The 57671-nt window shown below is 57.6% G+C and carries 49 protein-coding genes (1 of these 49 running past the window's edge); 12 read left to right on the top strand and 37 right to left on the bottom strand.

Annotated elements, in window-relative coordinates:
* From clpB to rluD, 3 genes are all read right to left on the bottom strand, one after another.
* Positions 1-840: the beginning of an ATP-dependent chaperone ClpB gene (gene clpB / locus K0B93_RS19095; protein WP_219868836.1), read on the bottom strand. Its footprint begins 1737 nt before the window's first position; only the first 840 of its 2577 coding nucleotides appear in the window; it begins with the start codon at positions 838-840; the stop codon falls past the left edge of the window.
* A gap of 169 nt (positions 841-1009) precedes the next feature.
* Positions 1010-1759: a peptidoglycan editing factor PgeF gene (gene pgeF, locus K0B93_RS19090; protein WP_219868835.1), complete on the bottom strand. Its 750-nt coding sequence runs from the start codon at positions 1757-1759 to the stop codon at positions 1010-1012.
* Positions 1749-2726, bottom strand: coding sequence for a 23S rRNA pseudouridine(1911/1915/1917) synthase RluD (rluD, locus tag K0B93_RS19085; RefSeq protein ID WP_219868834.1), 978 nt, complete (start codon positions 2724-2726; stop codon positions 1749-1751). The genes pgeF and rluD overlap by 11 nt, the downstream gene beginning before the upstream one ends.
* Positions 2727-2860: 134 nt before the next feature.
* Between rluD and K0B93_RS19080 the strand changes: the two genes are divergently transcribed.
* Positions 2861-3694: an outer membrane protein assembly factor BamD gene (locus K0B93_RS19080; protein WP_219868833.1), complete on the top strand. Its 834-nt coding sequence runs from the start codon at positions 2861-2863 to the stop codon at positions 3692-3694.
* A 22-nt stretch (positions 3695-3716) separates the two neighbouring features.
* Here the strand turns inward: K0B93_RS19080 and K0B93_RS19075 are convergent, their stop codons facing one another.
* The gene (locus tag K0B93_RS19075) at positions 3717-5381 is read right to left on the bottom strand and encodes an NAD+ synthase (RefSeq protein WP_219868832.1); all 1665 of its coding nucleotides are present in this window, start codon (positions 5379-5381) and stop codon (positions 3717-3719) included.
* Between the two features lie 93 nt (positions 5382-5474).
* On the opposite strand from K0B93_RS19075, the gene K0B93_RS19070 reads away from it, so the two are divergent.
* From K0B93_RS19070 to K0B93_RS19060, 3 genes are all read left to right on the top strand, one after another.
* Positions 5475-7118 carry a sensor histidine kinase gene (locus tag K0B93_RS19070; protein WP_219868831.1) on the top strand — a complete coding sequence of 548 codons (1644 nt, stop codon included), beginning with the start codon at positions 5475-5477 and terminating at the stop codon, positions 7116-7118.
* Positions 7119-7174: 56 nt separating this feature from the next.
* On the top strand, positions 7175-8563 hold the full coding sequence (locus K0B93_RS19065) for a sigma-54-dependent transcriptional regulator (protein WP_219868830.1): 1389 nt from the start codon (positions 7175-7177) through the stop codon (positions 8561-8563).
* Between the two features lie 116 nt (positions 8564-8679).
* A complete protein-coding gene (locus K0B93_RS19060; protein ID WP_219868843.1) occupies positions 8680-9240 on the top strand; it encodes a GspH/FimT family pseudopilin in 561 nt (186 codons plus the stop codon).
* A 38-nt stretch (positions 9241-9278) separates the two neighbouring features.
* On the opposite strand, the gene K0B93_RS19055 is transcribed toward K0B93_RS19060, so the two are convergent.
* The 13 genes from K0B93_RS19055 to murJ form a co-directional block, all read right to left on the bottom strand.
* Complete coding sequence (locus K0B93_RS19055) at positions 9279-9731, bottom strand: type IV pilin protein (RefSeq protein WP_219868829.1); 453 nt, start codon at positions 9729-9731, stop codon at positions 9279-9281.
* Between the two features lie 6 nt (positions 9732-9737).
* Positions 9738-12686, bottom strand: coding sequence for a pilus assembly protein (locus tag K0B93_RS19050; protein ID WP_219868828.1), 2949 nt, complete (start codon positions 12684-12686; stop codon positions 9738-9740).
* A complete protein-coding gene (locus K0B93_RS19045; RefSeq protein WP_219868827.1) occupies positions 12683-13078 on the bottom strand; it encodes a hypothetical protein in 396 nt (131 codons plus the stop codon). The genes K0B93_RS19050 and K0B93_RS19045 overlap by 4 nt, the downstream gene beginning before the upstream one ends.
* A 37-nt stretch (positions 13079-13115) precedes the next feature.
* Positions 13116-13571 (bottom strand): pilus assembly PilX family protein, encoded by a 456-nt coding sequence (locus tag K0B93_RS19040; RefSeq protein WP_219868826.1) that lies wholly within the window; start codon positions 13569-13571, stop codon positions 13116-13118.
* A gap of 52 nt (positions 13572-13623) precedes the next feature.
* A complete protein-coding gene (locus tag K0B93_RS19035; protein WP_219868825.1) occupies positions 13624-14709 on the bottom strand; it encodes a PilW family protein in 1086 nt (361 codons plus the stop codon).
* Between the two features lie 8 nt (positions 14710-14717).
* Positions 14718-15260, bottom strand: coding sequence for a type IV pilus modification protein PilV (gene pilV, locus K0B93_RS19030; protein ID WP_219868824.1), 543 nt, complete (start codon positions 15258-15260; stop codon positions 14718-14720).
* A 14-nt stretch (positions 15261-15274) separates the two neighbouring features.
* Complete coding sequence (locus K0B93_RS19025; RefSeq protein WP_219868823.1) at positions 15275-15871, bottom strand: GspH/FimT family pseudopilin; 597 nt, start codon at positions 15869-15871, stop codon at positions 15275-15277.
* Positions 15872-16064: 193 nt separating this feature from the next.
* A complete protein-coding gene (ispH, locus tag K0B93_RS19020) occupies positions 16065-17018 on the bottom strand; it encodes a 4-hydroxy-3-methylbut-2-enyl diphosphate reductase (protein WP_219868822.1) in 954 nt (317 codons plus the stop codon).
* A 38-nt stretch (positions 17019-17056) separates the two neighbouring features.
* On the bottom strand, positions 17057-17509 hold the full coding sequence (gene fkpB / locus K0B93_RS19015) for an FKBP-type peptidyl-prolyl cis-trans isomerase (RefSeq protein WP_219868821.1): 453 nt from the start codon (positions 17507-17509) through the stop codon (positions 17057-17059).
* A 5-nt stretch (positions 17510-17514) separates the two neighbouring features.
* A complete protein-coding gene (gene lspA / locus K0B93_RS19010; RefSeq protein WP_219868820.1) occupies positions 17515-18039 on the bottom strand; it encodes a signal peptidase II in 525 nt (174 codons plus the stop codon).
* Positions 18039-20858 carry an isoleucine--tRNA ligase gene (ileS, locus tag K0B93_RS19005; protein WP_219868819.1) on the bottom strand — a complete coding sequence of 940 codons (2820 nt, stop codon included), beginning with the start codon at positions 20856-20858 and terminating at the stop codon, positions 18039-18041. The genes lspA and ileS overlap by 1 nt, the downstream gene beginning before the upstream one ends.
* Positions 20859-20929: 71 nt before the next feature.
* Positions 20930-21901, bottom strand: a complete 972-nt coding sequence (gene ribF, locus K0B93_RS19000; RefSeq protein ID WP_219868818.1) for a bifunctional riboflavin kinase/FAD synthetase — start codon at positions 21899-21901, stop codon at positions 20930-20932.
* A gap of 113 nt (positions 21902-22014) precedes the next feature.
* Positions 22015-23595, bottom strand: coding sequence for a murein biosynthesis integral membrane protein MurJ (gene murJ, locus K0B93_RS18995; RefSeq protein WP_219868817.1), 1581 nt, complete (start codon positions 23593-23595; stop codon positions 22015-22017).
* Positions 23596-23853: 258 nt separating this feature from the next.
* On the opposite strand from murJ, the gene rpsT reads away from it, so the two are divergent.
* Positions 23854-24123, top strand: a complete 270-nt coding sequence (gene rpsT / locus K0B93_RS18990) for a 30S ribosomal protein S20 (RefSeq protein WP_219478104.1) — start codon at positions 23854-23856, stop codon at positions 24121-24123.
* A 69-nt stretch (positions 24124-24192) separates the two neighbouring features.
* On the opposite strand, the gene K0B93_RS18985 is transcribed toward rpsT, so the two are convergent.
* Complete coding sequence (locus K0B93_RS18985) at positions 24193-29370, bottom strand: hypothetical protein (protein ID WP_219868816.1); 5178 nt, start codon at positions 29368-29370, stop codon at positions 24193-24195.
* 210 nt (positions 29371-29580) lie between these two features.
* On the opposite strand from K0B93_RS18985, the gene K0B93_RS18980 reads away from it, so the two are divergent.
* Positions 29581-30204 (top strand): response regulator, encoded by a 624-nt coding sequence (locus K0B93_RS18980; protein WP_219868815.1) that lies wholly within the window; start codon positions 29581-29583, stop codon positions 30202-30204.
* A gap of 124 nt (positions 30205-30328) precedes the next feature.
* Here the strand turns inward: K0B93_RS18980 and proB are convergent, their stop codons facing one another.
* The 4 genes from proB to rplU form a co-directional block, all read right to left on the bottom strand.
* On the bottom strand, positions 30329-31453 hold the full coding sequence (gene proB / locus K0B93_RS18975; RefSeq protein WP_219868814.1) for a glutamate 5-kinase: 1125 nt from the start codon (positions 31451-31453) through the stop codon (positions 30329-30331).
* A 21-nt stretch (positions 31454-31474) separates the two neighbouring features.
* Positions 31475-32671 (bottom strand): Obg family GTPase CgtA, encoded by a 1197-nt coding sequence (gene cgtA / locus K0B93_RS18970; RefSeq protein WP_219868813.1) that lies wholly within the window; start codon positions 32669-32671, stop codon positions 31475-31477.
* A gap of 143 nt (positions 32672-32814) precedes the next feature.
* A complete protein-coding gene (gene rpmA / locus K0B93_RS18965; RefSeq protein WP_219868812.1) occupies positions 32815-33075 on the bottom strand; it encodes a 50S ribosomal protein L27 in 261 nt (86 codons plus the stop codon).
* A gap of 36 nt (positions 33076-33111) precedes the next feature.
* Positions 33112-33423 (bottom strand): 50S ribosomal protein L21, encoded by a 312-nt coding sequence (gene rplU, locus K0B93_RS18960; protein ID WP_219868811.1) that lies wholly within the window; start codon positions 33421-33423, stop codon positions 33112-33114.
* Between the two features lie 240 nt (positions 33424-33663).
* Between rplU and ispB the strand changes: the two genes are divergently transcribed.
* Positions 33664-34632, top strand: a complete 969-nt coding sequence (gene ispB / locus K0B93_RS18955) for an octaprenyl diphosphate synthase (protein ID WP_219868810.1) — start codon at positions 33664-33666, stop codon at positions 34630-34632.
* Here ispB and K0B93_RS18950 read toward each other — a convergent pair.
* Complete coding sequence (locus tag K0B93_RS18950) at positions 34625-35611, bottom strand: glutathione S-transferase family protein (RefSeq protein WP_219868809.1); 987 nt, start codon at positions 35609-35611, stop codon at positions 34625-34627. The two genes, ispB and K0B93_RS18950, sit on opposite strands and share 8 nt — an antisense overlap.
* Positions 35612-35767: 156 nt before the next feature.
* Between K0B93_RS18950 and K0B93_RS18945 the strand changes: the two genes are divergently transcribed.
* Entirely contained in the window at positions 35768-36679 is a 912-nt protein-coding gene (locus tag K0B93_RS18945; protein ID WP_219868808.1) for a LysR substrate-binding domain-containing protein, read from the top strand.
* Positions 36680-36796: 117 nt separating this feature from the next.
* Complete coding sequence (locus K0B93_RS18940; RefSeq protein WP_219868807.1) at positions 36797-38326, top strand: WS/DGAT/MGAT family O-acyltransferase; 1530 nt, start codon at positions 36797-36799, stop codon at positions 38324-38326.
* Between the two features lie 36 nt (positions 38327-38362).
* Here K0B93_RS18940 and K0B93_RS18935 read toward each other — a convergent pair whose 3' ends face one another.
* Entirely contained in the window at positions 38363-39040 is a 678-nt protein-coding gene (locus tag K0B93_RS18935; RefSeq protein WP_219868806.1) for a DUF2057 family protein, read from the bottom strand.
* A gap of 232 nt (positions 39041-39272) precedes the next feature.
* On the opposite strand from K0B93_RS18935, the gene K0B93_RS18930 reads away from it, so the two are divergent.
* A complete protein-coding gene (locus tag K0B93_RS18930) occupies positions 39273-39509 on the top strand; it encodes a DUF6316 family protein (protein ID WP_324125972.1) in 237 nt (78 codons plus the stop codon).
* A gap of 29 nt (positions 39510-39538) precedes the next feature.
* On the opposite strand, the gene K0B93_RS18925 is transcribed toward K0B93_RS18930, so the two are convergent.
* From K0B93_RS18925 to glyA, 8 genes are all read right to left on the bottom strand, one after another.
* A complete protein-coding gene (locus tag K0B93_RS18925) occupies positions 39539-40066 on the bottom strand; it encodes a phosphatidylglycerophosphatase A (RefSeq protein WP_219868804.1) in 528 nt (175 codons plus the stop codon).
* Positions 40063-41019, bottom strand: coding sequence for a thiamine-phosphate kinase (gene thiL, locus K0B93_RS18920; protein ID WP_219868803.1), 957 nt, complete (start codon positions 41017-41019; stop codon positions 40063-40065). Before thiL ends, K0B93_RS18925 begins: the two co-directional genes overlap by 4 nt.
* 3 nt (positions 41020-41022) lie before the next feature.
* Positions 41023-41499 carry a transcription antitermination factor NusB gene (gene nusB / locus K0B93_RS18915; protein WP_219868802.1) on the bottom strand — a complete coding sequence of 159 codons (477 nt, stop codon included), beginning with the start codon at positions 41497-41499 and terminating at the stop codon, positions 41023-41025.
* Entirely contained in the window at positions 41499-41975 is a 477-nt protein-coding gene (ribE, locus tag K0B93_RS18910) for a 6,7-dimethyl-8-ribityllumazine synthase (RefSeq protein ID WP_219868801.1), read from the bottom strand. The genes nusB and ribE overlap by 1 nt, the downstream gene beginning before the upstream one ends.
* Before the next feature lie 47 nt (positions 41976-42022).
* Positions 42023-43138: a bifunctional 3,4-dihydroxy-2-butanone-4-phosphate synthase/GTP cyclohydrolase II gene (gene ribBA / locus K0B93_RS18905; RefSeq protein WP_219868800.1), complete on the bottom strand. Its 1116-nt coding sequence runs from the start codon at positions 43136-43138 to the stop codon at positions 42023-42025.
* A 64-nt stretch (positions 43139-43202) separates the two neighbouring features.
* Positions 43203-44318 carry a bifunctional diaminohydroxyphosphoribosylaminopyrimidine deaminase/5-amino-6-(5-phosphoribosylamino)uracil reductase RibD gene (gene ribD / locus K0B93_RS18900; RefSeq protein ID WP_219868799.1) on the bottom strand — a complete coding sequence of 372 codons (1116 nt, stop codon included), beginning with the start codon at positions 44316-44318 and terminating at the stop codon, positions 43203-43205.
* Positions 44315-44833: a transcriptional regulator NrdR gene (nrdR, locus tag K0B93_RS18895; RefSeq protein WP_219868798.1), complete on the bottom strand. Its 519-nt coding sequence runs from the start codon at positions 44831-44833 to the stop codon at positions 44315-44317. The genes ribD and nrdR overlap by 4 nt, the downstream gene beginning before the upstream one ends.
* A 75-nt stretch (positions 44834-44908) precedes the next feature.
* Complete coding sequence (gene glyA, locus K0B93_RS18890; protein WP_219868797.1) at positions 44909-46162, bottom strand: serine hydroxymethyltransferase; 1254 nt, start codon at positions 46160-46162, stop codon at positions 44909-44911.
* A 263-nt stretch (positions 46163-46425) separates the two neighbouring features.
* Here glyA and ettA point away from each other — a divergent pair, with 263 nt between their 5' ends.
* Together ettA and radA are read left to right on the top strand one after the other, a co-directional pair.
* Positions 46426-48087: an energy-dependent translational throttle protein EttA gene (gene ettA, locus K0B93_RS18885; RefSeq protein ID WP_219868796.1), complete on the top strand. Its 1662-nt coding sequence runs from the start codon at positions 46426-46428 to the stop codon at positions 48085-48087.
* A complete protein-coding gene (gene radA / locus K0B93_RS18880; protein WP_219868795.1) occupies positions 48087-49463 on the top strand; it encodes a DNA repair protein RadA in 1377 nt (458 codons plus the stop codon). The genes ettA and radA overlap by 1 nt, the downstream gene beginning before the upstream one ends.
* A gap of 24 nt (positions 49464-49487) precedes the next feature.
* On the opposite strand, the gene K0B93_RS18875 is transcribed toward radA, so the two are convergent.
* From K0B93_RS18875 to K0B93_RS18855, 5 genes are all read right to left on the bottom strand, one after another.
* Positions 49488-49856, bottom strand: a complete 369-nt coding sequence (locus K0B93_RS18875; RefSeq protein ID WP_219868794.1) for a PilZ domain-containing protein — start codon at positions 49854-49856, stop codon at positions 49488-49490.
* Positions 49857-49986: 130 nt separating this feature from the next.
* Entirely contained in the window at positions 49987-51051 is a 1065-nt protein-coding gene (gene hemE / locus K0B93_RS18870) for a uroporphyrinogen decarboxylase (RefSeq protein WP_219868793.1), read from the bottom strand.
* A gap of 129 nt (positions 51052-51180) precedes the next feature.
* Entirely contained in the window at positions 51181-52599 is a 1419-nt protein-coding gene (locus K0B93_RS18865) for an FAD-dependent oxidoreductase (protein WP_219868842.1), read from the bottom strand.
* 79 nt (positions 52600-52678) lie between these two features.
* Positions 52679-57127 carry a glutamate synthase large subunit gene (gene gltB, locus K0B93_RS18860; RefSeq protein WP_219868792.1) on the bottom strand — a complete coding sequence of 1483 codons (4449 nt, stop codon included), beginning with the start codon at positions 57125-57127 and terminating at the stop codon, positions 52679-52681.
* A gap of 214 nt (positions 57128-57341) precedes the next feature.
* On the bottom strand, positions 57342-57671 hold a 330-nt coding region (locus tag K0B93_RS18855; RefSeq protein WP_219868791.1), incomplete at its 5' end, for an SPOR domain-containing protein.

Raw genomic sequence — 57671 nt, 5'->3', positions numbered from 1 at the left:
AATCTCATCGATAAACAGGATGACCTGGCCTTCCTGCTTGGACAATTCGTTCAGCACCGCCTTGAGGCGCTCCTCGAACTCACCCCGGAACTTGGCACCCGCGATCAGCGCTCCCATATCGAGGGAGAGCACTTTCTTGTCCTTCAGACCGTCAGGGACCTCCCCGTTGACGATGCGCTGGGCCAAGCCCTCGACAATGGCAGTCTTGCCGACACCCGGCTCACCAATGAGGACCGGATTGTTCTTACGGCGACGCTGCAACACCTGTATCGTGCGGCGGATTTCATCGTCTCGACCGATGACCGGATCAAGCTTGCCCGCCTCGGCACGTTCGGTAAGGTCAATGGTGTACTTGTCCAAGGCCTGCCGGTTTTCCTCGGCGCTGGCGTCGTTCACAGCCTCACCGCCCCGAACCTCGTCAATCGCCTTTTCCAGAGCGGCCTTGTCCACGCCCTGCTCACGGAGCACACGGCCGAGGGTGCCCCGGTCTTCCAGCGCAGCCACCAACATCAGTTCGCTGGAAATAAACTGGTCCTGACGCTTCTGGGCCAGCTTGTCGGCAATATTGAACAGACGCCCCATGTCATTGGACATGGAGACATCGCCTGCGGAACCCTGCACTTCTGGCAGATGCTCAATTTCCCGCGCGATGGCCTGGCGGATTCGACCCGGCTCCGACCCGGCCTGTTTCAACAACGGCTTGATCGAACTCCCCTCCTGATCCAGGAGAGCCTGCATAAGGTGTACCGGCTCGATAAAATTGTGGTCCTTGCCCACCGCAAGCGATTGCGCATCCGCTAGCGCGGTTTGCAACCGGCTGGTCAGCTTGTCGATTCTCATAAATTCTATTCCCCAATTCGTCTATCCGGGAGGTCAGCGAAGCACTCGGCTCAACCAACATCCGCATTGCTTTGCTCTTAAATGTAAGGGCAAGCGAGGGGACTTCAAGCGGGCCCACCGCCAAACTGTCAGAAAATTGACGGGAGTCATCCGGTTGGGCGGAAAGCGCTCAGCCATCCAGCCAGATGAGAGTGGCCATCCGGCCAGTTCGGCCATCACGGCGGTAAGAGTAGAAACGGTTTGAATCAGAAACCGTGCAGAGGGGATTTCCGTATATCGCATCCACCCCGACCGATTCCAGCCGTTGCCGGGTCAGGCGATAGATATCTGCCATGAAGTGGCCTGGACGGGCACCCTGCTGCGAGAAGGCGTCAGCAGCCCCGGCGTTTCGGGCGATGAACGCCTCACGGACTTCAGGGCCAACCTCAAAATGCTCGGATCCGATAGCCGGGCCCAGCCACGCCATCAATTCCGTGGCGGGCTCGTCAAAACACCTCACCACCCTCTCCAGCACGCCATTACAGAGGCCACGCCAGCCAGCATGAGCCGCTGCAACCCGGGTACCCGCCCGGTTGCAGAGCAGTACCGGCAGGCAGTCGGCCGTGAGAATAGCGCAGACCTGGCCCGGTCGGGCCGTAACAGATGCGTCGGCGACCGGCACTCCTTCTGCGGGAAGTGTGACCACGTCAGTGCCGTGCACCTGGGATAACCAGCCAAACGCGCCGGTTGAGAGCGACAGCCTGTCGGCTACCCGCCGACGGTTTGCCTCCACGTGATGCGGATCATCCTCGACGTGCGTGCCCAGATTGAGCGAGTCCCAGGGTGGAAGGCTCTCCCCGCCCTGCCGGGTGGTACAGACCGCGCGAACCTTGGTAGGCGCCGGCCATTCTGGCCAAATCAACTCCGGCTCAGTATTCACTGCTTTCCAGGTCCTTCACGTGTTTGCGCAACGCTGCCATGAGCTCAACCATATCGTCCGGAAGCGGCACCTCCCACGACATGGTTTCGCCGGTTTCGGGGTGTTCCAGCGTTAACTTGCGGGCGTGCAAGGCCTGACGATTGAATGCCGCCAACGCCTCACGCAGCTCCTCGGTCGTGCCTTTGGGAAGGCGCAGGCGTCCCCCGTAGAGCGGATCACCCACCAAGGGGTGCTTGACGTGGGCCATGTGTACACGGATCTGGTGCGTGCGCCCACTCTCCAGTTTGCAGCTGATGTGGGTATGAGCGGCAAACCGCTCGACCAGCCGGTAGTGCGTTACCGCAGGCTTCCCGGACGGCACAACTGCCATTTTCTTGCGTTCACGGGGATGCCGACCGATGGGTGCATCCACCGTCGAGCCACCTGTCAGAGTGCCAACAACCACCGCATCGTATTCACGACCCATCGTTCGGGTCTGAAGCTGATCAACCAGCGAGGTATGCGCAATCAGGCTGCGCGCCGCCACCATCACCCCGGACGTATCCTTATCGAGCCGGTGCACGATTCCGGCTCGCGGTAGATTCTCCACTTCCGGCGCATAATTCAACAGCGCGTTCACCAGCGTCCCGTCAGCATGGCCAGCCGCAGGGTGCACCACGAGCCCGGCCGGTTTGTTGATTACCAGGAGGTGCTCGTCCTGGTAGACAATGTCGAGCGTGATTTCCTCTGCCTGCCAACTGACCTGGGCCTCCGGCTCGGCATCAAGTTCCAGCCGATCGTCAAGCATGACCTTGTCCCGAGGCTTGCGGGCCTGGCCATTAACGGTCAGAGCACCGCTCTTGATCCAGGTTTGCAACCGCGAACGGGAATGTTCGGGCATCAATTCAGCCGCGGCCTGATCCAGCCTCCGATCACTCAACTCCGGCGGTACAACAAAGCTGGCGGTAATTCGATTTTCAGATGACATTAAGCCCCCGGGGCCGGTGTGTGTTACGTTTCGGAAAGAATTTTTCAAACCAAGAGGCACAGTCTGCACATACGGCGTCTTCCCCGCTACAATGGCCCTCTTTTGAATTTATCGACATTATACGGGATTCCGGCATGAGATCAGTTGTCCGTTTACTCCTACTGGCCACACTGGTGGTGTTGGTCAGTGCGTGCGCCTCCAACCAGGAGGAAGAAGTACTGCCGGAGAAAACCTACTACGACAACGCCCGTGAGGCGATGAACTCCGGCAATTTCAACGAAGCCGAAGAAAACCTCGACTCACTCGAGACCTACTACCCCTTCGGCCGCTATGCCGAGCAGGCCCAGCTTGACCTGATTTACGCCCGTTACCAGAACCTTGACCTGGAGGGTGCCCGTGCCGCCGCAGACCGTTTTCTCCGGCTTAACCCCCAGAGCGACCACGCAGACTACGCGCTTTACATGCGCGGCCTCTCCTCCTACAACCTCGACATCGGTCTGGCAGCACGCTATTTTCCGATCGATGTCGCAGCACGGGATCCCGGTGAGCAAAGCCAGGCCTTTCGGGACTTTTCCGAATTACTGAATCGGTATCCGGACAGCCAGTACATTGCCGATGCACGCCAGCGCATGATTGCCATCCGCAATCGAATGGCGCAACTGGAAATATTCGCCGCACGCTATTACATCAAGCGCGAAGCCTACGTGGCCGCCAACAACCGGGCCCGCTATGTCGTGGAAAACTACCCCACATCGCCAGTGGTTGAGGAAGCATTGATCATCCTGGCGGAAACTTTCCGTTTTCTTGATCTCAAGAAAGGTGCCGAGGATGCCGTTGCCCTGCTGCGGACCAACTTCCCCAACAGCGAAGCATTCAATGCAGACGGGGAATTCGAGGCCGACGTGCTGAAAGGCGAGAACCGATCTCTGTCCAGCGTCGTCACGTTCGGCCTTATGGGCGACGAATAGAGAAACCATCACCCTATCGATGTTATTTGCCGCTCTTCCATCCGTTGGTGATGGGATAGCGGCGATCCTTCCCAAAGCCCCGCTCCGTGATCCGGACGCCGATTGGCGCCTGACGACGCTTGTACTCGTTGATATCCACCAATCGGATCACCCTGTCCACATCGGCGCGATCGAAGCCCTCGGCTACGATGGCATCGGCACTGAAATCCCGCTCGACGTATAGGTTCAGAATCTGATCCAGAATGTCGTATCCCGGCAGACTGTCCTCGTCCTTCTGATCCGGCGCCAGTTCCGCCGAAGGCGGACGGGTAATGACACGCTCCGGAATGACCTGCGACACGGTGTTGCGGTAGATTGCCAGGCGAAACACGAGCGTCTTGGGTACATCCTTCAGGACGTCAAATCCTCCGGCCATATCACCGTACAGTGTTGAATACCCCACCGCCATCTCACTCTTGTTGCCGGTAGTGAGGACCAGCGAGCCAAACTTGTTGGACAGGGACATCAGCAGCACGCCGCGCAAACGCGCCTGCAGGTTTTCTTCTGTGGTATCCGGGCTGGTACCCTCGAACGGGCCGGACAGGGTCGCCATAAAGGCGTCGTACATGGGCTCAATGGAGAACACATCGTATTGCACACCCAATGCCACCGCTTCGGCTTCGGCATCCTCCAGGCTCATGCTGGAGGTATAGCGGAAAGGCATCATAACGGCCCTCACTCGGTCCTTGCCCAACGCATCAACTGCAACCGCCAGAGTGACGGCAGAATCGATGCCGCCTGAGAGCCCGAGCACCACCGATTTGAACCCGTTCTTGTTCACGTAGTCTCGCACACCGGTCACCAGTGCACGGTAAACGTTTTCCTCCAGAGAAGGCTCGTCAGGCAAGGGACGGGAGACAGGCTGGCAGTGGTGCTCACAGAGGAAATCAACCGGGAACAGCCCTTCCTGGAACTGCGGTGCCTCAACCGCAAGTGCACCCGAGTGATCAAACACCATGGAGCCGCCATCGAACACCAGTTCATCCTGCCCTCCAACCAGGTTGACGTAGGCAATGCTCACAAGATTTTCCCGGGATTTACGTTCCAGCAGAGCTTTTCGACGAGCCTGTTTGTCGACGTCGTAGGGAGAGGCATTAAGATTCAGAATCAGGCGGGCACCGGCGTGAGCAGCCTCTTCTACCGGACCGTCTTTCCAGATGTCCTCACAGACCGTTATCCCAACCGGCACCCCCCGGATATCCAGAGTCACCACATCACGACCCTCGGCGAAATATCGTTTCTCGTCAAAGACCTGATAGTTGGGTGGAAAACGTTTGAAATAGCGCCCGGTCACAGTCCCGTTTTCAATAACAACCGCTGCGTTATACAGGAGCGCCCCTTCCCGAAGAGGGGCTCCGATTACAATGGCGGGGCCGAGGCTCTCTTGCTGAAGCCTTTCAAGAGCCTCATGGACCCGAACCTCAAGACTCGGCCTGAGTAGCAGGTCCTCTGGCGGGTAACCGGTCAGACACAATTCAGGAAACACCACAACATCCGCCTGGTGCTCATCCGTGGCCCGTCGGGTCGCATCAATTATGAGATCCGTGTTCCCGGGGATATCCCCTACCAGAAAATCGAGCTGGGCCATGACGACCCGCAAATTCTTGGGGGAAGTGAGAGGGGAAGATGCATTCCCGGAAACGGACATAAATCGGCTCCTGTAACTCATTGCCACGAAAAGGCTATTATAACCCCGCAAGCGCAAGGATTTCTCCCGACCATCAGCGGATTCCTGTAAACCATGGCAGTAGAACAAGCTTCAATGGCAGATAACAGCGTACGAAAGCCTTCGGATGTGCAGCAGGTAAAGCTGTTTCGCATCTATAACCACTACCGGCTGGTGGTTAGCCTGATGCTAATGGGGCTGCTCTTTCTGGACCCGGCCAATTTCGATACACGCTTTCGACTGCTGGATTACTACCAGGCTGGCGTTGCCGGCTATCTGGGCCTGAACACATTTATCGCCTTCACCATCCTCGCTGGTTTCAAGCCCAGCCAGCGTCACATCACTCTTTCAATTCTTCTCGATATTCTGGTGATGCACTGGCTGCTGTTCACCAGCACAGGCATCACAAATGGGCTCGCCAACCTTGTCATCGTCTCGGTTGCGGCGGGTAACATCCTGACGCCCAGCCGGTTGGGGACTTTCTACGCGGCGCTTGCCGCCATCTGCTCATTGAGCATTTCCAGCTGGGCTGTGTTGACGCTGGGTGAATCCGGTGATGACATCGTTCGAGCCGGTTCCCTTGGCATACTCTACTTTGCGACCGCCTTTGCGCTTCAGTATATTTCCCGGCGTATGATGCGCAGCGAGGCACTAGCCAGCAGCCGTGCGCAAAGCATCGCGGAACTCGAGCAGATCAATCAGCAGATTATCCAGCGCATGCGGACCGGCATCCTGGTTCTGGACCGATACGGCCAGATACGACTGGTGAATGCTGCTGCGGAGGAACTCCTGTTCGGCGCGCCATCTGATGACCCCGTGCGACTGGGCGCCGCCCGGATTCTGCCCCAGCCCTTGAAGCTCGGACTGGAGTCCTGGATTAAAGATCCCACGCGCCGGATCGAACCGTTCCAGCCATTTCAGACCTCCCCCGTTCTTCAGGCGAATTTCACCCAGTTGGACCAGAATCGGGGCGATCAGATACTCGTTTTCATTGAAGATATGAGCAAGGTTACCCAACAGGCCCAGCAAATGAAGCTGGCGTCTTTGGGCCGTCTGACCGCCGGCATCGCCCATGAAATTCGCAATCCTCTGGGCGCGATCAGTCACGCGGCTCAGTTGATGGAGGAATCCCCGCACCTTGACCAGGGGGATCACCAGATGCTCGACATCATTCGTCGCCACTCCCGACGGGTGAACGGCATCGTCGAAAATGTCCTGGATCTTTCGCGCCGACGCGCAGCCCATACCGATCTGACTGAGGTCCGGCCCTGGCTTGAGGAGTTCCGGGCCGACTACCTTCAAACCCAGGATGAGGAATCTGCGCAATCGATCATCGATTTGACCGTTGATTCGGATGTGCCCTTCGCCAGGTTCGACAAAAGTCAGATCGAACAGGTCATGGTGAACCTTTGCGATAACGGCCTGCGCTACAGCCATCAGCAAACAGGCGAGCGAAAGATTTCACTGCATGCCGGAGCGACGGTAGATGGCGAGCGGGCCTACGTTGAGGTCCGGGATGTTGGTCCAGGCATTGCTCCAGAGCATCACAGCTCGGTTTTCGAGCCCTTTTTCACCACCGACAAGAGCGGAACGGGCCTCGGCCTTTATCTGGCCCGGGAACTGTGCGAGGCTAACCAAGCCCACTTGTCGCTGGTGGAGGATGACCTGTCCGGCTGCTGTTTCCGCATTACTTTTGCCCACCCGGGGCGACTGATCTGAACCGGCGCCGGCAGAGATCGAGCGCCTGAAGAACGACCTGGAACCGATAGACAACGATGACTACTCACAACGCGCTGATTGTTGACGACGAACCGGACATTCGGGATCTTCTGGAGATCACGCTCACCCGCATGGGCATCAAGGCGCAGACCGCCCCGGATCTGGCTAGCGCCCGAAAGCTCCTGGAAGAGCACACCTTCCATTTATGCCTTACCGACATGAATCTTCCCGACGGCAACGGCATTGAGCTTGTACAGTGGATCCAGCAGCACACACCGGCAACACCGGTTGCTGTGATCACCGCCTATGGCAACATGGACACTGCCATCGAATCGCTCAAAGCGGGCGCGTTCGATTTCGTCTCCAAGCCAGTGGAATTACCCAGGCTGCGGGAACTGGTGAGCAGCGCGTTAAAGCTACCCCAGCCCAAGGCGGAAAAGGACACCGACGAGGACGAACCCGGCCTCTTGCTGGGCAACTCTCCCCAAATCCGAAAGTTACGGAACCAGACGCGAAAACTGGCAAGAAGCCAGGCGCCGGTTTTTATCAGCGGGGAATCGGGCAGCGGCAAGGAACTGGTCGCGCGCATGATCCACCTCCAGGGCCCTCGCCGAGACGGACCGTTTATCGCGGTTAACTGCGGTGCCATTCCGTCAGAACTGATGGAAAGTGAGTTCTTCGGCCACAAAAAGGGCAGTTTTACCGGCGCGGTTGAAAACAAGGACGGGCTGTTTCGCTCTGCCAACGGTGGCACGCTCTTTCTCGACGAAGTAGCGGACTTGCCTCTCGCCATGCAGGTAAAACTGCTGCGGGCGATCCAGGAAAAAGCGGTAAGGCCCGTGGGAGATACCAAGGAAGTGCCAGTGGATATCCGTGTACTCAGCGCCACCCATAAGAACCTGCCTGAGCTGGTTCAGCAAGGCAACTTCCGCCAGGACCTGTTTTACCGGATTAACGTCATCGAACTTGCAGTACCGCCACTTCGTGACCGGGTCGACGATATCGCCCTGCTGGCCAGACATATTCTCGAACGGATCGCACGGGAATACGAGTGCGATCCAGCCACGTTAACTTCTCAGGCCCTCGAACGACTGCAGGGCTACGACTTCCCCGGCAACGTCCGGGAGCTTGAAAACGTCCTGGAGCGTGCCTTCACCCTATGCGATGAAGACGCAATCGATGCGGACGATCTGCACCTGGGCAATGGCGTGCCGCCATTCGCCTCAGTAACGGGCATGAGCACTGCCCCACAGGAAATCGAGGGGGGGAGCATTCCCGTGCCGGACGGAGAAATTGACCTCGAAGGGTTCCTGGAATCCATCGAACGACAGACCATTGAAAAGGCACTCGAGGCGACCCGCTGGAACAAGACGGCTGCAGCCAAGAGACTGGGGATCAGTTTTCGTGCGCTGCGATATCGATTGAAGAAACTGGAGATGGAGTAACACTTCAGCACCAGCTGCGTCCTCCAGCATTCCCTAAGTGGTTTGGCTTCAATATAATCCATTGCCCGGCAGGACGCCGGGCAAGAACCAAGACAGACTTACAAGGAACGTAACCAATGCACGCCACAAGGAGATTGGCAGGCTATACCCTGCCCGAACTCATCATAACGATTGCCATACTTGGCATTCTGTCCTCTTTAGCGGTTCAAGGTTGGAACACTGCGTTAGAAAAAAGCAGACATCGAACTGTCCTTGAAAGCTATCACAGCCTGTTTGCCTTCGCGCGCTGGGCTGCTGCGAGCAAACACACGCTGATCACCCTTTGCCCGCTCTCAGACCAAAACAGGTGTATGGACGACTGGCAAAAGCCCATATCTGTTTTCATTGACAAAAACAACGACAAAAAACCGGACAATGACCAGGTGCTGAAAATTTTTGCCCCGCCTGGCTATCCTTTTAGAACTCGTTCAAGAACAGCGGGACGGGGCTACTTTCAATTTAACCAAAAAGGATTTGCTTACGGCGCAATAGGAAGTCTCGTACTTTGCCCAGCTGACGTTAGAACCGGAACCATGACCTACCTGGCCGTCAACATGGTTGGACGATTCCGAGTGCAATCAGATGAGGACGGGGACGGACTGATCGAACTTCACTGGGGTACTGAAATTCGGTGCTAAAAGAAAAAAGCCGGTTTCCCAACCGGCTTTTAAAGGCTTCAATCTGTCCAGGTATTTTCGCCGGCTCCGAAGCCGCCAACGTTGTCACTGTCCCACCGGCGCACACCGGTAGAGTCCAGCTCCAACATACCATCTCCTGCCTGAGCCCCTTTGGGCGCTGCGCGAAGGGTAAAGGAGGTTGCATCCGCGGCCTGAATGGTTAGGTCGTAATACTTATTGTCGCCGTCCAAGGGTGCCTCATCGGGGTATATAGCGGGTGCACCGGTATCCCCACCGCCACTGGCCGCACCCTCATAGCTGTTGTTCGATGCATAATGCCTCTCCATGGCCGCCGCCAGGCCCATCAAGGCTCCCTGAGCATCGGAGCGCCTCGTTTTATCGACATGATCCATGTAGCTTGGATACGCAATCGCGGCAATGATGCCAATGATGGCCACTACGATCATCAATTCGATCAGGGTAAAGCCAGACTGCCCCTTCTGTGATCTCATCAAACCTTAATCCTCATACCAATAGGTTTCTACAACACCCTTGACTGGGTCGATGGTCTTACACTCGGTACCAATACAGATCACGTCGGTGTCCTCAACCCTCATCCTCTGGGGGGTCGGCGGCAGTCCGGCTGTGGTGAGTTCCTGGTATCGGTCATTCTTCGTCAATGCATCGTCGCCATTCAGTCCGTCATAATTATGAACTGCTCTGCCATCCAGCGCCGAGATATGATAAAGCCGTGAGGTCCCTGTCGGAGGCAGACAGGGGTTATCGCTAGCCTTGGGTTCGTAGGTTGTCACGTAAATTTCGTTATTGATCGTGGTGCTTTCGGACAGAACCTTTTCTCCCGCATTCTCCAGCCGAATATACCAGCCCTTGCTGCCTGCCAGGGCTGTAGCAGCCTCATTACGCGCTGTCTCCGTAGATCCCTCTTGAATGGTGTTATCCGTTGCATCATACAAATCGCCCTCGGTGACGGGGTCTGGATAAAGAATCCTTTCTTCATTGGGATCACTCGGATCAATTGGGGCTGAACCAACAGCTTCAATTTTCAGCATATACAAACGTTCTGAAATCGACGTGCTCAACGGGTGAGCCTGATAACCAGAGCCAATTACCAGACCAAAATAGCGCTGGCCTCCGATTTTGACGCCGAACAGATCGGGGGTGTGATAGAAACGACGGTTGCCCGCTACTGTGGAATCGGCCAGATCCGCGATTGGAGCCCCCGTGACGACCAAACTGTTACCTTGGGTGGAGTCACCAAGGTCGAAGCGGAAAATCTGACCGCCCATATCGCCAACATAAATCTGGTCTACCAGACCGTCTCCATTCACATCCAAAGCTTTGGGGGAGGCGGGAATGCTGTACTGCATCTGGGCCAATTCCAGATCAGCCCCGCTGTTAGATGGGCCAGCCCACCAGATAAGCGAACCCGTCTCCGCATCCACGATATACAAGGCCCGACCTTCATCGTCGGCGGTACGGGTTGTTACATCATCCTGATCTGGATCGTAGCCCCCCCCGAAAATCAGAACGTCCTCAACAGAATTGCCAATCTGGATTTTAGTTTTCACCGGCGTGGACCAGGTTTGGGCCAACTCCTCGAATCCGGTTGTGGCATTTGCTCCACCGGTAATTGACCACATCAGTTTAGGCGAAGAGGGACTGGTCACATCCAGCGCATAGTAACTTCTGCCACCACGGCGCATCCCGGAAAAAATGCGGGCGAAGTCGTCATCTGCCGCTTTGATGGCTCCATCAAAGTTATCATCGTGTACCCATTTGACGACCGACCCATCCATGCCATAAATCTTGCTGGAATTTTCGGTGCTGCTCATCATAGACCTTTGATTTTTTAGCAATTCACGGGGGATAAACGAGAAGTGACTGTCACCGCTATCGCCATCCACACCGTGAATGAACCCCTGGTTATCGCTGTAGTAAATAGTCGTAACCTGAGGGTTGGCTGTGGCATCATAAATAACCAGCTGTGGAACAGAATGGAGAGGATCTGCAAGCAGCTTTCGGGCATCGCTTGTATCCGAGTCTCCATCCTCGTCATTAACATCGACACCACGCGTCCATTGAATAACCTTTTCGAACTCGGCATCCGCGATGGTGCTGTCGCCGAAATCCGCTTTCGTCAAATTGGTATTCGTGGTCACGACCCGATTTCCCGTGTCGGTCAGATCCGCTTTGTTGGAGGCCAGGTTTGAATAGACTTTTCTTTCGGAAGTAACTGCAGGCAGTTGGGACGCGGCTCCGCCCAGGCTCACATCAGGGCCGTCAACCTCAGGGCTCCACCAGCTCTTTGCTGTCTCTTTAAAAAAGCCCGTTGTGTTGTCGATCGCAGGGTTATCATTGACATCCACAATGACCGCAACGTTCTTGCCTGAGCTGTCCTGACGGACATCCAGCTTATAACGCTTCAGGTTACCATCCCAGACGGCGCCCTTATCCGAACGGAAAAGAGCGTAATAGAGGGTATTCAAATGGTTTAATCGGTCAAAGGTGTTAATCGCCACGCCGGGCGAGACATAGGTGGTGCCTTGAGCCTTCACAGCCTGGTAAATCTTGTCGAAAGCTGCTTCGAGCCCGACCTGATCATTAGCCAGGTAATAACTTCCATCACCGGCTTCGGCTGCATCCGACAATAGCGCCTGCCCCTGAGTGAAGCCAACTGTGTGCGTAATCACGTACTGATCGCCGTCCAGAGAATCACTGAGATCCTTATCTGCCAGGAAGCCGGCAACCTCGTCTAGACAGCTCCCATTCGAGTCCGCCGTGTTCCCATCACCACACGATTTGCCAATATACTTTCCGATGGCGGTATCGGTGTCATCTGCCGTGGGGGCACCGTCGGTCAGAAAAACAGCATAGTTTTTCTGACACTGGTAAGTTACCGGCGAAACATAGGAGTCACCTGTCGTGTTGACGACCGAATCGATCGGAGCATCGTCGTAAGACGGGGCATCCCCTCGGAAATAGCGGGCGGTCTCGGCAAGAGTTTCAGCCAGCGGGGTATTACCCACAGGAGTAAGCCCTTCGATGAGCCCCTTCAAGGTGGTTGCATTGTCGACCACATCCACGGGGGCAGAGAGGATGTGACCACCGCTTTCCGTCTCACGATAACAGTTGTCGTTGGTATCACACCTCGTGTCGATGTTGAACCTCATCACCCCGATGTTCACATCTTGCATCTTGTCGATGAGGTTCTTGGTGACGGTCTGAACAACACTCATGCGTGTTTCGGTGTCGCTGCCCCCCACCTTGGTACCCATGCTGCCTGAATTATCTATGATGAACATGATATTCGGCTTTACGATCTGAGAGGTTCCCGGCGGAGTGAAGAAGATTTCAGTGTCGTCGGCCTGAAGAGGGCTTGTCATCGTGGCGGAAAAAACTGTTGCCGCCACTGCAACGATCAGACGGATATTGATGCGCGCTTTCATTGCTCATCACCTCCAGGATAAAGAACACCCGGGAATGACACACGATGTGCCATACCGGTGGGCTCATATATATGAATGACTCCGGGCATTCCATTCAGGCTGGTCATCTCTTTACCATCAAGCCGACGCCCCCCTGCCGCCTCAACCACCAGGCCCCGCGCCGGCAGAATAGTACCGGAAGGACAACCGGGACAGCCTTTTCCCTTGATGCCAACCACATCGCCGCCGGCGTTAACTATCAACTCGATTGCCCTCGCTTCCATCGCTACGTAGGGAGAGTCGATTAACTGGCCGGATGGTTCCTTGGCCAATGCCACCACGCCCACGGTCATCAGCAGCGCAACGATGCCCGCTTTTAATCCCGCCACGGAATACATCCAGACTTTGCTCATCTTTGCCCCCAGGGGTCACTCCCCCTAATTTCTGAAATCAATAGTATTCGATACCCTTGAACACTCGTGCCGATGCCCCGGTGTTGGCCACGCTTGCCTCACCTTCCAGCTCGTAGCGAAAGCCCTTCAACTGGTTGGAGCTCTCATTTGCGTCCATGGAGCTGCCGCTGGTAATGATGACCTCGCCGAGATAACGAGCCTGATAGCTCCCGCTAACACCGTTCCCCGGATCAATGGTGATGTTGGTACGGTCGCTCTTCCCCGAGGAATTTTGCATCGATTGGCGCAGCACCGTAAGGTCATTTGCATAAACATCGTCCATCAACGACCTGACGGTACTTTCTGCCGCCTGGAACGCCCTGTTTGAATTCTGGGAATTAACCGCCATCCGCTCCTGCATGACCGAGGTATTCATTCCCGCAACGCCGATCAGCGTCAGCACCAACAGAACGATCAGGGAAACGATAAGCGTGGCCCCACGCTCCCTGGACATTGACAAAGAATTCTTGTGTTTACTTATCATTTGATCACCACCAATCGGTCCATCAGTCACGATTACGAAGCATTACTGTCGATACAAATGTTCGACGAAGACGACGATCTTCCGGGTGCGTGACCGTACCCCCACCGCTAGCTTCGGTAATAACCTCACCTGGAAGCGCGTAATCCGAAGTGTCGTCATTATCCCGGACAGGGTCAGCGTTACTGATCAGCATCCCGATTCTGAGAGCGACTACATTGGCCATATCTCCGACCTCGTCTGCTGGGCGGTAACGAACATTATTGGTGGCTAGCAGTTCGCCGTATTCGACCTGTAGATTCTCCACGCCTTCAACAATTTCCTCGGGCTGAAGCAGACTTCCGTCGAGATTGTTGACTTGTCGGTATAAGGCAAGAATGTCGTTGCCTTGGGAATCATTTCTTCCGGTATCAGCAACGAAATAAACAGAGGAAGAGAAACGCATGATGCGCGCGGAATCCGTGTATTCCTGACTCAAGCGGTTGGTACTGTTTACATTATTTGCGTGGGCCCACGTGTCAGAGGACGGTTTGCTTGAAATGCGAAACAGGTCTGCAGCTTCGCAATCCGATATCATCACGATGTCATTCTGGGCAAACCTCACAACATCATCACCCTTAACCTGAACGTTGGCGTTCGCCGCAGTCATATTTCCAGACAGCTCGATCGCCATGGACTCCCCGCGCTGGACTGAAATCACATCACTGCCCACGACAGCTCCCGACTCAACGGTCGTACCGTCGAATTCGGTACCATCCGCCCAGGCCCCATCAGTAACTTCCCAGCCTCGAAGAGTCGTCTCGAAAAAATCGGATGTCGGAGGGTTGTTCGCAATGATGTTCAAGGTTACGTCATCCGGATCGGCGCAACCTTGAAAACCCACCATTCGCATGTCACGGGTCATTATGTCAGTCGCTATCCTGGCGGCTTCCTGAGTTCGGGCAAGCGAGGTGCCGACCCGGGAGGTTCGACTGGAATCCAGGTAGACAGTAAATATGCCGAAGATGAGAGTGGCGCTGAGCGCAAGAGCGATCATCAGCTCCACAAGAGAAAGGCCACTCTGAGTCTTCCTCAATTTGGCGATTAACCTTACGTCAGTTGCCCCTTTCATGTTGTACCTCATAATGAAAATCGCACGGAGTAAGAGCTGTCGCCAGCAATGGTCTCGCCCGCGTCTCCCTGACGAGCAACTTCATCCCACGTCACCGTGATGGTATATCGGGAGGTGGCAGCATCATGCTGTATCGTGCCAACCCCGCCTGGCAAAAGGGCCATATCGCTGCCAACACCCTCAATTTGGCGGGTCCACTCCACCAAATCCAACTGGGCCTGACCGGCAGGAGTGCACCCACCCGCATCACTGGCGCAGGCGGGAAGCGCGGTTGATGCTCCATCTGTAGTGAAGCCTGCGTAATCTGCTGCCCTGGGCTTGTTGGCACGCATACGGTCAGCCATGTCGTAGGCAAGTATGCTGGCCTGCGTTCTGAGGTAAGCGCCCTGGTTGTTACGCATACCCTCCAGAATGAGTCCGGCCAGCCCCAGGAGACCAATCGCCAGGATAAACACGGTTATGAGGATTTCAATCAGCGTGAAACCGCTCTGGCATCGGGCAGCAGGCCCGACATGAAAAACCGGATGTTTGTGACTTCTGTCTTTACTCATGCCTTAGCTCACCATCAGGGACAGGTAATATCGTTGCCTTCATGGTCGTTCAAAGTACCATTGCCGTCGGTATCCCTTGCCAAATGGGTCTGGCCAGAGAAATTAATAGAAACAGCGCGGGCATTTGCAGCCCCACGCTCATCGCAAATAACGAAGGTGCCAGCCACATTATTGGTAGCCGAGGCTTCGGGGAAACCCTTGTGGTCAAACTGCACGTAGTTGCCGCCATCACTGGTCATATCGAGGATGCGGAGCGTGTTTCCACCAGCAAGGGGACCGATTGCCTTGAGCAAAGTGTCAGCTGCGTCTAGTGATGCACTCTCATCCTCATCAAGGAATACAATCACTCCGCTGTCCCACGCTGCGCTACCACTGCAGGAGGCACTGTCAGCGGAGGCACAAATAGTGACGGCACCCTCTCGCAGCTTTGACGCCTCGCTCCGCGCATAGCTGATGAAACTGCTGACTTCATTGGTTTGCGCAGCAAGACGGTTATTCAGCACCATCTCCCGAAAGGAAGGCACCGCAAACGTTGCGATAATCCCGAGGATGGTAATGGTGATAAGAAGTTCAACGAGAGTAAAACCTGAACTACGCCGGATTCCAGACATAAAACATCCCTACTACTGACTGACCAGAGGTTATTGGCGATGCACTCTATACGCCAGCGCAAGTCGATTAGCGGCACCGATAAAAGGATAAACGGTTACCCCACACCAATGATGGTGACTTCTATCACAAAAACCGGGGCTATCTTTCAGGAGGGCTTTTGGCTAGGACATCCAACAAACAATCGGCCAGACATCAACTGACATTCACCACATCAATCCGAAGTTCTTTCGGCATGGAAAACACAATGTTCTCCTCGCGCCCGGCAATCTCCTCCGGAACGCTGCCGCCGAGTTGCTGCAAGCGTGAGATCACATCATTCACCAACACCTCTGGTGCGGACGCCCCGGCCGTGACACCGATGGACGTTTTGCCGTCCAGCCACTGGGGCTCAATCTGCGCTGCTTCATCGATCAGGTAGGCAGGCGTTCCCATCCGCTCTGCCAGCTCACGCAGCCGGTTGGAGTTGGAGCTGTTGGGTGAGCCTACCACCAGCATAAGGTCGCAGTCGCCGGCAAGTTGTTTCACAGCATCCTGACGGTTCTGGGTGGCATAGCAGATGTCGTCTTTACGCGGCCCTTCGATCTGCGGAAATTTTTCTCGCAGGGAGTCTATGACCCGGGCGGTATCATCCATAGAGAGGGTCGTCTGGGTTACGTAGGACAGGCGCGAGGCATCCTTGACTTCCAGTTTGGCGACGTCCGCCTCGTCTTCCACCAGATAGATGTCACCACCATTGCTGTGATCATACTGCCCCATGGTGCCCTCCACTTCGGGATGGCCATGATGGCCGATCAGGATGCACTCCCGGCCATCCCGACTGTAGCGCATGACCTCCAGGTGTACTTTGGTCACCAGAGGGCAAGTCGCATCGAATACTTTCAGGCCACGACGCGATGCCTCGTTCTGCACCGCCTGGGATACGCCGTGCGCGCTGAAGATCACCAGCTTGTCATCGGGCACCTCGTCCAGCTCATCCACGAAGATAGCACCGCGATTACGCAGGTTGTCGACCACGAATTTGTTGTGAACCACCTCGTGCCGCACGTAGATCGGCGCGCCAAACACATCCAGGGCACGATTGACGATTTCGATGGCTCGGTCCACGCCGGCACAGAAGCCACGAGGATTGGCGAGTCGGATCTGCATGGTAACTTCCTGCTGGTGTTGATGGGTCCGTGCTTGCGTCAGTGCGTCGGCTTTGCCGGCTCGACGTCAATAATCTCCACTTCAAAGGTCAGTGTACGCCCCGCCAGCGGGTGATTGAAGTCCACTTCCACCTCATCACCTTCGACACGGCTGACAACACCCGGAAGCTCGCTCTGGCGGGCATCGGCAAAGGAGATCATCACTCCAGGCTCGAGCACCATATCGGCACTGAACTCGTGGCGCTTGAAGGTCTGGAGATTATTCGGGTTATGCTGGCCAAACGCCTTCTCAGGTGGCACCTCGTAGCTTTCACGGTCTCCCGCCTTCATGCCCATCAGGTAGGCTTCGAAGTTCTCCGGCAGGTTGTCGTCGCCAATCTCCAGCGTGGCCGGCTCCTTTTCGAACGTGGAATCGATCACTTCGCCATCGGGAAATTTCAGGGCGAAGTGCAGCTTGACACGGGTACCCTTATCTACAGGCAATTCTTTCATGAGCGTTAGTCACTCCTTTCGGCATCCCCGTCAGAGTCAGCGGGTTTGCGGAACATATCAAGGATCATCATGGCGGCGCCGATGGTTATGGCCGTGTCCGCCAGGTTAAAGGCTGGGAAATGCCAGTCCTGCCAGTAAAAATGCAGGAAATCGACAACGTAGCCATGAACAACACGGTCGTAGACGTTGCCGAGGGCGCCACCGAGAATCAGTACGATGGCGATGGCCGCCCAGGTTTCATGACGCTGAAGTTTTCTCAGCCAGATAATCAACACGGTGCTGACCACCAGAGCCAGCGCCACAAAGAACCAGCGCTGCCAGCCATCGGCCTGAGCCAAAAAGCTGAAGGCCGCACCCGTATTGTGCAGCAGCGTCAGATTGAACATGGGGATCACCGGCACCGGGTCGCCGTAGGTCAGCATGGCCGTAGCCAGGGCCTTGGTACCGAGGTCCAGTACGATCACCAGCACCGCCAGCCACAGCCACTTCAACTTGGACCCACTTGCCGGTTCAGTCATTGTCGCGTCCATCAGGCAAACGAGCGGGCTTCACCAGGCCCTTCCACGTTGGTCACACAACGGGCGCACAGGTCCGCGTATTTTTCATTACGACCGACGTCTTCGCGGTGGTGCCAGCAACGCTCACACTTGGCGTAGGTTGCCGGCGTTACCGCAACACGCAATCCCTCGTGGCCAGTCAGTTCAGCATCACCCGCTTCGGATACCGGCTTAACCCTTGCCTCCGATGTGATCAGTACAAAACGGAGCTCCTGGCCCAGGTGCTTGAGGTTCGCGGCCAGGTCACCCTCACAGAAGAGCGTGACTTCAGCGCTCAGCGACCCTTTGATCTCGCCTCGGGCGCGGGCTTCTTCCAGACACTTGTTGACCGCTTCCTTGACGCTGTAGATCTCGCGCCAGTAGTCCCGGCCCAGTTCGGCCGTTTCCGGCAGCTCGGCAAGACCGTCGTACCAGGTCTCATAGAACACGGTATCACCACGCTGGCCCGGCAGATGCTGCCAGATTTCATCGGCGGTAAAGCTGAGAATCGGGGCTATCCAGCGCACCAGGGCCTCAGCAACGTGATACAGCGCGGTCTGGCACGAACGCCGCGGAAGGCTGTCGGCAGGGGTGGTGTACTGGCGATCCTTGATGATATCCAGATAGAAACCGCCCAGGGTCGCCTCGCAGAAGTTGTACACCTTCTGATAGATGCGCAGGAAGGCGTAGTTCTGGTAATCCTCATGCAGCTCATTCTGGAGCTGCAACGCACGGTCCACCATCCAGCGGTCCAGGGCAATCATGTCCTCCGGCGCCACCATGTGCTGCTCGGGCTCAAACCCGTTGAGGTTGCTCAACAGGAAGCGGGAGGTATTGCGGATCCGGCGGTAGCCATCGGCGGTCTGACGCAGAATGTCCTTTGATACAGTCATCTCACCACTGTAATCGGTCGCCGCCACCCAAAGCCGCAGGATGTCAGCGCCCAGCTCGTTCATGACCTCCTGAGGTGCAATCACATTGCCGAGGGACTTGGACATCTTGTGCCCTTTGCCATCCACCGTGAAACCATGGGTCAGGACCTGCTTGTATGGCGCCACACCGTTCATGGCGATGGAAGTCTTCAAAGACGACTGGAACCAGCCACGGTGCTGATCCGACCCTTCCAGGTACATGTCCGCCGGGAACTGACCCAGCTCTTCACGGGCCCGCAGCACGGATTCATGGGTTACGCCGGAATCAAACCAGACATCCAGCGTATCGGTGACTTTTTCGTACTGATCGGCGTCGGTGCCCAGAAACGTTGCCGGCTCAATGTCGTACCAGGCATCGATACCGCCCACCTCGATCTCCTGGGCAACTTTTTCGATCAGTTCCTGGGTATCCGGGTGCAGCTCCTGGGTTTCCTTGTGGATGAACAGCGTGATCGGCACGCCCCAGGTCCGCTGGCGTGAGATACACCAATCCGGAGACTGCTGAAACATGGCCTCAATGCGATTCTGGCCCCAGGCCGGCACCCAGCGGACACCCTTGATGGCTTCGAGCGCGTCTGCCCGCAGATGTTGCTTGTCCATGCTGATGAACCATTGCGGGGTAGCCCGGTAGATCAGCGGGGTCTTGGTCCGCCAGCAATGGGGATAGCTGTGCCGGAACTTCTCGGAACGCACCAGCTTGCCCTCACGCGTCAGGGCGGAGCAGACCGGTTCATCGGCCTTGTACACATGCACGCCCGCCAACTCGCCCGCAGCGCTGGTGTAGGTGCCGTCAGCCTGAACCAGATTGAGAGTGTCGATGTTATAGGCTTTACCAACCTCAAAATCTTCGATGCCGTGATCGGGCGCAGTATGGACCGCCCCGGTACCGGCGTCGGTGGACACATGATCACCCAGGATAACCGGCACCTGCTTGTCGTAGAACGGATGCATCAGGGCCAGGTGTTCGAGGTCCGCACCGGCGCAGGTGGCCAGCACCTCATATCCTTCAACTTCCCAGCGACTCATAATGCCGTCGACCATGTCCGCCGACAGGATCAGTCGCTCCGGCCCCTGCCCGACGTCGGCCTGCACCAGAGCGTACTGAAACTCCGCGTTCAGGGAGACCGCCTGGTTGGCCGGGATGGTCCAGGGTGTGGTGGTCCAGATAACAACGGAAACGTCCCCCTCACCCTTGCTGGTTCCAAACAGGGCCAACGCCTTCGCCTGATCGACAGCGGTAAACCGCACATCAATCTGGGTCGAGGTTTTGTCCTGGTACTCCACCTCGGCTTCCGCCAGTGCGGACTGACCAACCACACTCCAGTAAACCGGCTTATACCCGCGAACCAGGTGGCCCTTGGCAACAATTTTCCCGAGCGCACGAACAATGCCCGCTTCCACTTTAGGATCCATGGTCAGGTAGGGCTTATCCCACTCACCCATGACCCCCAGGCGAATGAAGTCCTCTTTCTGACCCGCAATCTGTTTGGTTGCATAGTCGCGACAGGCCTGGCGGAAGGTCTTGTAATCGACTTTCACGCCCGCCTTGCCGATTTCCTGCTCCACTTTGTGCTCAATGGGCAGACCGTGACAGTCCCAGCCCGGCACATACGGCGCATCGTAGCCCATGAAGTTGCGCGACTTAACGATCATGTCCTTCAGAATCTTGTTGACCGCATGACCAATGTGAATGCTGCCGTTGGCATAGGGAGGGCCATCATGGAGAACGAATTTTTCCCGCCCTTCGCGCTGCTTGCGCAGGTTGCCGTATACGTCGAGATCCTGCCAGCGCTTGAGCATGTCCGGCTCACGCTTGGCCAGATTGCCGCGCATCGGGAAGGCGGTTTCCGGCAGATTCAGGGTGTGCTTGTAGTCGCTCATGGTCTGTGTGCGTGCTCTTTTGGTCAGTTTGGGTCAGTAATCAGTTATTTGTGGGCCGCAGCCCCGGGTTTTCAATGTGCTGCCCGAGAGGATCCATTATCCGCGATCCAGGCCCGGGCATCGCTGAAGTCACGGGCAATCTGCTCCTTCAGGGCATCCACGGAGCTAAATTTGATCTCGTCACGGAGCCCGTGACGGAACACGACGTCTATGTGGCGGCCATAAAGTGTGCCAGTAAAGTCAAACAGGTGCACTTCAAGGGCCGGCTGTTTGCCATCTACCGTCGGCCGCAGACCAATATTGGCAACACCGTCATACACCGAACCGTCATCAAGGGTGGTGCTCACCACATACACTCCCTGCAGCGGCGCCATGCGCTTTAACAGGATGTTCGCCGTTGGCGCGCCGATCTCACGCCCAAGCTGACGCCCATACACGACGCGGCCCCGAATCCGGTAGGAATGGCCAAGAAGCGCTTCGGCATCGTCCAGCCGATCTGCCTGCAGCCGTTCACGAATCCGGGTACTGCTCACGCGCTCGCCGTCGATCGTCACCGTCCGGGTATTTTCCACCGTAAATCCAAGCGATTCACCCACCTCACGCAACAGCATGAAATCACCGGTTCGATCACATCCGAAGCGAAAATCGTCGCCCACCACGAGGTGTCGCACACCGAGACCATTCACCAGCACCGTATCGATGAATTCCCGACTCGTCAGACGGCGGAAACGGCCGCTGAAATGCAGGCAGAGCACGTAATCAATGCCGGCTGCGGTCAGTGCCTCGAACTTCTGCCTGAAGGACATGAGCCTCGGAGGCGCCTCGGCACCCTGAAAAAACTCTCGGGGCTGGGGCTCGAACACCATGACCACAGAGGGCAGGCCCATACCGGCCGCTTTTTCTTTAACCTGTTCCAGAATTGTCCTGTGCCCGATATGTACGCCATCGAAATTGCCGATGGTCGCGACACACCCATTGGCAAGGGGTGGAGCCTCGCGACGGGACAGCGTTGTCAGGTTAGTCAGGCCTCGGATCAGACGCATGCAATGCGAACCTTCAGTTGCCAGCTGGCTTTCAGCGCCCCGCCTCGCCCGGTGAAACGTTCAAGGAAGTGTCGAGCCAGGGGAACGCTGGTGAGAAAACGCGCGATTATACCTTACCTCTGGCGGAAATGTCTTACCCTCACGCCAGTCACCGCCAGCGCCAGGAAATAGACTGCCACTCCCGCGCCCACCAGCAGCGCCATGTCGGTCGCCCGCTGGACGCCGCCCGCCGCAAGCCAATCGCTTACCGGTGCCTTGAGCCAGAGAATGACGAGCGCCAGGGCGAGATTGGCAACGCCAATCTGAATCAGGAAACGCGGCCAGCCCGACTGACTTTGCCACGCACCCTCCTTGCGCAGCCCTCGCCAGAGCAGGAACCCGTTCAACCAGGCCGAAAGCGAGGTGGCCAGCGCCAATCCGGCATGGGCGAGCGGAAAAATCAGAATCAGGTTCAACACCATGTTGGCGACCATGGCGATAACGCCAATTTTCACCGGCGTGCGGGTATCCTGGCGGGCGAAAAATCCCGGCGCCAACACCTTGATCAGCATGAATGCCAGAAGCCCCGCCGAATACGCACGCAGGCTCTGGGCCGACATCACCACATCCCGATCCGTCACCTCCCCGTAATGGAACAGCGTGGCGATAAGCGGCTCGGCCAGCAGAGCGAGAGCAAGGGCTGCGGGCAGGCCAATCAGCAGAACCGCACGAACCGCCCAATCAAGAGTGGCAGCGAACTGGTCGACGGAGTCCGCTGCATGCTTGCGGGAAAGGCTGGGCAGAATCACCGTGGCGATTGCGATCCCGAAGACGCCCAAAGGCAATTCCGACAGCCGGTCGGAATAGTAGAGCCAGGATACGCTGCCCGTTTGCAGGAACGACGCCAGCACCGTATCCAGCAGCAGGTTAATCTGACTGACCGAGACACCGAACAAGGCGGGTGCCATCAGCTTCAGAATGCGGCTGACACCCTCATGCCGGTAGTCGACTCGTGGCCGCGGCATCAGTCCCAGACGCATCAGGAAAGGCATCTGGAAGAACAGCTGCAACGCACCAGCAATGAATACGCCCCAGGCCAACGCCATCACCGGCTCGTCCATCAGCGGCGTCAGATAGATGGCTGCACCGATCATGGCCAGATTGAGCAGAACTGGCGTGAAGGCCGGTACCGCAAACCGGTCATAACTGTTAAGAATGCCGCCAGCGAACGCCGTTAGCGAGATCAGCAATAAATAAGGAAAGGTGATGCGCAGCATGTCACTGGTGAGCGCAAACTTCACGTTATCGTCCAGAAAGCCCGGCGCGAAGATGGCAGTCAGCACCGGCGACCCCAGCATGGCAACCAAAGTGACGGCCAGCAGGATCAGCCCCAAGGAGCCGGCTACGGCGTCCACCAGGCGCTTAACCTCAGAGACTGACTGCCCTTCCCTGTAGGACGATAGCACCGGGACAAAAGCCTGGGAGAAAGCCCCTTCCGCAAACAGCCGACGAAGGAAGTTCGGGATCTTAAAGGCAACAAAAAACGCATCCGCCCCGGCACCGGCACCGAAATAACGGGCAATCACCATATCCCGGACCAGACCCAACACCCGGGACAGCATGGTCATAGCCCCGACCAGCCCGGAGGAGCGCAACAGACCCGGCGCTTTCGGCAAGGATTTTTTCGCGGTGGTGGTTTCGGGTTCCGACGACATGAAGGCTCTGGCCAGGGATTAAACAACAAGTTGGCGCGGTATCTCGGGAAATACTAGTCCAGCCCGGGCGCCCGCATCCAGTGAGCGGCGAGTTTATCACAGGCCTTTGGTGTCGGTGCATGAAATAGGTTTCGGTCTTGACATCTGCGGGTTTCAGCGGCATAGTTTCGCGTCATTTATTTCGACGCGCTGGTTTTGGCGCGCCCGCGATGTAACGAATCATTCAGCAACGAATTTTAGATTTTCAGGAGTTTTACGGTGGCAAATTCCCCGCAAGCCAAGAAGCGCGCACGTCAGAACGAGAAGAACCGCAAGCACAACGCAAGCCTGCGTTCTATGGCTCGTACTTACATGAAAAAGATTCAGTCCAAGATTGAAGCTGGCAACTACGAAGAAGCCCAGGCTGCCTTCCAGCAGGCTCAGCCGATTCTGGACAGCATGGTCAACAAAGGCATCTTCGCGAAAAACAAGGTTGCTCGTAGCAAGAGCCGCCTGAGCGCCCGGATCAAGTCTCTGAAGAGCGCGTAAGCGGATTTTCCTTCAGAAATAAAAAAACCGGCCAACTGGCCGGTTTTTTTTATGTTAGCTCCAGGACGATTAACGCACTATCTCGATATCAATCCGAAAATCGATGCTGCACGAGTTGTTGTTAACCACATCGTTTGCATCAGCACCGGTCAAGGAAATGCCACTCGAACTGACCAAATCATCATAGCTGTAGCGCCTGCGAAGTGTTTTGTGAAGCTCGCTCGCAGTGACCGTTGAAGGAATGAAATTCGGCGCGACACCGCAATCATCCGAGATAAACTCATCTGCCTCAAGAAACGCCGCCTGAAGGCCAAATGATTCACCAGGTTTCAAACTATACACATGCAATGAGTTACTAAGCCACGAATCTTCCAACTGCAACCAGGTACTTTGGTTCCAAACACGCTTGTAGTAGCAGGCACGACGATCATCCTCATTAAGATCGGGTATTTGAACAGGCACTCGATCTCTGAATTCATAATCTACACCGTCAATCGTCGCGGGCTGGTAGAAAATGGCCCCCAGGTCATCGTCATTATTTTGAAAAGTCTCGGCATCCAGCGCATCAGACAGCAATTTCTTCTGCCCTGTTTGAGGATCTTCGGCCACGACCCACCACATCACCTCGCCAGCCTGCACATCGGCACTCCCCTCTGAGGCGTCCTTGCATTGGTTGTTAATAATGAGGTCGCGCACGATGACCCGGAAAGCGACATCAGGCACCAGGGGATCAGTACCAACGGCAATCTCCGCACCATCTCGCCGGCCATCACCATCGGTGTCTGCATTGGTCGGATCCGTCTGAGCAGCAATCTCATCACCATCGTTCAGATCATCCAGATCGGTATCTTCAAAAATGGGGGACGTGAAAACCGTGGTTGCCGTTGTTTCTCCGGGTAAACTGAGCCTGGACCCTGAAATCAGCTCCACCTGATCGGACAAATCATCGCCGTCCGTATCTGACTTCGTAGGATCCGTACCATAGCCACCGGTATTGGCCGATGTGATGTTCATGTTGGGATACAGCGCGGCAATGCTCAGGTACTTGGACAGATCCGCCACCTCGTCGTAATCACTGATGGTATCGCCATCGGTGTCTACACTGCGCGGATTGGTACGGAGGTCACGCTCTACAAAATCCGGCAAGCCGTCAAAATCAGTATCTGGCAACGACTTGCTAGAGGTGACCTCATCCCCGGCGCTACCATTGACAGATACCAGCCAGCCTAAATCCTCCTCGCCGTCAGTCAAACCATCCTGATCCGCGTCAAAGAAATCCGCCCTATCATCCACAGTCGGGTCAGAACCGCGAACAAGCTCACTGCCGTCTGCCACCGAATCGTCATCGGTATCCCGGCGAAGCGGATCTGTCAGAACTGTCTCTGCTTCGCGCAATACATCATCCCCTCCAGGTGTGCTATCGATAGCGGAATTGGTTCCCGGCAGGACAATCACATTGCCAGAGGGAACTGGATTGTTGATAAAGGCACGTTGGATATCGTCGCCGCTGGCCAGGGATTCCGCTTCACCGTTGCCACCATCGACGATGGCCAGCAAGGCATCGAAACCGCCAAGCTCAGTGAAATCCGAAATGCCATCCCGGTCGGTGTCCGGCTCGGCCGGGTCGGTCGCGGGCGGAACACTGAAGGCGGCTTCGTAGACATCATCGACAGCGGGATCCGTATTGAGCTGGCCATCCGGACCAGGTCCGACTACTGGAGTCCCGTAGGCCAGATTTTCGGCACCAACGGGCGTTAACTGCTCATCATCGCCCTCTGCCGTGGTGTCCGCAGTGTTGTTTGGACCCGCAATAATCCCGATAGCGTCTGCCTGACTGACCGGCTCGTCACTCTGAAAGGCACAAAGCGCTTGGGCACGACTATCTCCCGGCTCACAAAAACCCCGCAGATCCTGCTCCTCAACATCCCAAAGGCCATCGCCATCGGTATCGCCAAACCGCGGCGATGAAAAGGTCTGGCGCAAGGCCCCGCCGTCTACGGCGACCTTCCAGCCAACGAAGACTTCCGCGAAGTCGCTCAAACCATCCTGATCGCTGTCCACCGAATCCTTCACATCATCAGTACCCGCCGCTTCCCCCGAGAAAGCCGGACCAAAAAGCCTGTTGTCAAAGCGGTTACGTTCACTGTCGGTAGAGCCAAAAAGGAATTCATTGCGCGCAAACAGGCCGTCGCCATCCAGATCCTGCAAAAATGCCAGACTGAGGTTGTCGCCCGGCTCAACGGTAATCTGATCAAAATTGGCGGCATCCGGCAGCTGGCCGGAGGTTAGAATCACCCAGCCCCGGTTGAAATCGCCATTGCGCAAGGATTTGATTCGCACCAACTTCTGGGGGCCGCTGCAGGTGCCGCTCAGGCATTCACCGTCGACCCGGCAAATTGCCCCCGCGTTCTCGGAAAATGCCGAGCACGTGCGACTGGTTTCAAAACCACCAATAAAATCGACAATATCATCGTCTTTGGCAGGCGTATCCAGCACACCGTTCTCTCCAGGACCAATGACAATCGTTCCGAGGCTAACACCACTCGTGCCCACAGGAACCAGCTGGATATCGTCCCCCTGAGCAATACTGTCGGCTGTCTTGTTCAGGCCAGCGATAATGCCGCTAACACCGGTCGGATTAGCAATGTAGTCGTCACCGCCCGGCTTCGTTTCAAGCCAACCGTTGGGACCCGATCGAATGACCTGATTATCCTCATCCCGAACGTCGTCGCCTTCGGCCCCCGTATTCAAAACACCGTCATTACCAGCTGAAATGTAATCCAGATTGGTCTGATGACGCGGCAGGCCAATAGTTGATTCCACCAAGTAACTCAGGGGCAGACCCAGCGCCCGTCCTGATGGGCTGAATCCGCCCAAGTACTGGTCGTCCTGCAAGACGCCCGCCGTGGCCAGCAGGTAATTTTCAGCGGCGCTGGCGTCGCCATAATCCAGCACAACGCTGCCGGTGCGGTCCCGGGCTACCTGGCTGATAAACGTATAATTACGCCCCAGCTCATCCTCGACATCGTAGTTGGCGACGCGAAACACCAGGGAAGCAGGGTTGCGCATCAGACTCTCGACCAGATTCGGGAACACTTCTCGGCTACTGAACAAGAAGGGCCCACGCTCATTAGTGCTACCTCCCAGATTGATCGTCAGCGGAGACCCCGTCGCCAGCTCAGAACTCGGTACCAGTGTTGCCACTGGCAAAAACGTGTCACGACCACCTATCTGCTGCAACACGGTAATTTCCAGATTGCGCAGGGTAAAAGGAACATTGCCCTCGTTGGCGATACTCAGGGGAACATCAATACTGGCCCCGATCACTTCACGCGTCACGGTTTGAGTACTGCTCAGCTCCTTACCCTTCGTTTGCGATCGCTCATAAGCCTCTTGCGACTCCCTGGCCGATCCATTGTCTGTTTGCCAATTGGTGGTATTGGTGTCAAACACATAACCAGTAACCTCGATTCCACCGGAAACGCCTTTGTCCCCGCCAAAAAAACTGCCATTGCCAAGGCCTGTTCTAAAACCACCCCCACCTCCCCACTCATCCGTGCCACCATCGGTTCTAGTAAAGGAGGTATTTTCACTCTGGGTCAACGTTGTGCTGGTATTGGACTCTTCAGTAATCACCTCTCCGGTTTCATCCGTGTAACTAAACCGTTCGTCAAGCTGCAGCCGAACATCACCCACGCTGATTGTCAGCTTGGGCACGTCGGCAATCCGCGGATCACGATTCAGTTCGAACAGCTCCCGATAATCATCAAGCTGATCGCCATCGGTATCCGCCAAAACCGGGGACGTTTTGAGGTCAAAATGCTCGAAGCCATCCTGCAAGCCGTCCAGATCACTGTCCTGGGCGAACGGGTTGCTGTAGACCTTGTTCAGCTCGAGATTATCGTGAATGCCGTCCCCATCGGTGTCGGTAGCCCGGGGGTTCATGCCGAACTGCAGTTCCAGGAAGTCGTCGAGGCCATCGCCATCAGTGTCGGCGAGGTTGGGGTCGCTGGTTACCTGCCGGGTAATGATTTCACCGTTCGCCATCTCCACCACGACAATGGTGCCGGCCTGCTCCTCACTGTCATACAGGCCATCGCCATCGGAATCCACGAGCTCAGCCGCTCCAGCAGGAGTTCCGGCAAAGATGGCCGTGTTGGCGGTCCCGAATGAGACCACGCCATCGTTAACCTTCAGCTGCTGACCATACATGTCGGTGGCGTTGGTTACGGCCACCTGATAGGTCAGCTCACTCTGGGATCGGGTGGTAAGCTCAATGACCCGACGGTCCGCGCTGGCAAAGCGTGCATCAATCACGCCCAGAACACCCGATTCGGGATTCACGTTGGCCTGAGTGATAGAAAAGGTTGCAGAGCTTGGCGTCTGCTCGCTCATCGGTTTGCTGAAGGTGACCTGCACATGGGTGTTATCCAACGATGCCGCGCTGACTACGGACGGAGTTTCCGCGATAGCCGTCTGGAGAGACATACCGAGGAATGTCTTGTCGGAGGGGAGCATATACAGGGGCAAGCCACTGATAAGACCAGTAACCCCGCTCAGCTCAAGGTCATAATAGGCGTCCTCCTGCGACTCAGTCGTCAAAACGACGGTGTCCGCCTGCCCACCCAATAATACCTGCTCGATTTTAAGGCCATTACCGCTTTTTGATGTCAGCCGGTAATTTTTGATATCACCCGCGTCATCCGAAACCGGCTCACTGAACTGCAAAAACACCACAGCATCGCTGAGGGAGACGACGCTCAGCAGCCTCGGCTCCTCACTGCCATCACCGATAAAGAGGATTGGTTCGTCGTCAACATTTGCCAGATCCAGCTGCAGAGTTCCGTTTGGAATAAGCTGGACATCCTCTTCCTCTGGAGCAAGCTGAAGCAAAACGGAGGTCCCGTCGAGCCCCGGGTATGCAGCCACCACCGCAACTCGATTGCCGTTCGACAGTGTGATGTTGTAACTGAGAGGATTCCCCGACACTTCCGGATCAACGGGGTCAGCGAACTCAATTTCCACGTAGTTGCGGCTCAAAGACACCACTTTCGAAATTGCCGACAGTTCGCCCGCATCCACATTAACCGAACCAGAACCTGTCACGTCGGCCGATTCGCCTGAACCCCCGCCGCAAGCATGCAGCAGCAGTGCCACTAACAGCACCACCGCAATTCTTGCCCCTCGATTGATGCGGCAACTAGTTTTTACGAGATGACACTCTCCAACACTGGATAGATCTTCCATTTGAGCAGACATACTTCCCTCACGTCATCCTGTTGCACGCCTGCAACCGCCCCCTCCACCAGCCAACTCTGAGGCACATCCCGGTCCGAACGCTCTGCGACTTTATGTTACATTCCTGTTACAATTAAAAGGTATACCGTAAAGAAAATGAGCAGTCATTAGGCAAAAGTATTAATTTCGCGCCATTTTCCAAGGAATCGGACACGGGCCATGCAGGTACTGGTTGTTGATGATCATCCGCTGTTTGTTGACGGTGTTCGGCAAGTTCTGAAGAAGCTGAACTCAAGTGCAGTGGTTAGCGGGGCCAATAGCGCGGAAGCGGCCATTGTTCTATTGGAGTCAGGGAAGGCATTTGATCTGGTATTCATTAACCTTATGATGCCCGATACTTGCGGCCTCTCAGTCATATATCGACTTCAGGAACAGGGCATCAGGTTTCCAACGGTGATCATGTCGGAAGAAGACAACCTCCGATCGATTCGATCTGCGCTTGATATGGGGGTACTTGGATTAATCCCGAAGTCATTCAGTGCCGAGCAAATATTGGCGGCACTCGCGTACATTCTTGAAGGAAATATTTACATCCCGCCCGCCACAAACAAGCAACTCAGTGCACTCAAGGCCCGACGTTTTGCTCAAACTGGCAATATCACCCGCCGTCAACAGCAGGTTCTCGAATTGATTGCGCAGGGATACACCAACCGACAGATCGCCACTACCTTGTATCTGACGGAGCACACCATCAAAGCTCATGTCAGTGCGCTTTTTATTGAATTGGGTGCCACCAATCGTACCGGGTGTGTGCGGATTGCGAAATCTCTTGACCTCATTTGAAGTGACAGCGCAGAGGGCTCGCAATAACAACTCCGCCTCTAACGTAACGGATGGCCAAACAAACGCCCTGAAATCTCTGAAGAAAATGGAAGCAGGGCTGGATCTCGAATACACCTAATCGTTTTCAGACGATCACCAGGTTATCACGGTGAATCATCTCTTCGCCGGAGACATAACCCAGCACCTCAACAATCCGGTTACTTGAGCGTCCGGCGATTGCCCTCGCCTCGTCCGCATCATAGTTCACCAGGCCTCGGGCAACTTCTTTACCCTGGGCATCCACACAGGAAACCATTTCGCCCCGGCGAAACTGGCCCGAGACAGCCTTCACACCAACAGGCAACAGACTGCGCCCACCAAGACAAACCACCTTTACCGCACCATCGTCGAGCGTCAGCTGGCCCCGCGTTTGCAGATGACTGGCCAACCACTGTTTGCGGGCCGCAATTCGCCCCTGTTCCGGGAGCAGCAAGGTGCCGATCACGTCGCCCTGACGCAGGCGGGTAACCACGCCTTCGATCCGGCCGCCGACAATCACCGTGAATGCACCGGACCGGGCCGCCAGTCGGGCCGCCCGAACCTTAGTCAGCATGCCACCCCGGCCCAGCACACCGGCACCGCCGCCAGCCATGGCATCCAGCTCCGGATCGCCAGCCTTGCGCTCGGTAACCAGGGAGGCGTCTGCGTGCTTGCGGGGGTCCTTATCAAACAGCCCGACCTGATCGGTCAGGATAATCAGACCATCGGCTTCAATGAGGTTGGCCACCAGGGCGCCCAGGGTATCGTTATCACCAAACCGGATTTCATCGGTGACCACCGTATCGTTCTCATTCACGATGGGAATCACCCCAAAATCCAGCAGCGCCCGTAGCGTGCTGCGACCATTCAGGTAACGCTTACGGTCGGACAGGTCATCGTGAGTCAGCAGAATCTGCGCCGCGTGCAAACCGTGGCGCTTGAATTGCGCCTCCCAGGTCTGCACCAGCCCCATCTGCCCGACCGCCGCCGCAGCCTGCAGCTCATGGAGTTGCTGGGGGCGAGTCGTCCAACCCAGACGACTCATGCCTTCGGCGACCGAGCCGGACGACACGATCACCACCTCGACGCCACTTTCAATCAGCTCCGCAATCTGATCGACCCAGAGGCCCAATGACGCGACATCAAGCCCCTTGCCGTCATTGGTCAGCAGGGCGCTTCCGATTTTGATGACCAGACGACGAGCCTGGCGCAACTGGGTGCGTTCACTCATGATGCGTGCACTTCTCTCGACTTACTCGGGGGCGTAAACCACTTCGACATCGTAATCGTCGTCGTCGAAGTCGTCGTCATCATCGTCGTCCTGCCGGGCAGCCCTGCGGGCCTGGCGCTCCGACTCGATCCGGGCCCGGGCCTCTTCGTCCATCTGACGCCTACGAGCAGCTTCGCGCTCCGCAAATTCCGGATTCTGAGCTTCTTCCTCGGCCTGCTCTTCAATCCAGCGCATGACCGCCTGAACAAGCGGCTTGGTGCCCTCGCCGCTGAGCGCGGAGATGCGGAACACCGGCCCCTTCCAGCCCAACTCATCAACGATGGCCTGACAATGGGCGTCGCGGTCCTCCTCGGAAACCATATCGACCTTGTTGAGCACAAGCCACCGTTCCCGATTGGCCAGAGTCTCGCTGAACTTCTCAAGCTCATGCTCGATCGCCCGCACGGACTCGACCGGCGAGGAGCCATCGTAAGGCGCCACATCCACCAGGTGCAGCAACAGCCGCGTCCGCACCAGATGCTTCAGGAACCGGATACCCAGGCCGGCGCCTTCGGCGGCACCCTCAATCAACCCCGGAATATCGGCAATCACGAAACTTTGATGGGCCTGAACGCTGACCACACCAAGATTGGGCACCAGGGTGGTAAACGGATAATCCGCCACCTTGGGCCGAGCCGCAGAAACCGACCGGATAAAGGTGGACTTACCCGCATTAGGCATACCCAGCAAACCAACATCGGCAAGGACTTTCAGCTCCAGGCGCAGGTTCCGCAGCTCGCCTTCGGAACCCTTGGTGGTCTGGCGCGGCGCACGGTTAACCGAGGATTTGAACCGGGTGTTGCCCAGACCATGAAAACCCGCCTGAGCAACTTTCAGGCGCTCACCGGCATGAGTCAGATCACCCAAAACCTCATGGGTATCCATATCCACGACGGTGGTGCCCACCGGCACCGGCAACACCAGGTCCTCACCTTTCGTGCCCGTACAGTTCCGGCCGGAGCCGGGCTCGCCATTCTGGGCCTTGTGTTTGCGCTGGAACCGGTAATCGATCAGCGTGTTCAACGCCTCGTCCGCCTCCAGATACACGGAGCCGCCATCCCCGCCGTCACCGCCGTCGGGACCACCCTTGGGGACGTATTTCTCACGCCGGAAACTGAGGCACCCGTGCCCGCCTTTTCCGGCCTCAACGATGATGGTGGCTTCGTCTACGAATTTCATGGATAAACCCTTTGCGCTGCGCGCATAAACTAAAAAGCCCCGCAGCCTCAAGGAAGCTTTGCGGGGCTCCGGGCAACGTTGATAACTGACTATATCAGGATATCAATGCTGCCCAAGGTTCGACAGAACCGGATCGCCGCTGCTTACGCAGCCGGAACGATACTCACGAACTTACGGCTCTGCGGGCCTTTGACTTCGAACTTCACCTGACCTTCCGCTTTCGCGAACAGGGTGTGGTCTTTGCCAATGCCTACGTTGCTACCAGCGTGGAACCGCGTTCCGCGCTGACGAACAATAATGCTGCCTGCAGGTACAGTTTCGCCGCCGTAGCGCTTCACACCAAGTCGTTTCGACTCGGAATCGCGACCGTTACGGGTACTACCTGCTGCTTTTTTGTGAGCCATTACAAGCCTCCTGATTTAAGGGGTGGTTCGAGAGCCTTAGCCCTTGATACCCGTGATCTTGACTTCAGTGAACCACTGACGGTGGCCCTGACGCTTCATGTGGTGCTTACGACGACGGAACTTGATGATGTTGATTTTGTCGTGACGGCCGTGGCTAACCACTTCCGCAGTAACCTTGGCACCATCAACAACCGGCGCGCCTACCTGAACCTTGTCGCCATCGGCAACCAACAGAACGCGATCGAACTCCACGTTACCACCGGTTTCAACTTCCAGCTTTTCCAGCTTCAGAGTTTCGCCTTCTTTTACACGGTGCTGCTTACCACCGCTAACAATAACTGCGTACATTAACCTTCTCCGCGATTGACCCATCCCTGCTCTTATCCACCTGGTTCTAAGGGAAGCACTCTGGCGACCCTATAGCAGGGAGCGCAGGTTGGGATGAGTTGGGCGCGTGATTGTACGAAAAGGCGCTTCGCAATACAAGCCAAGTTGACACTGTAAGCGGCAATACCTAGCATTGCCGCGACCTGCCCTTTTTATCAAAAACCGTTTCCTCGAAACAGCAGCAAGGGATCTACAAGCCGCATGACAGCCCAGCGCATATACGACACCGTGGCCGAGGACTTCAGCCGCGTTAATGACCTGATCATTCAGCGGCTCGCCTCCGACGTCCCCCTGGTCGAAAAAATCGCCCAATACATTATCGAAAGTGGCGGTAAGCGCTTGAGACCACTACTGGTTCTGCTTTCCAGCCAGGCTATGGGCTACACCCGCGACAACCATCTGAAACTGGCCGCGGTGATCGAATTCCTGCACACCGCCACTCTGCTCCATGACGATGTAGTGGACACCTCGGACATGCGGCGAGGCCGAAGCACTGCCAATGCGCGTTGGGGAAATGCCCCGAGTGTCCTGGTAGGGGATTTCCTCTACGCCCGCGCGTTCGAGATGATGGTGGAACTTGAAAGCCTTCCGATCATGAATGTTCTGTCCCATGCGACCGCCGTGATCGCCGAAGGCGAAGTCATGCAGCTGATGAACGTGAAAAATCCCGATCTCACAGAAGATCAGTACATGAAGGTTATTCACAACAAGACCGCCATGCTGTTTGAAGCCGCCTCGCACACAGGTGCCCTGCTGGCCGGCGCCGAAACCCGGCAGGAACACGCGCTGCGCGACTACGGCAAGCACCTGGGCCTGGCATTCCAACTGGTGGACGACGTTCTGGATTACCGGGGTGATGCCGAAACCATGGGGAAGAATGTGGGGGATGACCTGGCCGAGGGAAAGGCCACACTACCCCTGATTCACGCCATGGCCAACGGCGACGAACAGGAGCGACAACTCATCCGCCAGGCCATCCGCAAAGGCGGCCTTGATGACTTGTCCAGGATCTTGGCGGTTGTGGAAAGCTCCGGCGCGCTGGAGTACACCATGACCCGCGCCAGAGACGAGGCCACCAAGGCGGCAGACTGCCTGTCCAGCCTGCCCGATTCTCCGCACAGAACTGCGCTCGAACTCCTGACCGAGGTGGCTGTCGCGCGGGTTAGCTAAGGCCCTCCCGCCCATGGGGCGCGTCGAAATCCAGCGCCGGCCCCACGGGGACGATCTGGGTCGGATTGATGGTGCGCTGGCTTACGTAATAGTGGCGCTTGATCTGCGCGATATCCACGGTTTCGGCCACACCAGGAACCTGGTAAAGATCCCGCACGTAACCGGATAAGGCCGGGAAATCGGCAATGCGCTGACGGTTACACTTGAAGTGGCTGAAATACACAGCGTCAAAGCGGATCAAAGTAGTGAACAGACGCCAATCTGCCTCTGTTAACGCGCCACCAACCAGGTACCGGCGGGACGACAACCGCTCCTCCAGCCAGTCCAGCGACCGAAACAGTTCGGCATACGCCTCTTCGTACTTGTCCTGCGCAGTGGCAAATCCTGCCTTGTACACTCCATTGTTGACGGTGTGGTACACCCGCTCGTTCACCTCGCCAATCTCCGATTTCAGTGCCTCCGGGTAGAAATCGATATCCGCGCGCACGCCATCAAGGTTGTTGAAGGCAGAATTGAACATCCGGATAATCTCGGCGGATTCATTGCTGACAATGGTGTGCTTCTGCTTGTCCCACAACACCGGAACCGTCACGCGCCCGGAATAGGTCGGCGCGGCCTTGGTGTAAACCTGGTGCAGGAAGCGGAAACCATGCAGGTGATCCCTATGGACATCCGCCTCGGGCCGGAATTCCCACCCGTTTTCCACCATGTCCGGGTGAACCACAGAGACCGAAACATGAGCCTCCAGCCCCTTCAGCTTACGAAAAATCAGGGTCCGGTGGGCCCAGGGGCATGCCATGGAAACATAAAGGTGATAGCGGCCAGATTCAGCCTTGAAACCGCCGTCGCCAAACGGTCCGGGCGCGCCGTCAGCCGTCACCCAGTTCCGGAAGCGGGCGGCTTCCCGCTCGAATTTGCCACCGGTTTTATCTGTGTCATACCACTTGTCGTGCCACTTGCCATCAACCAGAAGACCCATCAGATAACTCCCGTCATAATCATCGGCGTTGCCTGAACACCGCTCTCGCAGTCCTTCCGCCCAGACACCGTCATTACATTTAACGGGAAGAATACCGGGGACCCTGCTACCCTCTCAAACAAGCATTTCTGGCCAACAACCTCAGATATTTCGAACATGCACACAGCCATTACCATAGACGCCCTCAAAGTCCTTGACGCCATTGATCGCAAAGGCAGTTTCGCCGGCGCGGCCAACGAGCTCTTCCGGGTCCCCTCGGCCATCAGCTACACCGTGCAAAAGCTGGAAGAGGATCTGAACGTCGCCATTTTTGATCGAAGTGGTCACAGGGCCAGCCTGACCCCGGCCGGTCGCTACCTGCTTGAGGAAGGCCGCACGTTGCTGGAAGCCGCTGAAAACCTCGCCCACACCACCAAACAGGTGGCCCAGGGCTGGGAAACCCGCCTGCGAATCGGCTTTAACTCCTTGCTCCCTGCCGCATGCCTGTTCCCTGCGGTCCGGGATTTTTACGAGCTGGGTGTTCCTGTCGATGTTCAGATAATCGAAGAGGTCTTCGCGGGGTCCTGGGATGCCCTGCAGGACCGCCGGATTGACCTGATCGTCGGTGCCGACCAGTTCAGCAAGCCCGCCGGCAACTTCACCACCAGACCTCTGGGCGAAATGCGCTTCGTGTTTGTTGTCGCTGCCGACCATCCACTGGCAAGAATAGAAACCCCGCTGACGGAGGACGACATTTCACAGTACCCTGCGGCCGTCGCTGCCGACACGTCCAGATCCTTGCCGCCGGGCCATGCCGGCATTTTTCGGCGGCAACGGACCCTGACCGTGGCCAACATCGACCAGAAGATTGCCGTTCAGGAGTCGGGGCTTGGCGTTGGCTGGCTGCCCCAGTCCCGGATTCGCGACCACCTGGCCCGCGGCAGCCTTGTTGAAAAGCAGGTTCACGAACCGAGGCAATCCGTTCTGTTACACCTGGCACGCCACGCCGATGACCAGGGCAAGGCCCTGATGTGGTTCTGGGAACGGTTGGCGACGGATAACGCCGTCAGGAGCTCGCTGAGCACCTGAAACCCTTTTGACTGGAGTGACTGCCGGACGCCGGAAAATCCGGCATCCCAGTCAACCGAAAACACCGACCGGTCGTTTATACTTTGTGCGAACCAACATGCCGAAGGGAGTTCATTAATGCGGCAGCTGTCCGAACTGGATGCCTCGTTCCTGTATCTGGAATCCGAAACGACACCGATGCACATTGGCGGCATCTACGTTTTTGATGCCAGTGAGCAAACAACGCCCCTGGCATTCAGCACATTTGTCGCTTACCTCCGCAGCCGCCTTCACGTCGTGCCTGTTTTTCGCCAACGGCTGAAAGAGATCCCCCTGCGGCTGGGCCGCCCCTACTGGATTGATGACCCGGATTTCAGCATTGAACGGCACCTTGCCTACGTCAATCTGGGCGAACACGGGCGACGGGCCAGCCTGATGACGCTGGCTTCAAAGATCCTGGAGGAGCCACTCAAGCGGGACAGACCGCTATGGCACATCACGTTTGTAGACGGCTTCAGGCTCGATGACGACGAATCGGATCGCCAGGGATTCGCCCTGATCGTCAAACTCCACCACGCCGCCATTGATGCCTTCAGCGGTGAGGACATCATCGGCAAACTGCTGGAATACACACCGGAGCCGAGGCCGATCACACCACCCAGGCCCTGGTATCCCCGCCCCGAACCATCGGAGGAGCGGGTCATCCTCCAGGCCGGCGCCAACATACTGAGAACGCCGCTCCAGTTCACCTCCCTAGCCTTCAACGCCGCGGAAGCCACCACAAGGGGCCTGATCCAGAAGCAGTTGCGCAAGCTGCCCATGCCCTTTCCGTTGTTCTCGGCTCCGCACAGCCCGTTCAACCGGCAGATCACCGCCAACCGGCAGATCGTTTCAACCAGTGTGGACCTGTCCCGACTCAAGGCCATCAAGGCAACCCTGGGAGACGTTACTCTCAACGATGTGGTTCTGGGCCTGTGTGCCGAGGCTTTGCGCCGTTACAGCACCGAGCATGGCGCTGACACCAGCAGGTCGCTGGTTGCCATGACCCCTATATCCGTGCGCTCCAACAGCCTTCGAAGGGCGACCGGCAACCAGATGTCCGCAATGCTGCTGGACCTATCGACCAGCGAGTCCGATCCAGCCCAGCGCATTCGCAAGATCCACCGGAACGCAGTCGCTTCGGAACCCTACCGGGAGGCCATTGCGGCCGACCGGCTGACGGAATTGCTGCCGTCAACGATGCTGGCTTTGTCGGCCCGACTGTATTCCGAACTGCAAATTGCCCAGCGCTACCAGCCCGCATTCAATCTTCCGATCACCAATGTCCCCGGTCCGCAGGTGCCACTCTATCTGCAAGGCGCCAGGCTCATCCAGCAGTACAACACCGCGCCGCTGTTCGACAGCATGGGGCTGGTCATTGTCGCAGTGAGTTACCAGGGAAGGCTGACAATCAATTTTACGCTCTGTCCGGATGTTGTGGCGGAGGGTGGTTCACTGGAGGGATACGTTACTGAGAGCCTCGACGCCATCGAAGATGCTGCACAGAACCCCGGTTTCGATGGAGACCTGGAGAACGATGCAGAGTCACCTCACCAGACGTTGACCGATGACGTTCTGACCGCATTGGAGGGCGTGCTCAAGAAAACCCTTCACCGCTTTCGGACGTAGGGTGTGGGCCTACCCGGAGAGGCAGACCCGAACCGCTTATTCGAAGGCCCAGCGCAAAAACGCCTTCTTCTCTTCTTCGGTGGCCGTTGCCCAGACCGATTTCAGAGTCTCAAGTGCAGTGGTTTCGGCCGAACCAACCTGTCCGCCTTCGGGTATCGGGGTGCGGTCGGACGCGACGGCGGGGGTCCATACGCTCGATTCCGCAACGACTTCCTGGCCGTCCACGGTCACCACCGTTGCCACGAAGTCCTCGGCCATCTGCTCGGCTTCCGACCGGGATTCAGGCTGATCGAACTGGAAACGGTAAACCTCGTCCTGCTCCGCGTTGAAGCGAACGACCCGGGGCTCGCTCGTGTACACATGAACCTTGGACTCGCCATTTTCAACCACACCAGATTTAGCCCAGATGGTCTTGTAAGTAAAGATGACCTCGTTCTCTCCCGGCAGTAGCGCGTAATCAAGGGGGAGATCATCCATCAGAAAGTTGCTCATATTGCGGCCGTTAATGCGGGACACCTGAATCGCTCCCGGCGCCTTGAGCGTTGCAGCATTGGCTGCCGCCGCCGGCTCGCCGTCCCATGTCTCTACCCTGGAAAGCGTTGAAGAACAGCCAGCCATTGCCAACAGAAGACCGAAAGCCACGATAAACCGGGCACTCTGTCCCGCTTTAGATCTACCCGGTTTCAGGGCCGTCAATAGGTGAAAGATACTCATGAAATCTCCTTGATATACGAGGGAAAGGCCTAGAGGTTAGCATCCGTTTGATTGCATTCTGACGAGTGCTTCTGAAGAGGGCAAGCCGGCCATTTCAATCTGTTGCAGTGACGCCGTGCCGTATAGGCAGATCCTGTTTGAGACCCACCCCGTAAAAATGTAAAAAAATGTTGAATTCGTCCTCAATTGGATTAATTTTAAACAGATCGGCAGTACAAATGTGGCGCCCGGTATGGACCAGATAGGATCGGGCACAGGAGAAGCTATGGACACCCAAAGCAGATCAGGGGAAGCAGGGCCAGTCCCCTTCAGAAGTAGCCGGTTCTTTTGCGTAGGCAGTAAGTGGTATTTCACCACTCGGGAAGGCTTTGACAGCGGCCCCTTTGCCTCAAGAGAGCGTGCGGAAACCGGCCTCAGGCGTTTTCTGCACGTTGTGAGGCTTTTACCGGAGGACCAGCAACTCCATTAAGGGGCCACGGAATTCCCGCATTAGTCCGTTCACACAATGACCGGCATCAACCATCGGTCAATGGCGAACATGGACGCCATCGCCATAAATCCCGCCACCACATCGTCAATCATTATGCCAAGACCACCGGGGAGCCGGTCATCGAGCCAACTGATCGGCCAGGGTTTGACCACATCGAACAGCCTGAAGAGCGCAAACGCCAGCAACACACCCGCGAGCTGGTCCGGGAACAGGCCCAGGGCAATCCACATTCCCACAAACTCGTCCCAGACAATGCCTCCGTGGTCGTGGACTTTCAGGTCCCGGGCGGTTTTTCCACACAACCAGATACCAACCAGAAAAGCCGCCAGAACGATGGCCCAGTAGACAGCCGCGGGCAGCCATGCAAAGGCATACCAGAAAGGGATGGCGGCCAGACTGCCCCAGGTTCCCGGTGCGCGCGCTGCCGCGCCACTACCGAAACCGAACGCAAGCAGATGGACCGGGTTCTTGAGGAACCCCGGCGGTAGCAATGCCTTCGGCAGATCCGGCTCGGGGAACTGATCCTCCTGACTCATGACTCTCTCCTGAAATGGTCGAACCCGGTGCCCGCATCGTCAATCTTTGCGCTGCCGCCGGTCAAACGCAGACCCGATTCGGCCTCAATTGCCCCGATCACCGTCAAATGCTGCCCTATTGCCTCGGGTACAGAGCTCCATCGAGAGGGGGGGATAGTCACGCACAATTCGTAGTCGTCACCGGCTCTCAATCCGAAGCCGAGTGCCTGATCGCCCTTTAGCCGGCGCAACGCAGGCGAAAGTGGAACCGTCGACAGGTCAATCGTGGCGCCCGCGCCGGAGGCTTCGAGCACATGTCCGAGATCTGCCAGCAGCCCATCCGAAATATCTATAGCCGAAGTCACAATACCCGCAAGTGCCTGCCCCAGTTCCAAGCGTGGACAAGGATGATGGTAGCGTTTGAGCACCGCCTTCGCGTCGTCAGATGGCTGCTGCTCGTCCAGATAATCCAGCGCCGCGCCGGCGTCGCCAAGGGTCCCGGAGACACAGATCAGATCCCCCACTTGCGCACCTGAACGCCTTATTCCAGTCCCCCGTGGGACGGTACCGTGGACCTGAAGGCTCAGGGTCAAGGGTCCGCGGGTTGTATCGCCGCCGGCCAGCGACAGACGGAAGGTCCTGGCTGCGTCGGCAAGCCCGCGGGCGAAGTCTGACAACCACTGCTCATCTGCGGCGGGAAAGGTCAATGCGAGGGTGAAGCAAACGGGCTCCGCCCCCATCGCGGCCAGATCACTGGCGGCAGCCGCAAGAGCCCGCCAGGCAAGATGGTCGGCCGGAAAGGCCTCGGGGAAATGGATGCCCTCCACCACAGTATCGATGGAGAACACCAGATCGTGATCAGCAGGAATTCGCTGAATGGCGCAGTCATCCCCCGGCCCGAGCACCAACGCGCCGCTGGGAAGCGAGTCCGCTATCGGCTGGAAATACCGACGGATCAGCTCGAATTCGCCCATACCCTATCGGGGACGCGTCTCGGCCAGGCGTAAACGGCGACTGAGCTTGTCCAGAATGCTGTTTACAAACTTATGCCCCTCCGTACCGCCAAAGCGCTTGGCCATTTCGATGCCTTCGTTGATCACCACCTTGTAGGGAACGTCCAATCGGTGCTTCAACTCATAGGCGCCCAGGCGCACAATGGCCAACTCAATGGGATCGACTTCGTGAAGCGGACGGTCAAGAAAAGGTTCCAGGAGCTTATCCAGGTCGGCCTGCTCGCGATGCACACCACGGAGCAAGTCGCGGAAATACAGCTGGTCTACCTTGCTCATGTCGTTATCGACCATGAACTCGGCTTCAATATCCGAGATCGAACTCTTGCTGAAATGTCGCTGATACAGGCCCTGCATCGCCAGCGCGCGCGCACGGCGACGGTCGCCCGCTTTAGGCTGACCGGTCGGCGCCGGCTGGGGGGTGTTGTCGTCAGTTGCGCTCATTACTCACCCAGTTTCTTGAACAGGCTGACCATTTCCAGCGCAGTAATCGCCGCTTCGGCGCCTTTATTACCGGCCTTGGTGCCTGAACGCTCAATGGCCTGCTCGATGGAATCCACGGTCAGAACGCCGAAGGTAACCGGCACATCGGTCTCGAGGCTGACCGCCCCCAAACCACTGGCTGCCTCACCCGCAACATACTCGAAATGCGGCGTACCACCGCGGATCACAGCGCCAAGCGCGATAATGGCGTCGTAGTTCGAAGTCTCGGCCACACGCTTTACGGCCAGCGGCATCTCGTAGGCACCCGGTACCCGGATAATGACAATGTCATCGTCGGAAATCCCGTGGCGACGCAGGGTGTCGATGGCACCTTCAACCAGGCTCTCGACGACGAAGCCATTAAACCGGCCCACCACCAGTGCGTAACGACCGCTGCACTGGGTAAAGTCACCTTCAATTACTTTGATATCTGCCATGCATGGCTCCTTAACGGGTCAGGGCACTAAGGCCCTGACCGGATTCATCATTCGGGGGTATAGGGAACGTATTCAACCACTTCCAGATCAAAACCGGAGATGGCGGAGAACTTGATCGGCGGGCTCAACAGGCGCATCTTGCCGACACCGATATCCCGCAAAATCTGCGAGCCGGTGCCGACCGTGAAATAGACGCCGGAGCTGCCCTTTCCAGCGGAGCCCTGCCCCTCGTCAAAGAACTCGTGGATGCGATCTTCCAGGTTGTAGCTGTCTTCTGCACTGTTCAGCAGCACCACGACACCCTTGCCTTCTGCGGCCACTTTTTCCAGGGCATGGTGCAAAGGCCAGCTGCGGGAATCCTTGCGGCGGGCACCCAACAGGTCTCTCAGCGTGTCGGTGATGTGCACGCGGACGTGAACCGGTTCGTCAGCACTGATCTCTCCCATGACCATGGCCAGATGGGTGGAGCCCTGGATGTTGTCCCGGTAGGTCCGCAGGCTGAACTCGCCATACTCGGTGTCCAGCTTGTTTTCTTCCACACACTCGATGGTACGCTCGTTCATGGTGCGGTAGTGAATCAGGTCGGCGATGGTGCCAATCTTGAGATCGTGCTCCTCCGCAAAACGCTCGAGATCCTCCCGACGGGCCATGGAGCCATCGTCGTTCATGATCTCGCAAATGACACCCGCCGGCTCTGAGCCGGCCAGTGCCGCCAGATCACAGGAAGCCTCCGTATGCCCGGCGCGGCTGAGCACACCACCCGGATCCGCCATCAACGGAAAGATGTGACCCGGCTGAACCAGATCCGACGCCTTGGCGTCACGGGCGACTGCAGCCTGTACGGTACGGGCACGATCGGCGGCGGAGATGCCAGTCGTTACGCCTTCTTTGGCCTCAATCGACAGCGTGAACTTGGTGCCGAATCCCGAGGCATTCTGCTGCACCATCAGCGGAAGCCCCAACTGCTCGCAGCGATCACGGGTCATAGGCATACAGATAAGGCCCCGACCGAAGCGCGCCATGAAATTGATGGCTTCAGCCGAGCAGTGTTCGGCAGCCATCACCAGGTCGCCTTCGTTTTCGCGATCCTCGTCGTCCATCAGGATGACCATCTTGCCCTGACGGATGTCTTCAATAATGTCTTCAATGCTGTTCAGTGCCATACGGTTTTGCACCCTTGCGGCTGGCCCGCAGCCACTGACTGTCGGGACACCGTGAATTTAATGATTACCGGCGTGCCAGGATCAAGCGCTGATCCTCACCCACCTGACGTCGATCCAGCACCTTCCACTGCACCTTGTCTGCCATCGATTCCAGTGGCAAATGCGCGGTAGGTCGCCCAGTGCTGCCCAGAAAGACCGGGGCCTGATAGAGCCAGAGCTCATCCACCAGGCCTTCGCTGATAAACGTTCCCGCGAGCGTCGGGCCTGCTTCCACCAGTAATTCATTGATGCCCAGCTCGCCAAGGGAGTCCAGCAGTTCCGCGACATCAATGCCGTTATCTTTCCAGGCCACCCCGTTGATGCTGATGCCAAGGGCGGCCAGGTCCTGGGCGGGCGCCGTCGCCAGTGTGGACGAGGCGCAGAACACCTGGACGTTGCCGCCCTGCAGGATGTTTGCGGAAGGCGGTGTCCGGGCATCCCTATCAGCGATCACCCGCAGTGGCTGCCGGGACGGTTCGGTGGCATCGCCAATGTCGCCCAGCTCCTCTCTTCTGACCGTGAGCGATGGATCGTCGGCCAGCACCGTGCCGACGCCGGTGACAATGGCATCGCTGATCGCCCTCAGACGCTGGACATCCCGACGGGCTTCACCACCGGTAATCCACTGACTCTCGCCGGAGGCCATCGCCGTGCGGCCATCAAGACTGGCGGCCATCTTCAGGCGCACCCAGGGGCGGCCGGTATTCATGCGTTTCATGAAACCCGGATTCAGTCGAGCGGCTTCGTCCGCCAATAACCCTTCGGTGACCTGAATGCCAGATTCACGCAGTAACTCAAGACCGCGCCCGGATACCGACGGATTGGGGTCCTTGGTGGCCGCAAACACATGGGCCACACCCGCGTCGATCAGTGCCCTTGCGCAGGGCGGCGTCCGCCCGAAATGGCTGCATGGCTCAAGCGTCACATAAGCCGTTGCGCCGCGAGCCGACGGCCCAGCCTGGCTCAAAGCACGGATTTCTGCATGGGCTTCCCCGGCCCGCTCGTGCCACCCCTCACCGAGGATTTCGTTGCCACGGGCGATAACACAGCCAACCCTGGGGTTCGGATGCGTTGAATAGCGGCCGCGCCAGGCAAGCTGGACGGCCCGCGCCATCATGGCCCGGTCACGAACTTCGGTCATGCTTTTCCTTTCGCCGAATGGTTATCGGCCAGCGCCTTGGCGACATCCACAGCATTCTCGCCGTTGGTCGCCGACAGCCGCTCAATCTCTTCCTTGAACTCGTTGATGTCCTGGAAGCTGCGGTAAACCGACGCAAAGCGGACGTAGGCAACCTTGTCGAGCTGTCGCAACTCGGTCATCACCTCCTCACCCAACTGCATTGACTTGACCTCCCGCTCACCGGTCGCACGGAGCCGGTATTTGATGCGATTCAAAGCCGCATCAATTTGCTCGATGCTTACCGGACGTTTTTCCAGCGCTTTCATGATGCCGGATCGAAGCTTTTCCTCGTCGAAGGGCTGGCGGATGCCGTCTTGCTTGACGACGCGGGGCATCACCAGTTCAGCAGTCTCAAATGTGGTGAAGCGCTCATGGCACGACAGGCATTCCCGACGGCGACGCACCTGATCGCCCTCGGCAACGAGGCGCGAGTCAATTACCTTGGTATCTGCTTCACCACAGAAGGGACAATGCATAGTCAGAAACTCCGGAGAGGAGGTCAGCGTCGGACGCCCATTTATGCGTCCGACGCATCAGGTCTTGCCTGAATTTTAGCCGTAGACCGGGAATCGGGCACACAGAGCAGCAACCTGCTCGCGCACGCGGGTATTCACGGCTTCGTCTTCAAGGTTGTCGAGGATGTCACAGATCCAGCCCGCCAGGTCACGGCACTCGGATTCGCCGAAACCACGAGTGGTAATGGCCGGCGTGCCGATACGCAGACCGGAGGTGACAAACGGCGAACGCGGGTCATTGGGCACCGCATTCTTGTTGACCGTGATGTGGGCACGGCCAAGCGCCGCATCCGCATCCTTGCCGGTGATGTCCTGCTTGATCAGGCTGAGCAGGAACAGGTGGTTCTTGGTGCCACCGGACACTACGTCATAGCCGCGCTCAATAAACACCTGAGCCATGGCACTGGCGTTCTTGACCACTTGCTGCTGATAGGCTTTGAACTCATCGCTCATGGCTTCCTTGAAGCAGACAGCCTTGGCAGCAATGACGTGCATCAGGGGACCACCCTGACCACCAGGGAACACCGCGGAGTTCAGTTTCTTTTGCAGGTCGGCGTCGTCACAGGCCAGGATCAGACCACCACGGGGACCGCGCAAAGTCTTGTGGGTGGTAGTCGCCACAACGTGGGCGTGCGGTATCGGGTCAGGATAAACACCCGCCGCAACAAGGCCTGCCACGTGCGCCATGTCGACGAACAGGTAGGCGCCCACCTTGTCAGCGATCTCGCGGAAACGGGCAAAGTCCAGTTCCTGGGAGTAGGCCGAGAAGCCGGCGATGATCATCTTCGGCTTGTGCTCAACGGCCAGGGCCTCAACTTCGTCGTAGTCGATCAATCCGGTTTCCGGGTTCAGGCCATACTGAACTGCGCTGTAGATCTTGCCGGAGAAGTTTACGCTGGCACCGTGGGTCAGGTGCCCCCCATGGGCCAGGCTCATGCCCAGAACGGTATCGCCGGGCTTCAGCAGCGCCATGAACACCGCGGAATTGGCCTGGGAGCCGGAATGCGGTTGCACGTTGGCATACGCTGCACCGAACAGTTGCTTGGCGCGATCAATCGCCAGCTCTTCGGCGATATCCACGTACTCACAGCCACCGTAGTAGCGCTTGCCGGGGTAGCCTTCTGCATACTTGTTGGTCAGCACGCTGCCCTGCGCTTCCATCACGCGCGGGCTGGTGTAGTTCTCGGATGCAATCAGCTCGATGTGAGCTTCCTGGCGTTTCTCTTCCGCCTGCATGGCGTTCCAGAGTTCGTCGTCAAAGCCGGCGATTTTCATATCACGGTTAAACATGGATGCGCTGCCCCTGTGTGCTTGGCTGACCCGGAGAGCTTTGGATATTTCCACAGGCTCCCTGAAAAATTGGGCCGCTATTCTATCTTACAAATGGGTAAAAAATCATCTTTTATAGGCCCCGCGGGGCCTCCGCAGAAACCGTCACACCGCAACCCGCGATTTCCCTCAATTGCTATAGCTTTCCGGTTTCGCTACCTTACGAGGCTTATCTGCGAGTTCCTTTTATTTACCTCGGATTACAACAGAGGACATAGCCCGTTATGGCCCAGTACGTATACAGCATGAACCGCGTGGGCAAGGTGGTTCCGCCCAAGCGTGAAATCCTCAAGGACATTTCCCTGAGCTTCTTCCCGGGCGCCAAGATCGGTGTCCTCGGCCTCAACGGCTCCGGTAAGTCCACTCTGCTCCGGATTATGGCGGGCGTGGACCAGGATTACATCGGTGAGGCCCGGCCGCAGCCGGGCATCAACGTGGGCTATCTGCCCCAGGAGCCGGAACTGGATGACACCAAGACGGTCAAGGAAATCGTCGACGAGGCGGTTTCCGGCGTGCACGACGCGCTGGCCGAGCTGGACAAGGTATACGCCGCCTATGCCGAGCCGGATGCCGACTTCGACGCCCTCGCGAAGAAACAGGGCGAGCTCGAGGCCTTCATCCAGGCCACCGACGGCCACGACATTGAACGCAAGATGGAAGTGGCCGCCGACGCCCTGCGGCTGCCGGCGTGGGACCAGAAGGTCACGAATCTGTCCGGTGGTGAGCGTCGCCGGGTTGCACTCTGCCGCCTGCTGCTTTCCGGGCCCGACATGCTGTTGCTGGACGAGCCCACCAACCACCTCGACGCGGAATCCGTTGCCTGGCTCGAGCGCTTCCTGCATGACTACAGCGGGACAGTGGTTGCCATCACCCACGACCGCTACTTCCTGGACAACGTGGCCGGCTGGATCCTGGAACTGGACCGGGGCCAGGGCATCCCGTTCGAGGGCAACTACAGCCAGTGGCTGGAGAACAAGGAGAAGCGCCTGGAAATGGAGTCCAAGCAGGAAGCGGCGCACCAGAAGGCCGTCAAGCACGAGCTCGAGTGGGTTCGCAGCAATGCCAAGGGCCGACAGTCCAAGAGCAAGGCCCGTCTGGCCCGCTTCGAGGAAATGAGCTCCCAGGAGTTCCAGAAGCGTAACGAGACCAACGAGCTGTATATCCCACCCGGCCCACGTCTCGGCGACAAGGTGATTGAGGTGGACGGCATCAGCAAGTCGTTCGATGACCGCCTGCTGTACGAAGACGTGTCATTCCGCGTGCCGCCTGGCGCTATTGTCGGCATTATCGGTGGTAACGGCGCCGGTAAATCCACCCTGTTCAAGATGATTGCCGGTTACGACAAGCCCGATTCCGGTGAGATTGTCGTCGGTGAGACCGTCGAGCTGGCCTACGTCGACCAGATGCGCGACCTTGATGGCGACAAGACCGTCTGGGAAGAACTGTCCGATGGCAACGACATCATCAAGGTGGGCAATTACGAGACCCCCTCCCGGGCCTACGTCGGGCGCTTCAACTTCAAGGGCAGCGACCAGCAGAAGCGCGTAGGCGACCTCTCCGGTGGTGAACGCAACCGCCTGCACCTGGCCAAGCTCCTGAAACAGGGTGGCAACGTGCTGCTGCTGGATGAACCGACCAACGACCTCGACGTCGAGACCCTGCGGGCCCTGGAAGAAGCACTGCTCAACTTCCCGGGCGCGGCGCTGGTCATCTCCCACGACCGCTGGTTCCTGGACCGTGTAGCCACGCACATCCTGGCGTTCGAGGACGATGGCGAGGTGGTGTACTTCGAGGGCAACTTCAGCGAATACGATGAAGACCACAAGAAGCGTAAGGGCGACTCGGCCATGGTGCCGCAGCGCATGAAGTACAAGAAGCTGGCCTGATGGCAAAAACCAGGACCGCCTATGTCTGCACCGAGTGCGGTGCAGACTATTCCAAATGGCAGGGCCAGTGCACGGCCTGCCAGGCCTGGAATACCGTCAGCGAAGTTCGCGGCGTCAGCAACGGCACCAAAGGTGCCCGGGGTGCTCGCTTTGAGGGGTTCGCCGGCAGCCTGTCCGAGATCAAGAGCCTGGACGACGTCAGCCTGGCCGAACAGCCCCGGATCAGCTCCGGTATGCAGGAGTTTGACCGGGTGCTGGGCGGGGGCCTGGTTGAAGGCTCGGCCGTCCTGATGGGCGGCCATCCCGGCGCCGGCAAAAGCACCCTCCTGCTGCAGGCGGTCTGCCACCTGGCAGCCAGTGTTCCGGCCCTCTACGTGACGGGGGAGGAATCCCTGCAGCAGGTGGCCATGCGTGCCAAGCGCCTGGGTTTGCCCACCGGCGACCTGAAAATGCTGTCAGAAACCAGCGTTGAGCGGGTGATGCAAGTAGCAGAGGCCGAAAGGCCCCGCATTCTGGTGGTCGACAGTATCCAGGTCATGCACGTGGCGGAGATTGAGTCGGCACCTGGTTCGGTGTCCCAGGTTCGCGAAAGCGCCGCCTACCTGACCCGGTTCGCGAAACAGACCGGCACCATCCTGTTCCTGGTTGGGCACGTCACCAAGGACGGTAGCCTGGCGGGACCGAAAGTCCTCGAGCACATGATCGACTGCTCCATTTTGCTGGAAGGCTCCAGCGACAGCCGTTATCGCACGCTTCGGGGCATCAAGAACCGGTTTGGCGCAGTGAACGAGCTCGGGGTGTTCGCGATGCTCGAACAGGGTCTCAAGGAAGTTAAAAACCCGAGCGCCATTTTCCTGAACCGGGGTGAGGAGGCTGCGCCCGGAAGCGTGGTGATGGTGGTCTGGGAAGGCACGCGGCCGATGCTGGTGGAGATCCAGGCCCTGGTGGACATGGCCCAGGGCGGTTACCCGCGCCGGGTTGCGGTTGGCCTGGACCAGAACCGGCTGGCCATGCTGCTGGCCGTACTGCACCGCCACGGGGGTATGCACGTATCGGATCAGGATGTGTTTGTGAACGTGGTCGGCGGCGTGAAGGTGAACGAAACCAGCGCCGATCTCGCGCTGCTGGCCGCTATCGTTTCCTCGTTTCGGGATCGCTCCCTGCCTCAGGATCTGGTGATCTTTGGCGAAGTGGGTTTATCGGGCGAGATTCGGCCGGTGCCCAGTGGCCAGGAGCGGATTTACGAGGCGGCGAAGCACGGCTTTACCCGGGCACTGGTGCCCAAGGCCAATGCTCCTCGCAAGGACATCGCGGGCATGAAGGTGATACCGGTTACCAAGCTGAGTGACGCCCTCTCCGCCCTTGAGGAACTCTAGAGCAACTGCAAGGCCGGACCCTCCTCACTCAATCAGATGGGCAAACTCTCTCTCCAGCAGCGCCTGGTCACCGAGATTGAGTTCGACCAGGCGCTTGAGATGAGTAGCACTCTCCAGGTCGATGTACTGGCATTTGAAGCCAAGCCGGTGCGGCTCCACGTGCCGCAACTCCACGGCCATGACAATGGCCGCTTCATGTTCGTTCAGGTGAACAATCACCTCACACGGCTGCATGAGCGGAACATCCCAGCCTTCCGGCCGCTTGACCAGAACCCCCTTGAGGGAAATATCCAGCACTTCGGTTGCCCAGACACGATCCAGGCAATGCAACTCGCAGGGGGCATCGAACTCGATGCGATGGAATCGGCGTTTTTCGGGGGGCTTGGAGGGCAAGTGGCTACTCCTGTCGACCAGTCTTGTTTTAACTGACTATAGACTGGACAGGAGGCCACATCCACCGGGATTATCCGGAAGGGAGGCGTGCCTCCCAAAGCTTGCGCTCCGGGAGGCAAAATATCGTCGGTTAACGATGATATTCGGGGCTCAGTTCAACCACGGCCTCAATGAACGCCTTGGCATGGTCGGGATCAACGTCAGGCGTAATGCCATGCCCAAGGTTGAACACGTGGCCGGTACCGGAGCCAAAGCGCCGAAGAATATCTGCCACTTCCTGACGAATGCGCGCCGGCGGCGCATAGAGCATGGCCGGGTCCATATTGCCCTGAAGCGTGACACGATCACCAATGCGAGCGCGGGCGTTGCCGATATCGGTGGTCCAGTCGAGACCAACGGCGTCGGCACCGGTATCAGCGATCGACTCCAGCCACTGACCACCGTTCTTGGTAAAGAGAATGACCGGGATATGACGGCCATCGCGCTCGCGAATCAGACCATCCACAATTTTCTTCATGTAGCGCAGCGAAAATTCCTCATAGGCCCAGCTGCTTAGCACACCGCCCCACGTGTCGAAAATCTGCACCGCCTGGGCACCGGCCTTGATCTGACCGTTGAGGTAGTCGACCACCGAATCAGCCAGGTGGTCGAGCAGGCGATGCATGACGTCGGGCTGACCGTACATCAGTTTCTTGGCTTCCCGGAAATCCTTGGAAGAGCCGCCCTCAATCATGTAGGTGGCCAGGGTCCAGGGGCTGCCGGAGAACCCGATCAGTGGAACGCTACCATTGAGCGCGCCGCGAATCGTGGACACGGCGTTCATGACATAGTCCAGGTCCACCTCAGCGTTTAAGGTAGGCAGTGCTGCCACATCGGCCTCGGAGCGGATGGTGCGCTTGAACTTCGGGCCCTCACCGGTTTCAAAATACAGCCCCAGACCCAGGGCGTCGGGGATGGTGAGGATGTCGGAGAACAGAATGGCGGCGTCCAGCGGATAACGCTCCAGCGGCTGAAGCGTCACCTCGCAGGCGAGCGGCGTGTTCTTGCACAGACTGAGAAAGTCGCCGGCCTTGGCGCGTGTTGCCCGGTACTCCGGAAGGTAACGGCCAGCTTGCCGCATCATCCATACGGGCGTCCGGTCAACTGGCTGGCGCATGAGTGCGCGCAGGAAGCGATCATTTTTCAGCTCGGTCATAACAAGTCCAGCGTTCTCAGTCAGTAAATGGTGCTGTGGAATGGGGAGCAATGATACCCCGTTCGCCACAATAAAAAAGGGCGGCTTACCCTTAGTAAGCCGCCCTTCTGATCGGGATCAAGCCTGCCCTCAGATATCCAGGTAGTCCATGATACCTTCGGCAGCCTGACGGCCTTCCCAGATAGCGGTTACGACCAGGTCGGAGCCCCGGACCATATCACCACCGGCGAAGATTTTGGGGTTACTGGTCTGGAAGGCAAAGTCGGACTCTTCAGGCGCCGACACCCGGCCTGAATCGTCGGTACCGATCTTCAGTTCGTCGAACCAGTCGGCCGGACTCGGGCGGAAGCCGAAGGCAACCAGCACGGCATCTGCCGGGATCACTTCCTCGCTTCCGGGAACCACCTCGGGGCGGCGCCGACCGTTCTCATCAGGCTCACCCAACTGGGTGGAGACAACCTTGACGCCCTCAACCCGGTCCTCGCCGATAATGGCAATCGGCTGGCGGTTGAACAGGAACTTGACGCCCTCTTCCTTGGCGTTGGCCACCTCACGACGTGAGCCCGGCATGTTCGCCTCATCCCGGCGATAGGCGCAGGTTACGCTCTCGGCCTGTTGCCGGATGGAAGTACGGTTGCAGTCCATGGCGGTATCGCCACCACCGAGAACCACGACACGCTTGCCCTTCATATCGATGAATTCGGAGGCGTCCTTCTCGAAACCGAGACGGCGATTGACGTTCGATACCAGGAACGGAAGGGCGTCGTAGACACCCGGCAGGTTTTCACCCGGGAATCCGCCCTTCATGTAGGTGTAGGTACCCATGCCCATGAACACGGCATCGTACTCATCAATGATGTCCTGCAGCCTGACATCCTTGCCCACCTCGGTGGACAGACGGAATTCCACGCCCATTTCCTCGAACACCTTGCGGCGACGGGTCATGACAGATTTTTCCAGCTTGAACTCGGGAATACCGAAGGTGAGCAGGCCTCCGATTTCCGGATAGATGTCGAACACCACCGGCTTCACACCATTTCGCACCAGCACATCGGCGCAACCCAGGCCAGCGGGGCCGGCACCGATGACCGCCACTTTCCGGTCGGTCCATTTGACGGCGGACATATCCGGCTTCCAGCCCAGAGCGAACGCGGTGTCGGTGATGTATTTCTCGACCGAACCAATGGTGACGGCTCCATAGCCATCGTTCAGGGTGCAGGCACCCTCGCACAGACGGTCCTGAGGACAAACCCGGCCACAAACTTCAGGAAGCGAGTTGGTGTGATGACACAACTCGACAGCCCGCATGATGTTGCCTTCGGAAACCAGCTTCAGCCAGTTCGGAATGTAGTTATGAACCGGGCACTTCCACTCACAGTACGGGTTACCGCATTCCAGGCAGCGATGGGCCTGGTTCGCGGCGTTGTCCGCGGTATACGGATGGTAGATTTCACCAAATTCCTGCTTTCGCTTCCTGGCCGGTACCTTCTTCGGGTCAATCCGTCCTACTTCGACAAACTGGAAGTCGTTACTCAGTCGTTCTTTCATCATGATGCTCTCATCAGCTCAATTTCGACCAGGGCACCCCCCCCCGGGGCACCCCAAAACCCTGTTTGACCCGGTTCATTTATTCTGGACGCGCCCGGGTGCTGGCTAGCAGGCTGCGAAGATTGGCAGCCTTGGGTTTAACCAGCCAGAAACGGCCGATGTAGTCGTCGAAATTCTCAAGAATGTGCTCTGCCCACTCACTGCCCGTCTCCGAGATGTGCTCACGAATCACACCGCGCAGATGGTTGCGGTAGGACTCCATGTCTTCACTCGAAATCCGCTGGATTTCAACGAGCTCATGGTTGTACTTGTCCACAAAGGTGTTGTTCTCGTCCAACACGTAGGCAAAACCACCGGTCATACCAGCGCCAAAGTTATGGCCGGTAACACCCAGGACAGTGATCAAGCCACCTGTCATGTATTCACAACAATGGTCACCGGCACCCTCCACAACGGCGTGGGCACCGGAATTACGAACGGCGAAGCGCTCACCGGCCGTACCTGCGGCAAACAACTTGCCCCCGGTGGCACCGTAGAGGCAGGTGTTGCCAACAATGGACGTTTCCTGGGTTTTGAATGAACTGCCACGGGGCGGCTTCACAACCAGCTTGCCACCGGTCATGCCTTTGCCCACGTAATCGTTGGCATCGCCCTCAAGGATAAGATTCAGGCCACCGACGTTCCAGACGCCAAAGCTCTGGCCCGCGGTTCCGGTAAGGTCGAGAGTAATCGGCGCGTCCACCATGCCTTGGTTACCGTGCTTGGCGGCAATCTCACCCGAGAGGCGAGCGCCAATGGAACGGTCGCAGTTGGTCACCCGGTAGGACCAGGCCCCGCCCGATTTGTTCTCGATCGCCGCTGCGGTGTCCTTGACCATCTGCTCGGCCAGGGTGCCCTTGTCGAACGGATGATTGCGCTCGACCTGACAGGTCTGAGGCTTGTCGGCAGGGATATGGTCGTTGGACAACAGACGCGAGAGATCCAGCTTTTTCTGCCGCTCGGTATCACCCGGCAGGCGCTCCAGCAGGTCAACTCGACCGACCAGTTCCTCCAGGCTCCGAACGCCCAGCTTGGCCATCCACTCCCGGGTTTCTTCCGCGACGAAGCGGAAGAAGTTCATGGCCATTTCGACCGTACCCTTGAAATGTTCCTCTCGCAGGTGCTCATTCTGGGTAGCGACACCCGTTGCGCAGTTGTTCAGGTGACAGATTCGCAGGTACTTGCAGCCCAGCGCCACCATCGGGGTGGTACCGAACCCGAAGCTCTCGGCTCCCAGAATGGCGCCCTTGACCACATCCAGGCCGGTCTTGATGCCACCGTCAGTCTGCAAGCGAATCTTACCCCGCAGGTCATTCGCCCGAAGCGCCTGCTGGGTTTCGGTCAGCCCCAGTTCCCAGGGCGAGCCAGCGTACCGGATGGACGTCAACGGACTGGCCGCCGTGCCACCGTCGTAACCGGATACGGTGATCAGGTCGGCGTAGGCCTTGGCTACGCCGGCGGCGATGGTACCGACGCCCGGCTCGGACACCAGTTTCACCGACACCAGGGCTGACGGGTTGACCTGCTTTAGATCAAAGATCAGCTGGGCCAGATCCTCAATCGAGTAAATATCGTGGTGCGGCGGTGGCGAGATCAGGGTCACTCCCGGCACCGAATAGCGCAGGCGTGCGATCAGGTCATTCACCTTACCGCCGGGCAGCTGCCCGCCCTCACCCGGCTTGGCGCCCTGGGCGACTTTTATCTGCATGACATCGGCACTGCGCAGATACTCAGCAGTTACCCCGAAACGACCCGAGGCAACCTGCTTGATCTTTGATCGCTTCTCAGTGCCATATCGGGCCGGATCCTCACCGCCCTCACCAGAATTCGAGCGACCGCCCAGGGTATTCATGGCAACAGCCAGAGCCTCGTGCGCTTCGGGAGACAGGGCACCCAGGGACATGGCCGCGGAATCGAAGCGAGGGAAGATGTTCTCAACCGGCTCGACGTCATCCAGATCAATGGCCTTGAGGTCCTTACGGAAACCCAGCAAATCGCGCAGTGTGGAGACCGGCCGCTCGTTAACCAAGCCTGCGTACTCCTTGTAGTGACCGTAATCACCACTGGTCACTGCTTCCTGAAGTTTTCCGACAACATCCGGGTTGAACGCATGGTATTCCTGGCCATGGACGTACTTCAGCAACCCACCCTGGGAAATCGGCTTGCGCGGCTTCCAGGCGACAGCGGCCAGCTGTTCCTGATCCTGCTGGAAATCGAAGAAGCTGGCACCCTGGATACGGCTTGGGACTCCCTTGAAGCAAAGATCGACGACCTCGTCGGCCAGACCAATCGCCTCGAACAACTGGGCGCCCCGATAAGAGGTCATCGTTGAGATACCCATCTTCGACAGGATTTTCAGCAGGCCCTTGTTGATGCCTTTGCGATAGTTGTTCTTGGCCTCAATCGGGTCCATGAGCAACTCGCCGGTGCGGATCAGGTCATTCAGAACCTGATAGGCAAGATACGGATAGACTGCAGTCGCGCCAAAGCCGAACAGCACAGCGAAATGGTGCGGGTCACGCGCCCAGCCGGTTTCCACAAGGATGTTGGAGTCGCAGCGCAGCCCCTGGGCAACCAGATGGTGGTGAACGGCGCCGGTTGCCATCATGGAACTTACGGGCAGCTCGCCTTCCATCAGGTCCTTGTCCGTCAGAACCAGAATCACCTTGCCGTCGCGTACTGCCTGCTCGGCTTCCTCGCACACCCGTCGAATCGCCTGCTCGAGGCCTTGCTCGGGCCGATAGCTCATCGAAATACGGGCGACTTCGAATCCCGGGCGATCGTTGTTGGTGATCTTGAGGAACTTGGCCGGAGACAGAACCGGCGTGGTCAGAATAATCCGGTCAGCATGCTCCGCGGTTTCTTCGAAAACGTTACGCTCGGCCCCGAGACAGGTTTCCAGTGACATCACAATGGATTCGCGCAGCGGGTCAATTGCCGGGTTGGTCACCTGGGCGAACTTCTGTCGGAAGTAGTCCGCCACGTGACGCACCTTGCTGGACAGGACCGCCATGGGGGTGTCATCGCCCATGGAACCGACCGCTTCCTGGCCGTTTTCGGCCAGCGGACGAAGCACTTGATCACGCTCTTCGAAAGACACCATGAACATCTTCTGATGAATCAGGAGTTCATCCGCGTCCATCAGCTTGAAATCAGGCGTTTCCTGATTGAGGGTGGTTTCCACGCGCAGCGCGTTCTCCCGCAACCATCTCTTGTAGGGTTGTGCAGACTTCAGCCGCTGATCGACGTCTTTGGTATGAAGCACTTCTCCAGACTCGGTATCAATCGCCAGCATCTGTCCCGGCCCGACACGACCTTTGGCCACCACATCATCCGGATGGTAGTCGTAGGTGCCGATCTCAGAGGCCAGGGTGATGAAGTCGTCCTTGGTAATAACCCAGCGCGCCGGGCGAAGACCATTGCGGTCCAGCATACAGACCGCATAGCGGCCATCGGACATTACCAGGCCGGCCGGACCGTCCCAGGGTTCCATGTGCATGGAGTTGTATTCGTAGAACGCCCGAAGCTCCGAGTCCATGCTGTCGACGTTCTGCCAGGCAGGCGGAATCATCATTCGCACCGCTCGGAACAGATCAACACCGCCGGCCAGCAGTACCTCCAGCATGTTGTCCATGCTGGATGAGTCAGAACCGGTCAGGTTGACCAGAGGCTGAAGCGTCTGGAGATCCGGAAGGTCCGGGGAACTGAACTTGGCAGCACGGGCAATGGCCCAGTTCCGGTTCCCGTCAACGGTGTTGATTTCACCGTTGTGGGCGAGGTACCGGAACGGCTGCGCCAGAGGCCAGCGAGGCATGGTGTTCGTTGAAAAGCGCTGGTGGAAAACGCAGATGGCGGTTTCCAGATCCGGGTCGCCAAGATCTTTGTAGAAGTTGGCCAGATCCGCCGGCATCATCAGCCCTTTATAGGCCAGCGTCCGGTGCGAGAGGCTACAGATGTAGAACTCGGAATCGTCGACCATGTCGCGCTCGGCATGCCGACGGCCCACAAACAGGCTGATTGCGAACTCTTTTTCGGCCTTGCCAGCAGGAACAACAAAAACCTGTTCAATGCGCGGCAGACAATCAAGGGCCATGGGGCCGAGGCAGCTGTCGTCTACTGGCACCTCGCGCCAGCCCATGATCTCAAGGCCCTGCTCGGTCAGGCGTTTCTCAATCGCAGCACGGCCAGCCTCTGCCTTGGCGCTGTCCGGGTTAAGAAACACCTGGCCCACGGCAAACAGATCGCCTGGCTCCTTGCCAAAGGCCGTCTTGGCAGCCTTCTTCAGGAATGTGTCCGGGCTCTGGATCAGGAGGCCACAACCATCGCCGGTCTTCCCGTCTGCAGCGATACCACCTCGGTGGGTCATGCAGGTCAGCGACTCGATGGCAGTTTGCAACAACTTGTGGCTGGCCTCGCCCTTCATGTGGGCGATCAGACCGAATCCGCAGTTGTCCCTGAATTCGTCGGGATGATACAAACCTGTCATCATAAGCGTTCTCTCGCGTAGAAATGCTTTTCAATCAAAGAGTTAATCGGCACAAAACCGAATACCCACCCTTTGACACTGAAAATGGGGGCTGGCTATTTTACACACGTAGAAATACGTACTCAAATGAGAGTGAAGCTATTTTGGGGAAAAGGAACCGGTTTTCCCAACCGGGAGGCTTATGGAACAACGAGTTATCCCATTTTAAAAAATGCCGCTATAAACCTTCGGCGGAACGAATCCAGGGTGACTGGCCCCTCAAGGCCTGAGGCAATTCCGACAATGCGTTCTGAGCTGCAGTCCTCGTCTGGTATTGTCCATATATTACCATAAACCAGGGTTCACCATTTCGCTCACCCCGGGTGTAGACGGCATCCTTTAATTCTGGGTAACGCTCAAGAACCGTCAAGGCGGTTTGTTCGAGGTTTCCGGCCACAAGTTGGATGGTGAGTCCGTTTCGGGCCCTCAGATCATCAATGGCGACAAACCTGGATTCGTTACCGGGTCTGAATTCAGGTTCGGACTGGGAAATCGCCTTCACGTCTGG

The organism is Marinobacter sp. F4218, from assembly GCF_019443085.1.
In the GTDB taxonomy this organism is placed as follows: Bacteria; Pseudomonadota; Gammaproteobacteria; order Pseudomonadales; family Oleiphilaceae; genus Marinobacter; species Marinobacter albus.
Note: the sequence above shows the minus strand (reverse complement) of the source record. Positions and strands in the feature narration are given on the sequence as shown.

What these genes read in the sequence shown, in the direction of transcription:
- K0B93_RS19025 (WP_219868823.1), bottom strand. Translation starts at nt 15,871, where the DNA reads ATGTCTGGAATCCGGCGTAGTTCAGGTTTTACTCTCGTTGAACTTCTT.
- rplU (WP_219868811.1), bottom strand. Translation starts at nt 33,423, where the DNA reads ATGTACGCAGTTATTGTTAGCGGTGGTAAGCAGCACCGTGTAAAAGAA.
- K0B93_RS18940 (WP_219868807.1), top strand. Translation starts at nt 36,797, where the DNA reads ATGCGGCAGCTGTCCGAACTGGATGCCTCGTTCCTGTATCTGGAATCC.
- glyA (WP_219868797.1), bottom strand. Translation starts at nt 46,162, where the DNA reads ATGTTTAACCGTGATATGAAAATCGCCGGCTTTGACGACGAACTCTGG.
- lspA (WP_219868820.1), bottom strand. Translation starts at nt 18,039, where the DNA reads ATGGACGCGACAATGACTGAACCGGCAAGTGGGTCCAAGTTGAAGTGG.
- ettA (WP_219868796.1), top strand. Translation starts at nt 46,426, where the DNA reads ATGGCCCAGTACGTATACAGCATGAACCGCGTGGGCAAGGTGGTTCCG.
- K0B93_RS18925 (WP_219868804.1), bottom strand. Translation starts at nt 40,066, where the DNA reads ATGAGTCAGGAGGATCAGTTCCCCGAGCCGGATCTGCCGAAGGCATTG.
- ribE (WP_219868801.1), bottom strand. Translation starts at nt 41,975, where the DNA reads ATGGCAGATATCAAAGTAATTGAAGGTGACTTTACCCAGTGCAGCGGT.
- K0B93_RS19045 (WP_219868827.1), bottom strand. Translation starts at nt 13,078, where the DNA reads ATGAGCAAAGTCTGGATGTATTCCGTGGCGGGATTAAAAGCGGGCATC.
- K0B93_RS19075 (WP_219868832.1), bottom strand. Translation starts at nt 5,381, where the DNA reads ATGTCCGTTTCCGGGAATGCATCTTCCCCTCTCACTTCCCCCAAGAAT.
- rluD (WP_219868834.1), bottom strand. Translation starts at nt 2,726, where the DNA reads ATGTCATCTGAAAATCGAATTACCGCCAGCTTTGTTGTACCGCCGGAG.
- K0B93_RS18950 (WP_219868809.1), bottom strand. Translation starts at nt 35,611, where the DNA reads ATGGGTCTTCTGGTTGATGGCAAGTGGCACGACAAGTGGTATGACACA.
- K0B93_RS18985 (WP_219868816.1), bottom strand. Translation starts at nt 29,370, where the DNA reads ATGGAAGATCTATCCAGTGTTGGAGAGTGTCATCTCGTAAAAACTAGT.
- ispH (WP_219868822.1), bottom strand. Translation starts at nt 17,018, where the DNA reads ATGCAGATCCGACTCGCCAATCCTCGTGGCTTCTGTGCCGGCGTGGAC.
- K0B93_RS18980 (WP_219868815.1), top strand. Translation starts at nt 29,581, where the DNA reads ATGCAGGTACTGGTTGTTGATGATCATCCGCTGTTTGTTGACGGTGTT.
- ispB (WP_219868810.1), top strand. Translation starts at nt 33,664, where the DNA reads ATGACAGCCCAGCGCATATACGACACCGTGGCCGAGGACTTCAGCCGC.
- fkpB (WP_219868821.1), bottom strand. Translation starts at nt 17,509, where the DNA reads ATGAAAGAATTGCCTGTAGATAAGGGTACCCGTGTCAAGCTGCACTTC.
- K0B93_RS18935 (WP_219868806.1), bottom strand. Translation starts at nt 39,040, where the DNA reads ATGAGTATCTTTCACCTATTGACGGCCCTGAAACCGGGTAGATCTAAA.
- murJ (WP_219868817.1), bottom strand. Translation starts at nt 23,595, where the DNA reads ATGTCGTCGGAACCCGAAACCACCACCGCGAAAAAATCCTTGCCGAAA.
- gltB (WP_219868792.1), bottom strand. Translation starts at nt 57,127, where the DNA reads ATGATGACAGGTTTGTATCATCCCGACGAATTCAGGGACAACTGCGGA.
- K0B93_RS19035 (WP_219868825.1), bottom strand. Translation starts at nt 14,709, where the DNA reads ATGAAAGGGGCAACTGACGTAAGGTTAATCGCCAAATTGAGGAAGACT.
- nrdR (WP_219868798.1), bottom strand. Translation starts at nt 44,833, where the DNA reads ATGCATTGTCCCTTCTGTGGTGAAGCAGATACCAAGGTAATTGACTCG.
- K0B93_RS18945 (WP_219868808.1), top strand. Translation starts at nt 35,768, where the DNA reads ATGCACACAGCCATTACCATAGACGCCCTCAAAGTCCTTGACGCCATT.
- thiL (WP_219868803.1), bottom strand. Translation starts at nt 41,019, where the DNA reads ATGGGCGAATTCGAGCTGATCCGTCGGTATTTCCAGCCGATAGCGGAC.
- nusB (WP_219868802.1), bottom strand. Translation starts at nt 41,499, where the DNA reads ATGAGCGCAACTGACGACAACACCCCCCAGCCGGCGCCGACCGGTCAG.
- ribBA (WP_219868800.1), bottom strand. Translation starts at nt 43,138, where the DNA reads ATGGCACTGAACAGCATTGAAGACATTATTGAAGACATCCGTCAGGGC.
- rpmA (WP_219868812.1), bottom strand. Translation starts at nt 33,075, where the DNA reads ATGGCTCACAAAAAAGCAGCAGGTAGTACCCGTAACGGTCGCGATTCC.
- radA (WP_219868795.1), top strand. Translation starts at nt 48,087, where the DNA reads ATGGCAAAAACCAGGACCGCCTATGTCTGCACCGAGTGCGGTGCAGAC.
- pilV (WP_219868824.1), bottom strand. Translation starts at nt 15,260, where the DNA reads ATGAGTAAAGACAGAAGTCACAAACATCCGGTTTTTCATGTCGGGCCT.
- ileS (WP_219868819.1), bottom strand. Translation starts at nt 20,858, where the DNA reads ATGAGCGACTACAAGCACACCCTGAATCTGCCGGAAACCGCCTTCCCG.
- K0B93_RS19050 (WP_219868828.1), bottom strand. Translation starts at nt 12,686, where the DNA reads ATGAAAGCGCGCATCAATATCCGTCTGATCGTTGCAGTGGCGGCAACA.
- K0B93_RS19040 (WP_219868826.1), bottom strand. Translation starts at nt 13,571, where the DNA reads ATGTCCAGGGAGCGTGGGGCCACGCTTATCGTTTCCCTGATCGTTCTG.
- K0B93_RS19070 (WP_219868831.1), top strand. Translation starts at nt 5,475, where the DNA reads ATGGCAGTAGAACAAGCTTCAATGGCAGATAACAGCGTACGAAAGCCT.
- K0B93_RS18865 (WP_219868842.1), bottom strand. Translation starts at nt 52,599, where the DNA reads ATGAAAGAACGACTGAGTAACGACTTCCAGTTTGTCGAAGTAGGACGG.
- ribF (WP_219868818.1), bottom strand. Translation starts at nt 21,901, where the DNA reads ATGCGTCTGATCCGAGGCCTGACTAACCTGACAACGCTGTCCCGTCGC.
- K0B93_RS19065 (WP_219868830.1), top strand. Translation starts at nt 7,175, where the DNA reads ATGACTACTCACAACGCGCTGATTGTTGACGACGAACCGGACATTCGG.
- cgtA (WP_219868813.1), bottom strand. Translation starts at nt 32,671, where the DNA reads ATGAAATTCGTAGACGAAGCCACCATCATCGTTGAGGCCGGAAAAGGC.
- K0B93_RS18930 (WP_324125972.1), top strand. Translation starts at nt 39,273, where the DNA reads ATGGACCAGATAGGATCGGGCACAGGAGAAGCTATGGACACCCAAAGC.
- K0B93_RS19080 (WP_219868833.1), top strand. Translation starts at nt 2,861, where the DNA reads ATGAGATCAGTTGTCCGTTTACTCCTACTGGCCACACTGGTGGTGTTG.
- hemE (WP_219868793.1), bottom strand. Translation starts at nt 51,051, where the DNA reads ATGACCGAGCTGAAAAATGATCGCTTCCTGCGCGCACTCATGCGCCAG.
- K0B93_RS19060 (WP_219868843.1), top strand. Translation starts at nt 8,680, where the DNA reads ATGCACGCCACAAGGAGATTGGCAGGCTATACCCTGCCCGAACTCATC.
- ribD (WP_219868799.1), bottom strand. Translation starts at nt 44,318, where the DNA reads ATGACCGAAGTTCGTGACCGGGCCATGATGGCGCGGGCCGTCCAGCTT.
- K0B93_RS19055 (WP_219868829.1), bottom strand. Translation starts at nt 9,731, where the DNA reads ATGAGATCACAGAAGGGGCAGTCTGGCTTTACCCTGATCGAATTGATG.
- proB (WP_219868814.1), bottom strand. Translation starts at nt 31,453, where the DNA reads ATGAGTGAACGCACCCAGTTGCGCCAGGCTCGTCGTCTGGTCATCAAA.